This window comes from Idiomarina sp. UBA3162 (genome assembly GCF_002364475.1).
Taxonomy (GTDB): Bacteria; Pseudomonadota; Gammaproteobacteria; order Enterobacterales; family Alteromonadaceae; genus Idiomarina.
The window spans coordinates 1-42,190 of the sequence record NZ_DEYI01000091.1 but is presented as its reverse complement, the minus strand read 5'-3'; the positions used below and the strand labels follow the sequence as shown (position 1 = coordinate 42,190).

Here is a 42,190-nt window from a genome sequence, read left to right as displayed (position 1 = left end):
TCAGCAATAGCCGCTTTATAATAGCTTTTACGTGTTGTGATAATGGGAAATTGATTATGCTCAACATCGTACTCTAAATCGGCATTAATGACGGTCAAACAGTTGATACCTGTGCGCTCATTATGAACCCACTCACCTTCATCGATGATGCGTTGGCACAGTTGAAGATATTGTTTCATTATCGGCCTATGTTTTGCTGCTGTTTTTGTGCGCGTAAATCAGTAACCCCACACCCAAGACGATCATCGGAATCGTAAGCCATTGTCCCATGGACATCCCGAGCGAGAGCAAACCAAGGTGTGCGTCGGGCTCGCGGAAAAACTCGACGGTGAAGCGCGCCACGCCATATCCTAATAAGAATAAGCCACTGACTGCACCCGTTCCACGCGGTTTACGCTGGAACCACCACAATAATGCAAATAATAGTAATCCTTCTAAAACCGCTTCGTAAAGCTGCGAAGGATGCCGCGGCACCGGTCCACCCGATGGAAAAATCATTGCCCAGGGTACATCAGTCGCACGTCCCCATAGCTCGCCATTAATGAAGTTACCCATGCGTCCGAAAAACAATCCCATGGGCACGAGCGGCGCAATCATATCACCCACGGCTAAAAACTGACGCTGCGTCACGCGGGCGTACAAGTACATCGCCGCGATCACACCGAGCAATCCGCCATGGAACGACATACCACCTTCCCAGACTCGGAATAAATACACTGGATCGGCGATAAACAGATCGAAGTGATAAAAAATCACATAACCAATACGGCCGCCTATCAGCACGCCCAGGAAACACCAAAAGATAAGGTCAGAAAATTTATCGCGGGTCCAATCGGGCGAACGTTCCGCTTGTCGACCACCCCACCATAATGCAAAAGCAAAACCGAGTAGGTACATCACGCCATACCAATGTATGGCAAGTGGACCAATGCTAAATAACACAGGATCGATATTGGGAAACTGCATGTATTCGTTCAGTGGCACTGCCAACTCCTTAGAAAAATATCAGTTTTATAGCCACCACAATCAGAAAGATTGCAAATATACGGCGTAACAATTTAACTGGCAGACTGTGTGCTAACTTGGCACCTAAGGGTGCACAGAGTACCGATGCAATAGAAATCGTCAGCCAAGCGGGTACATGAATAATACCCAAAGCGCCGTGCGCCACGCCGGAAATATAGCCTTTAATTACAAAGATAAACACCGCGCTACAGCCGATAATAAAGCTACCTAACGATGAGATGGCGATAGCTTGCCGAACCGAGAGTCCGCAACGCTGCAAAAAGGGAACTGTCAACGCGCCGCCGCCAATCCCCACTAAACCCGATATCACACCGATGATAGTCGACCCCAAACTCAGCCAGCGCTGCTTGATTCGCCCGGTCTGTGCTTTTTGAGCGGCGGGCGGCATCGCCATTCGGACAGCCAGTACCACCAGTACCGTTGAAAAGAACACTTTTAACCAATGAGGGTCAATGGCGGTGACTAAGAACGCCCCGACCATGGCGCCAACCGACAGCCCCGGCAACACTCTGACAACCCAGAAGCGTTCTTGTAGCCCCGAGCGATAATGACTATACGCAGCGCTAGCAGTGGTCATGCAAATAGTGGCGAGACTCGTCGCAATGGCGGTTGGCATCACTAACGCAGGATCGATTCCTAATTTAGGTGCTAAGTAAACGATGAGCGGAACAATCACCAAGCCGCCACCAATACCGAGTAATCCCGCGAGTGTTCCTGCGAATACACCGCCGACTAAACACCATACAATGACTGTTAAATCCATCGGCTACTTCCCTGCACGCACGAAGCCACCTAAGCCCATGCTTTCCATTTTCTCGGAGATCATACTTCTTACTTGTTCTGGTCGGCGCGCTTGGAGCGCTTTAGCCAACATGACCTGTAATGTGCTCGAACGCACATTGCGTAAAATCCAGCGCACTCGATCGATGTTATAGCTGTTCATACTCAATTGGCGATAACCCATTGCAACAAGCAGCAGCGCACCGCCCGGATCACCGGCAAGTTCTCCGCAAACACTGACCGGCTTGCCGAGCTCTTCGCAACGTCTTGCAATTTCATCCAAGCTTGCTAATACCGCAGGATGATAGGCATCATAAAGACTCGCTACACGGCGGTTATTGCGGTCGACAGCCAATAAATATTGCGTTAAATCGTTACTACCCACCGAAAAGAAGTCCACTTTACTCGCAAGCATCGGGAGTTGATAAATCGCTGCGGGGACCTCAATCATGACACCCAGTTGCGGTTGGAATAAATTAACGCCCACTGCGCAGCCTTGCTCTTCGGCCACTTCAAAATAGGCCTGTTTGAGCAGCCGAGACGCCTCTTCAACCTCACTTACGCTGGTAATCATTGGTAACAAAATACGCAAGTTACTGCGTCCGATACTAGCGCGCAGCATCGCGCGCACTTGTACGAGGAATATCTCAGGATGGTCTAACGTGAGTCGAATACCGCGCCAGCCGAGGAACGGGTTATCCTCTTGTAACTGCAAGTACGGTAAGGGCTTATCGCCGCCTACATCTAAAGTACGCATGATCACCGGCTGGTCGGGGAAGTAATCTAATACCTCCTTGTACATCTCGACTTGTTCATCTTCCGTGGGCAACTGGTCGCGCATCATGAAGGGGATTTCAGAACGGTATAACCCCACGCCATCAATATTTAAGTGACGCAGGTACTCTTGGTGGATATCAAGCCCTAAATTGAGGTGCAGACTCACCCGCTGCCCATCTTCCGTCTGTGCGGGCAGGTGGGCGTGCTCGGCAACAATCGACTTGAGTTCTTCTTCCTCATCGGCGAGATGCTGATATTGCTCGCGTACTTGTGGCGGTGGGTTGATATACACTTCGCCCGTGTAGCCATCCACGATAAGTACTTTCTCGGAAAAATAATGCAGCTCAATATCATCAACGCCTAAGACTGCGGGAATCCCCATACTGCGCGCCATAATAGCGGCATGCGAGTTGCTTGAGCCACGTAACGAAATAATCCCAGCAATCTTGGCACGCGGGAGTTCTGCCAACATCGAAGCGGTTACTTCATCGGCGACCAGTATACCTTGTTCGGGGAACTCACGTCGTTTGCGTTGGCGCTGTTGTAGGTGCATTAACACGCGTTGGCCGATATCGCGAACGTCTGTCGCTCGCTCGCGCAAGTAGGAATCCTCTAGCGCTTCAAACTGATCAACAAACTCCTCGACCACATGTTTTAAAGCTGTTTGAGCGCGCCAGCCCTGGCCGATCATTTCTTCCACCGCGCTCCCCAGACTTGCCGCGTCGAGCATGCCTTGATAGACATCGAATATTGCCAAGGTGTCGTCTGGTACCTGGCCATACATACGCTCAGCCAGCTGTTTTAACTCAGCACGCGTACGCGCCACCGCTTGTCGGAACTTGCGTACTTCATGTCGCGGACGATCAGTTTTTTGTGGGGATACTTCTTTTAGGCTCACTTCAGGGCGCGCGACAAACGCATCACCGATTGCCACTCCAGGTGAACCGGGTAAGGCTTGGATACTATGCACCCAAGGCGAGTGCTCGTCGGTCAGTAACCCTTTGGTGTTAGCGTGTGCAATGACTACTGACAATTGGGCTGCTAATGTGACAACAAATGCTTCTTCTTCACGCGTAAAGTGCCGTGCTTGGCTTTGGTGCACGACAATAATGCCTAACACCTTACGACGATGAATGATTGGCGCAGCTAACAGTGCACGGTATTGAGATTCATTGGTGTCTAGCAGTTCTTTGTTAGCTGGGTGGTTACTGATATCGGCAATGTTCAGTGGCTCTTCACGCTGCGCGGCGAGCGAGATAATACCGTCGCCAAAATCGACCCGAATGGGGTCGCCTGAGGCATCAGCAAGGCCATCACTGGCTGCCATCACATACTGATGCGCCTGCGCATCCGCTAAGAACACACTGCAGCTGTCGGTCTCAAGTGCGGCTCGCACTTGAGACACCATCGTACGAAGCGCTAGCTGAAAATCAGCCGCTTTATTTACACTTTCGACGATTCGCTGCAGAGTGACCAGCATCATTAACGCTTCCGTCTATTAGAACGGCCATGGCGACCATGGCGGCTCGAGGTCTTGGTGTTGTTCAGGCTGGGCATTGCATACGCAGCGAACTCTCTCATTACGCGACGGTAAACGTCACGCTTAAACGATACGACCTGACGCACGGGGTACCAAAAACTGACCCATCGCCAACCATCAAATTCCGGGTGTCCGGACTGTAGAACGTCGACATCTTCTTCGCGACACTTAAGTTTCAACAGAAACCACTTTTGTTTCTGTCCAACACACATGGGCCGTTGTTCCCGCCGAATCAACCGTTTAGGTAAACGGTAGCGGAACCAGTGACGGCTGGTGTACAGAATTTCTACCTGCTCTGGCTTAAGACCGACTTCTTCCCAAAGTTCTCGGTACATTGCCTGTTCAGGGGTCTCACCATCGTCAATACCGCCCTGCGGAAATTGCCAGCTATGCTGATTAATACGGCGAGCCCAAAATACCTGCCCATGCCCGTTACAGATGACGATTCCTACGTTTGCCCGGAATCCTTCAGCATCTATCACGCGAGCATCCTCAATTATTCTTTGATAAAGTGATTCTTCCATAAAGGGCGACTTGGAGCAAATCAAATGCGTTTCCCTGTATCGGCGCCGCAGTCGATTGAAGAGCTATTACAGCGCGCACATCAGCTTACCGGACAATCATTCGCTCAGTTAGCGGATGCTGCGGATTTAGTGATGCCGAACGATCTTAAACGAGACAAGGGTTGGGTCGGCATGATGTTGGAGCAACATTTAGGCGCGAGTGCCGGCTCGAAACCTTTACAAGACTTTCCGGAGCTGGGTGTAGAACTCAAGACACTGCCAGTGGATGCGCATGGTCAACCATTAGAAACCACCTTTGTCTGTGTCGCCCCCTTGGTTAATACCTCTGGGTTGAACTGGTTGAATAGCAACGTACGTAATAAGTTAAGCTGTGTGTTGTGGTTACCGATCGATGGGCGTCGAGCGGTACCCTTGGCACAGCGTGTGGTCGGCCAGCCGTTTTTGTGGCGCCCCACAGCAGAACAGGAGCTTGCCTTGCAACGTGATTGGGAGGAGCACATGGATCGTATTGCACTCGGTGAAGTGGAGGCCATCACTGCACGGCAAGGCGAATTTTTACAGATTCGCCCCAAAGCAGCGGATGGACGAGCACTGACCGATGCGGTGGGCCCAGATGGTCAAATTATTCAAGTGCGTCCGCGTGGCTTTTATCTTAAAAAAACGTTCACACGGGCCATACTAGAGCAGGTGTTTAATGCAGTTTAATGTCACTCCACAAGCCAAACGAAATGCCATCAGCTTTTGTGCCATAGCCGTTGGCCTTATCGCATTGTTAGTATTTATGCATTTAATCCGCGATGATATCCCAGTTGGCATTTCCGTGGTTCTAGGCGCCGCGGCGGGAATCCTGTTGTTACTGGGTATCGGGAAACTCATTGAACCTCCTGTTTCACTGGTGATTACGCCCGATACGATTCGCTACATTCACCGCAAGGGCGAGTGGCAGTTGGACTGGGATAATGTGGTGCGCTTTGATGTTCCGCGCGTACATCGATTGATGGATTTAGAAGACGCGCCTTTTCTCGGCTTTCGGGTTTATAACAATGACGCCATACTACAATCGATTTCACCCCGCTTGGCCTCTGCCATCTTATTCGAACAGCGCCAGTTAATGACGATGGCGCTGCGCCATGAACGACCCGATCAAGCCGATTACAGCGAATACTTTGATATTCCCGAGCGGTTTGTCAGTTCGGAAGGTCGCGTTTATAAAGGGCTTATCGCTGTCTTTGGCCGACGTATGGAGCAAATGCGCGAATTACTGGGCTATGATCTCTACGTCAGCGCAAACGCACTCGATAGAGATATCTATGAATTCAAAGGTCATCTGCAGCGGCTACAAGCATCGCGCCAAGAAGCCAAACAACGAGGTGGTAATTAGCGCTTCAAACTTTCGAAATCGGGGATGGTGTAGGCTTCCACTTCGGGTTTTTGGAACAAATAACCTTGCATCAATTCAACGCCGTTGTATTTCAGGTAGTAGTATTCATCGATGGTCTCAATACCTTCCGCCACGAGCGTAATACCGAGCTCTTCGGCGGCGCGCTGAACGGCAGCGAATAACGCTTTTTTAATGCGATCTTCGTGAATATTGCGGATTAGCTTCATATCGATTTTCAACAAATCCGGCTGAAAGTCAGCTAACAGGTTGAGTCCCGCATAACCCTCGCCGAAATCATCAATCGCGGTCAGAAAGCCGTGCTCGCGATAGGTCTTAAATACATCGACCAACAAGCTGTGATTTTCGACTTTCTCGTGCTCCGTCACTTCGAAAATAATATTCTCGCGTGGCAAGCCTGTCTTTCGCGCTGTTTTAAGCGTTTGTGCTAAACAGGTTTCTGGCTCGTAAATCGCGTTCGGCATGAAATTGATACTGACTTTTGACGGTAGTTGTATACGTGCTGCAGTTTCAATCGCCGTCATACGACAGGTTTGGTCAAACGTGTATTTATTAGACTCATTCACACGCGACAGTACTTCGCCCGCGCCTTCACCGTTCGCGCCGCGCACCAGCGCCTCAAAAGCAAACACGTCGCTGTTATGCACGTTAACGATTGGCTGAAAAGCCATTTTGATGTCAAAGCCTAATTCAGACTGACAATCACATGATGGGCAAGCCGCCATGATTATATTCCTCGTATCAATTGTTTGTCGCGTGATCTAAGGTAACGCAAATGAAGCTAATTTTGATCAACATGTAAATGATGATTTAGAAACAAAATTTTCTTGCCTTTATTTATATTTAGTGTAATTAAGCGCTGCGAATATCGAATGGAGAAATGAATGGAAGTTTTAGGTTGGAAGGAATGGGGTCGGTTACCTGATATTGGTATTGATGCGATTCATATGAAAGTCGATACTGGTGCCAAAACGTCGTGCTTACATGCGTTTAAATTAGAGCCGTTTGAAAAGGATGGACAGCCATGGCTGCGCGTGTTTGTGCACCCCCATCAAGACAGTCTAGAAGAACATATTTTTGAAGCACCTATTCATGACCAGCGTGAAGTGACCGACTCGGGTGGTCACACAGAAGTGCGTTATGTGATTCGCACCCGACTCTGTTTGGGCGCGTTTGAGGGCCCGATTGAATTGACCCTAACTAATCGTGACACGATGAAGTTTCGTATGTTACTTGGTCGACAAGCCATGCGTAAGCGTTTTATGGTAAACCCTGAATTAGCTCATCAACTAGGAGAGCGCACATGAGAATCGCCATTCTATCCCGTAATTCAAAACTCTACTCTACACGCCGATTAGTCGAAGCGGCTAAAGCACGGGGTCATGAGGTCGATGTGCTGAATCCATTGAGCTGTTACATGAACATCAACGCGCGTGAGTCATCGATCCATAAACACGGTGTAGAGCTACCTTACTACGATTGTGTGATTCCACGTATCGGTGCTTCTGTTACCTTTTATGGTACTGCCGTATTGCGTCAGTTCGAGATGATGGGCACCTACCCGTTAAATGAGTCTGTTGCTATTTCTCGTAGTCGCGACAAACTGCGTTCGTTGCAATTACTATCACGCAAGGGCATCGGCTTACCCACCACGGGCTTCGCGAGTCAGCCTCAGGATATTCCGGATTTAATCGATATGGTCGGCGGTGCACCGTTGGTGATCAAACTTCTTGAGGGCACGCAAGGTATCGGTGTCGTGTTAGCAGAAACCCGCCAAGCTGCTGAAAGTGTCATTGAAGCATTTATGGGCTTGCAGTCCAACATCATGGTGCAGGAATACATTCGCGAAGCAGGCGGTGCCGATATTCGCTGCTTTGTTATTGGCGATAAAGTGATCGCGGCAATGAAACGCCAAGCCAAAGAAGGTGAGTTTCGCTCGAACTTGCACCGTGGTGGCAGCGCGTCATTAATTAAATTGACGCCTGCTGAACGCGCTACTGCAGTCAAAGCGGCTAAAACAATGGGTCTGAATGTTGCAGGTGTCGACTTATTGCGTTCTAACCACGGTCCGTTGGTGATGGAAGTTAACTCATCACCGGGTCTTGAAGGAATCGAAGCAGCAACCGAAAAGGATGTTGCGAGTCAGATCATTACCTTTATGGAGAAAAATGCCAAAGCTCACAAAACACGCACCAAGGGTCGCGGCTAATGGCAGCAAGAAAGCCGCGTATGGCGGTCTTTGAATTAGCTGGCTGTCGTGTTGAGCCAGGCAGTCACCAACATGTGCGGTTACCCGCTGCGCGACTCTATAACGACGCACCTCTTGACTTGCGAGTCGATGTATTCCATGGCGTCAAGCCGGGACCGGTGCTATTACTGAGTGCTGCTATCCATGGTGATGAGCTTATTGGCATCGAAATTTGCCGACAGATCATACAACGTATAAATCCACTCGAGCTTGCAGGCACCTTAATTGTGGTGCCCATCGTCAACCTGTTTGGATTTATTCAGCAATCGCGCTACCTTCCCGACCGTCGTGATTTAAATCGTTGCTTCCCGGGGTCGGAGCGAGGCGCACTAGGTTCGCGTATTGCCCACCTGTTCAATGAAGAATTAGTGCAAAAAGCCTCGCACATTGTCGACCTGCACACCGGGGCGATCCACCGCAGCAACTTGCCACAAATCCGCGTTGATATCGATAACGCGCAGGCACTCGCTATGGCGAAAGCCTTTGGCTCACCCGTGATTCTCAACTCAAAAGAGCGCGACGGGTCATTGCGCGCATTGGCAAATAGCCTGGATATACCGCTTATTTTATATGAAGCGGGCGAGGCACTGCGCTTTGATGACGCGTCAATTAATTCAGGCGTTGTCGGCGTCATTAACGTCCTTAAACATCTGAAGATGCTCAAAGGACGACGCCAAGGTCGCCGTATATCACCGGTTATCTCCAGTCGCTCGACTTGGGTTCGTGCCGAGAAAGATGGTTTAGTGCTTAGGAAAGTCGAACTGGGCCAAACGGTACAACCTGATCAAGTGTTGGCACACATTGCGAGCCCTCATGGTGACGATGTGGACGTGATCACTTCACCGGTTCCGGGCATTATCATTGGCTGTACTAACATTCCAGTCGCAAATGAAGGTGAAGCCTTATTCAATATCGCACAATTTGAGTCAGATAGTTTAGAAGAGGCCACCGATATCATTGACTCATTCACTGAAACGTATGAATAACAGCAACACGACTTTGATCGACTTTGAACAAGGTTTGCGTCACTGCGATCAGCAAACGGCTACCTACCGTGCCGTATTACAGGCGTTCTATGAACAATACACGCAGACCGCATTGTTGGATGCAACGACCTCCGATGAGGCGATTTATCACCAGCTGCACTCGCTAAAAGGATTGAGCGCCACGATTGGTGCTCAACCACTCAGCGACTTGGCAGCCGACCTGTTTAAAAACTGGACAACTGTAGATAAATCGAAAAGAAACGCGGCATTAGCCGATTTACAAGTACAGTTAGACGCGGTACTTGTAACCATCAACCAACACTTAACGCAAAATATCTGATCAAATTTCGGGCAATCTTTCTTATTTTTCGTTATTATCTGCCGATATAACAATAACAATAGACATTCGAATAAAGTGTTATGGCAGAGTCCGACAAAGCGATACAGTTCGAACGCTCCGGCGACGATGTTTACGTCAGTATTTTAAAATCGACTGACGGTATCGACGCGGGCAAGATTAAGACGGCCTTTGAGATGAGTCGTTTTGCTGACGCTTTGCTGGTAAACGATAACGCTTTTAACCAAATCGCCAATAATTTCATACAGTGGCAAGGCAAAGAACACTCCTCCTCCAGTCATTACAATGAACGCGTAGCCACGCTCGAAGATGCCCAGTTGTATGTTGTTATCAGCGATGACCACATGACAGCGACTATTAGTTGTGACGCAGCCCGCGGTGGCGAGCCCATCAAGCGACAAGATATTTTAGAGGCATTGAAAGCCGCAGGTGTTGTCGCAGGTATTAAACGTAAAATGGTCGATAAGGTCATTAGTCACTCACTCAAAGTTGAGCCTGGTAGTAATTTTGAAGCCACCATTGCACGCGGTGTAACAGCAAAAAATGGCGACAATGCTTGGTTCGAACGGCTTGTTGATGACGCTCGGCAACGTGTGTTACAGCCACAAGAACGTGAAGATGGTACGGTCGACATGCGTGATTTAGGTGAGCAGATTACCGTTCTTGAGGGCGACCCATTACTCAGGAAGCATCCACCGACCCGAGGCCGTCAAGGCACGACCGTAAAGGGAGATGTGATTGAGGCCATCGACGGTGAAGATGCTGAAATGATACCCGGCGAAGGCACACGTATTGCTGATGATGATCCGATGCTGATTGTTGCCGAACGTACAGGGATGCCATGGTTTACCCATAATTCCGCCAATGTTGACGATGTGCTGACGTTGAAAACCGTGGATGTATCGACGGGTCACGTAAAATTTAAAGGCAGTGTAATTGTTACCGGTAACGTCACTGAGGGTATGCGCGTGGAGTGCACAGGTGATATCACGGTGGCAGGCTACGTTGATTCTGCACAGCTCTACGCCGGTGGAAGTATTACCGTGCGTAAGGGATGTATTGGTCATATTTCTTCTGAAGATGAAGAGCGCTTGCAAGCCGACGAAGCCTATATCCCACACTTATCGTCAAAAATGGATGCCGGCGCTTCAATTTGGTGTGCCTATGCACAGTATGCTTTTTTAGAATGTAAGCAATCACTTACTATCGACCGTCAACTGACGCATTGTCATGTCAAATGTACCGGAGAAGCCTTCATTGGTGGTCAAGATACCATTGCCCGCGGCAAAGTGATTGGAGGTACCTTCGAAACCTGCGCTAATGTTTCTGCGGGTCAACTCGGTGCTCGAGCGGGTACGCTCACACGTTTTTTACTTTCGGTCCCACCGCCAATGCCCAGTGACTTACAAGCGCTAACCGACTTATACCGCCAGTTACGCGTGACCACTCATAGTTTGAAGCGCATTAAATTGGGCTTACAGCGCTGCAATTCACTGGCCAATAATGAACAGCAAAAGTCACTCAAACAGTCCTTACGAACGGCGGCCCATAATGAGCTCAACCACATGCGTAGCGTACAAAATGACCTCAAAGTGATGCGCGCGTCATTAAAAAACCACCCTACGTTGAGAATTGTCGCCGCAAAAGAGGTCTTTCCTGGTGTTCAGTTAGAGCATGAGCGCAAAAAACTGCGCATGAAGGAGCATCGGGGTGGTACACTGTTACTATTGAAAGATCACGAACTTAGAATGGATATCCTACGATAGCTTATGGCCGTTCAATCGACCTCTGATGCTGTTGCGCGCCTACTCAGTAGACATAGTGATGCCAGTTGGCTTGCTACTCCGCGCGATAAACGCCTTGTCATTCATCCCGATGGTAGTCAGCTCGCGCCCTTTTTCGAACATGCGTGGTGTCTGCATGTTGGTCATGTACAACACTACAGTCACGGCGTATGCCAAGCCAAAGCGCCGACTCTTGCGCACTACGAGCTTATTTTGTTGGTGGTAGCGAAAGAGCAAGCACTTAATCAGTGGCTGCTACAACAAATCGCGCAACAAGCACCTCAGGCGGCTATTCTCATCGTTGGAGAAAAGCGCGGTGGTGTGACAAGCTTGGTAAAGAAGTTACCCGCAGGTTATGCGACAGCCAAGAAGCTTGCTTCAGGCAACCATTGCCAGTTATTCGAAACACGGCTAGTCGAGTCACATGCGACTCAAATCGAAGACACCGCACTCCCCTCGTTTGAAGTCACGTGGCGGGGTATCCAAGCTCACTTTGACACACTCCCCGGAGTATTCAGTCAAGGTCGCCTAGACCCAGGCACAGCATTATTGCTTGAGCACATACCCGACGATTGTCGCGGCAAGGTGCTCGATTTTGCCTGTGGCAGTGGTGTTATCGGTGGTTTAGTTAAGCGTAAATATAATGTCGAGATCGTTGCTTCGGATGTTAATCCGATGGCCATTGCCAGCACCCAAATGAACTGGCAAGCGCTCGGGGTTGAAGGTCAGATTATGCTGGCAGACGGCTTGCCGCAACTAGACGCAGGCGGATTCGACTGGATTCTCAGTAACCCCCCTTTCCATACCGGCTTACGCACTGATTACGATATCGGCGAACAGTTTATTCAACAGGCGTATCGACAGTTGCGTAAAGGTGGTGAGTTGATGATTGTCGCTAACCGCTTTTTACCCTGGCCTGAACACATGCAACGCGTTTTTGGTCATTGCCATGAAGTCGCCGACGATGGCAAATTTAAAGTCTTAAGAAGCAAGCGTTTAAGTTGAATATACAATTCTTCACGTTGAATTTGCATAGATTTGGATGCACACTCATTAACCATTTGATAACATAGACTAAACAAGATAACAAAGTCGTCCACGCGTCATAATAATGCAGACCATTTCGCTCAAAAGAGGCCTCATTTACATTGTACTGTTGATTACCACTGTCGCTTTGGCAATTGGTTTCAGTATCAATCTATTTAGTCAGGTCAGTCAGTATCGCCAAGCACTTTTAGATCGTAGTGAATCAGATGCCCGCATGATCGCCGCTCACGCGGTGCAAAATTTGGCGTTTAGCGACAATACAGCCGAGCAACGTCGACTCGCAACACTCAGTAATAATCAATTTATTCAACATGTTCATATTTATAAGATCGACACCGTCAGTGGTGATCTAAGCTTTTTCTCGAGTTATAACAAAGAAGGGTTAGCCCCGATTCCTGCCAAGTTTGCGCAAATAGAGCGCCTTTCGGAGCCTCGTTTACAAGCCGATTACATTGAAGTCGCACAAGCTATTCAACTCGATGGCCAGGTTGTCGGCTATGTTTATTTGCGCGCCAGCAGCGACGAATTACGCTTGTTTAAGCTTCGTTCGCTGGCCGTAGCCGCTACGGTATTCGTGCTCACCTTACTAATCTGCGCACTACTGACATTGCGCCTGCGCCGGATACTGAGCCAGCCGTTGGATCGCATTGTAGATATCGTTTCACAGATTTCGCGCAACAAGGATTACGGCTTACGGTTACCTGAATCTCGCGTGAACGAATTTAATGAGCTCGGCAACGCGCTCAATATTATGCTTGAGCGCGTGCAGCATCATATTTTGCGTCAGCAAAAGGCCGAGCGCGAAGCTAGCCAACTCAATGCCGAACTCGAACAGCAGGTGACGCAGCGGACAAAAGCCTTGCGCGAATCGAACCAAGAGCTACTCACCACGCTTGAACAGCTACACAAGTATCAAGGTCAACTCGTTGAGTCAGAAAAAATGGCCTCGCTCGGTGATATGGTTGCCGGTGTCGCGCACGAGGTGAATACTCCTATCGGACTCTCAGTGACTGCCTCGACGCTATTGCAAGACAAATTAGCGGTTATGCGTGAGAAGTTCGATGAAAAGCGCATCTCCACGAATGAGTTCGCGCGCTTCTTAGAGGATTGTGATGAAAACTTATCGATTATCTATCGCAACTTAAACCGCGCTGCAGATTTGGTCACCAGCTTTAAGCAAGTCGCGGTTGACCAGTCCTCCGAAGTTGATCGCGCGATCGATATTGAACAGTTTATGCGCGACATGCTGATTTCGGTAAAGCCTCGACGTCTCAACGCCGAGCATTTTCCAATTAACATTGAGTATGCCCCCGGTCTGTGTGTGGTCACTAAACCGGGCCCACTGAATCAGATTTTAATCAATTTGGTGACTAACTCAATGATGCATGGCTTTGATAATCGCGATAACGGCCAAGTGGATATTTTATTTGAACGTCGCGACAACGAATTAGAAATTACTTACCGAGACAATGGTCGAGGTGTACCTCATGACATTGGCAAGAAAATTTTTGACCCCTTTGTTACCACCAAGCGAGGCTCGGGTGGCAGTGGCTTAGGCTTGCACCTCGTCTACAACTTGGTTACTCAAGTATTAGGGGGGCAAATACACTTTTTCAGCGAGCTTAATCATGGGGTCGAATTTATAGTTCGTTTTCCTGTTAAATCGTGCGAAAATCAAACTTAATCTGGGTTTTTGTTGAAAATTTTTGAACAAAAGTCATAATGTGGCATCAATAGGACTGTATTCAGTACTTTTCAATTCGTCACTCGAACTAATTGCTAGGAACGCACTGCTTTATGAACGCCAGACTTTTAATTGTTGAAGATGAGGTGGTTACTCGCCAAACATTAACGCGACTCTTTCAGCAAGAAGGCTATGAAGTATTTGACGCTGCTGACGGCTTGCAGATGGAAAATATCATGCGCCAAGAGCGTATCGACGTCGTTATTATGGACGTTAACTTACCGGGTAAAAACGGTTTAGAGCTCGCAGAGTCTTTACGCGAACGAGATAACATTGGCCTTATCTTCTTAACCGGAAGAGACAGCGAAGATGATCGATTACTGGCCCTAGAACTCGGCGCCGACGATTATCTGATTAAACCTTATAACCCGAAAGAACTGACAATTCGTGTGCGTAACTTGTGCCGTCGCATTGAGTCCTCACGTTCGAGCAGTCCTGTAGATAACGACAGTGTTCAGTTTAACTTTCACGGTTGGCGTCTAAACAGCGATAGCCGGTGCCTCTACTCTCCGGATAATCAGATGTTCAGACTACCTAAGAGCGAATATCGTGCATTAGAGCTGTTTCTGACCAACCCGGGTCGCATTCTTGATCGCGAAACGTTAGTGAAGCGTATGTTGGATCGTGAGTTACGTCCAAATGACCGTACGGTTGACGTTGCGATTCGTCGTATTCGTCGTCACTTTGAATCGCACCCAGAAACGCCTAATTTGATCACGACTATTCACGGTGAAGGCTACCGCTTTATTGGTGAAGTTGAGCAAGAGTCTCAGTGAGACTGCTGCTCTAGCCAAGCTTGAATTTGCTGGCGGTGTGGGATCACACTGTCAGCCCAATTCACCAACCACTGTTCGGCTTTCGGCCAGTCCCACTGTTTCTTCTCTAGATCTTCCATATAAACTGCAAGTGACTTGAGCCCCACAGAGCGGCAGGCGCCTTTGACCTTGTGCGCTTGCGAACGCAAGGCGGCCTCGTCTTTATTTTTAGCCGCTTCATGAAGTAAACTCGCATACCCTTGAATCACCTTGTCAAAAGTCTGTAGGCTTAGCTCTAGTCCTTCTTTACCCAGCGATTGGTAATATTGCTGCAGCAATTCGGTATCGAGTACATCAGAATTTGTCATATCTTATCCATTCTAAATCTAAAACCTTATCCTGTGCGTAATCGTACATTGAGTCAACCGATACCTTTAATCGGTTTTATTTGATTAATTTTTAGCTTCGGGAATGAAATGATCCCCCTATCTAAGATATACTACTGGACTTGAAGTTTATGCTTGATAAATTGAAGAAAGAGCGGAGTTCCAAACGAATGCCGAACAGTATGCCCGATGTAGCTAACCAAACGCAGGCCCAGACTGAGGGGACCTTGGATTGGGTTGGCATGAGCAATATCGAAGTACCTATTATGGTTGCAGCGTCTGATGCTTCCGAGCGTCCTGTTGCAGCTCACGTTGAAGCTTTTGTTAACCTAAAAGATCCAAAAGCCAAAGGCATTCACATGTCTCGCCTTTATCTTCTTTTAGATCAGCTATCGACTGAGGGTGAATTAAGTCATGCTTCCCTGAAGCAATTGTTGCGCGACTTTATTGAGAGCCACCAAGACATCAGCGACCGTGCATTTATAAAATTCGATTTTGACTACCATTTACGCCGCGAATCATTGATTAGTCGCAAAAAAGGTTGGAAAGCGTATCCAGTGAGTTTAACTGGGCGTTACGACGAAGGTCATTTGAACCTCGAGTTAGCCGTCGATGTACCCTACTCTTCAACTTGTCCTTGTTCAGCGGCATTGGCGCGTCAGTTAATTCAAGAGGCGTTCGACGAGAAGTTTGCTGGTCAGGATAGCGTTGATAAAGCGACCATTCATCAGTGGTTAGGTAGTACTGAGGGTATTGTTGCGACGCCACATAGCCAGCGGTCCACAGCGCAGGTTAAAGTTGCATTGAGCGATAGTGTTGAAGAATTCCCTATTGTGGCGCTCGTAGATGCTATTGAAGATGCGCTTAAGACCCCTGTTCAAGCCGCCGTTAAGCGTGAGGATGAACAAGAATTTGCACGCCTCAACGGACAAAACTTGATGTTTTGTGAGGACGCATCGCGCCGTCTGCAACACAAGCTTAACCAGATGCCTATTTTTGAAGATTTCTGGGTTCGCGTGAACCATTACGAGTCGTTGCATGCGCACGACGCTGTCAGTGTCACCACGAAAGGCGTCAAAGGTGGTTATAGTTCGTAAATCGAGCAGACACCGCGATATAAGAAAAAGCTTGGCAAATCGCCAAGCTTTTTTGTTTTTGGCACACTAGTTGCAACACATATCTCAACAAATCATCCGTCAAACTTTTGTTGAGGTGTCACGATGGAAATTATTCTTTTATTGTTCGTTGGTGTATTAATCGCTGTTGCTGTTATTGCTAGCCGTATGTCGGAAAGCTACGTGCCTTATCCTTATAAGATGAAAGATGTTACGTTTTGTTCGGCTCAAGAAGCACAGTTCCTTACCTTGCTCGATAAAGCCGTCAGTGACGATTTTAGGATTTTCACCAAAGTGCGTCTAAGCGATATCGTAGCGGTCAAAAGCGGTCTATCTCGAGCCGCTCAGAAAGATGCGCAAACTAAAGCAAGCCACCGTATTCTTGACTATGTACTGTGTGATATCGAGACGATGGAAATTAAGGCGGTTATTGAGCTTGAACCTGCCTCACCACAACTGAATCAGCAAAAGCGCAACCTATTTTTGAAGAATGCGTTAGCGGCCGCAGGCCTTCCATTTTTGCGCTTTAAAGCACAACCAGGTTACCGCGTTGCTGAACTGAATCAGTACATTCACGCCAAGATCCAACAAGCAGAGCACATTAAAGCGGCCGTCCCCGGTGGTAATAAAGCGCAGCCACAAGCGACGACCCACACCGGAAAACAAAACGAAGAATCGCCTATTGCAGCTTAAAGTAGACTCTGTAAAACTGCGATAATGGACACTCAATATCTGCAGTGGTTTTACCACCCCATCGTACTTGCAACATTAGCGCTCGTTCTCGAGCGCTTTTTTTCGTTACCGGAACAATGGCACCCACTGACTATTTTCCGCCTATTTGCCAAATTTCTGACAGACAAGGTATGCCACCCAGAGCACGGCGCGACACAGCAAACCCTTGCTGGCGCCTTATTAATGGGCTTATTGTTAGTTATCTGTCTAACGCCTGTAATTGTCATTCAAATGAGTGCCGAGTTACATCAACTCACGGCAACGATATGGCTTTGGTTTGCGATAAAGTATAAGCGAACCTATGACCTTACAAAACTCGCCGCCCGTGCACTTAACAAGGGGCAAAAACGTGCCGCACGCGCTATTATCAGGCGCTGTGTTGCTTATGATTGCGAGCAGTTAAGTCCACTTGGTTTAGCTAAGGCGGTTTTAGAAGTTCGACTACGCATACTTTTGGTCAACGTGTTAGCGCCGCTTTTCACCTGGTATATAGCCGGCTCTACCGCCGCACTGGGGGTTCGCTTAATTATTGAGTGTTATCATTTATGGCCACAAGCGGCGCCCCGATATCGGTTCTTTGGTATGTCGTCGCAGTGGTTGTATAACACTATCGAGACTCTCATTTTGTTGGTTCCAGCGCTGCTATTGATGCCTGTGGCATGGTTAGCAGGACCAAGGGCAGCAGTGCCGATCCGCCAAGGTCATGGCATGTCGCTCGGTGCGTTTCTTTGGCTTGATGTGCTGAGTCGACTGCATCGTGTTAGCTTAGGGGGTCCGCAGAAATACCAAAAAAGGCGCATCGCTCGGACCCGCTTTGATGGCCCCTCCGCCACCCATAAACTACTGCAAAAACGCGATTTAACAGGGATTTGGCTCGACATCGTGGTTATCGTGCAGGTTTTTCTGTGTTTGCTATTGTTCATTTATCGACCCTGAGGTCGAGTTCGTATATACTGTGCGCCCTAATAAGCAACCGAAAGTAATTATGAAAACCATTGATGTAATTGGCATCGGCAACGCACTCGTCGATCAGGAATTTGAAGTCAGTGAAGACTTCCTAGCCAAACACCATTTGGAAAAAGGCATGATGGCACTCATTGAGGAAGACGATCAGAACAAACTGATCGCTGAACTCAGCACAATGGGTGAACTTAAAAAGCAATGCGGCGGTGGCTCTGCAGCTAACTCATTGGTCGCTTTTGCACAGTTTGGTGGCTCTGCTTTTTATTGTTGTAAAGTCGCTAATGACGAAGCTGGCGATTTCTATCAGCGTGACCTCGAGCATGTCGGCATTCAAACGAACCTCACCAGCCAAGATAATGATGGTACTACGGGCCGTTGTTTGGTCATGGTGACCCCCGATGCAGAGCGCACCATGCGCACGCACTTGGGTATTACAGCTGATCTATCCACTCATGAGCTTCATCCGGACGCGATCGCGGCAGCAAAATACCTCTACATCGAAGGTTACTTAATTACTTCTGAAATAGCGCGTGAAGCTATCGCTGAAGCGAAACGCATTGCGCGTGAAAATGACACAAAGATTGTCATGACTTGTTCCGATCCCGCGATGGTTAAGTACTTCCGCGATGGTATCGATGAAATCCTTGATGGCGGTGTCGACTTGATGTTCTGCAATAAAGAAGAAGCAGAACTTTTAACCGGTGAAACGGATCCACACGCCGCTGCACAACGTTTATTAAACTGCGCATCGACCGTTGCTATCACTCTCGGTAAAGAAGGTGCGTTAATTGCTGATGCTGAACGTCAGATCCATATTCCAGGCGTTCCTGTTCAAGCGGTCGATACGAACGGGGCAGGCGATATGTTCGCCGGCGCAATGCTGTACGGTATTACTCAAGATATGCAGCTTGAGCAAGCCGGTCGACTCGCCAGTTTAGCTGCGGCGGAGCTTGTGACTGAATTCGGCGCACGCTTGAGCAAAGAGCGTCAACAGCAACTTTTGGAAAAGCTGCTAAGCTACGCTTAACACCCATTTTTTATGCAAAGGATAACGGTAGCATTATGAGTTTAAACGATCCTAAGTTCACCGACTTTAAAGTGGCAGATATTAGCCTCGCCGACTGGGGCCGCAAGGAAATTGCGATTGCCGAATCTGAAATGCCCGCTTTGATGACTATTCGTCGTAAATACGCAGACGAAAAACCGCTTAAGGGCGCCCGTATTATTGGTTGTATTCACATGACCATTCAAACGGCCGTGCTTATCGAAACTTTGGTTGAACTCGGTGCTGAAGTGCGCTGGTCTTCTTGCAATATCTTCTCCACCCAAGACCACGCAGCAGCCGCTATTGCTGCAGCTGGAGTTCCAGTCTTTGCCTGGAAAGGCGAGACAGAAGAAGAGTACGAGTGGTGCCTAGAGCAAACCTGTAAGAAAGACGGTGAACTTTGGGATGCCAATATGATTTTGGATGATGGCGGCGATTTGACGCTAATGATCCACGAGCAATTCCCACAGATGTTGGAAAAGATCCACGGTATTACCGAGGAGACTACAACGGGCGTTCACCGCTTACTCGATATGCTCAAGCAAGGCACACTGCGCGTACCGGCTATTAATGTCAACGACTCAGTAACCAAGTCGAAAAACGATAACAAATACGGCTGCCGCCATTCACTGAATGACGCCATTAAGCGCTCTACTGACCACTTAATGTCAGGCAAAAAAGCGTTGGTCATTGGCTATGGTGACGTAGGTAAAGGCTCTGCAGCGAGCTTACGCCAAGAAGGCATGATCGTTAAAGTTACAGAAATCGATCCGATTTGTGCGATGCAGGCATGTATGGACGGTTATGAAGTGGTCTCGCCCTACATTGATGGTGTCAATAGTGACGACGGTAGCACAATCAATAAAGCGTTGTTGGGCAACATTGACTTATTAGTTACCACGACAGGTAACGTGAACGTTTGTGACCGCCATATGTTAGCAGCGATTAAGTCAACCGCCGTGGTGTGTAACATTGGTCACTTCGATAACGAAATCGATACCGCGTTCATGCGTAAAAACTGGCGCTGGGAAGAAATCAAGCCACAGGTTCATAAGATTTACCGCTCTGACGATGACAACGATTACTTGTTGTTACTCGCTGAGGGTCGCTTAGTGAACTTGGGTAATGCTACAGGCCACCCTAGCCGTATTATGGATGGCTCTTTTGCAAACCAAGTGCTCGCCCAAATGCACTTGTTCCAGCAAAAATTTGCTGACATGTCGATTGAGCAGCAGAAAGATTACTTACGTGTTGAAGTCTTGCCTAAGCAGCTTGACGAAGAAGTTGCACGCTACATGGTACAAGGCTTCGGTGGTGTAATCACGCGCTTGACTCAACAGCAAGCTGACTACATCCACGTCGAGGTCGAAGGTCCATTCAAAACTGACGAGTATCGTTACTAATGATGCAAGACGAATTAATTATTCGCCCGATAACGGCCGCTGATTCAGCGGCCGTTATTAGTTTGGCAAACGAAGTTCACGGCGATAACTACCTGAATGAAGAGTCTCTTGCGGCTCTGCTCAGCGCCGGCACCGTGGATGATATAAACCTTTCGTTTTTGGCTGAAAAGGCGGGTGAGATACTCGGCGTTCGGCTTACAGTAGCGCCGGGACAGTGGCCTATCGACGAGGCATGTACACCTGCCGCATGGCAGGTTGCGCCTGAGTATATTTGCTACTTTAAATGTGCTGCGGTTGCCGAGAACGCACGTGGCTTGGGGGTCGGTAAAAAGCTGCTTTCAGCCAGCATTGAAGCCGCCAAAAAGCTCGGTTGTGAAGCCGGGCTCGCGCATATCTGGATGCAAAGTCCGAACAACAGCGCTTATGGTTACTTCAGTGCGTGTGGCGGTGAACTAATAACTACGCATGCTAAACGCTGGTATCAAGCCTCTATTGAAGACGGCTATTACTGCCCTGTATGTGATGGCATTTGCTACTGTAAAGCAGGTGAGATGATACTCTATTTTTCATCTGAGCGACTTTAGTCCATGTATGATCCGCTAAATGACACTGAGCTACCCAATGCTGCGCCACGCGTAGGCTATTGGGCAGGTCATTCAGTTGAGTGGCCAGCCTGTTTGAAACAGTTGCCTAGAACGACTGATGCTCTAGTCATTGGAGGCGGCTACACGGGGTTAAATGCAGCGATTGAACTTCGTGCACAGGGGCGTGAAGTCACTGTCATCGATGCTGAGCAATTAGCCTGGGGGTGTTCAAGCCGCAATGCTGGCTTTGTCATGAAAAGTACTGGCCGGCTCGGCTTGAAGCACTGGCACGATAGTTTGGGTGAGGATGTCGGCTATGCAATGGCGAACGAACATCAACTCGCCCTTGAGCAGATCAAAGCACATGTCCAGCACTGCCCTGACCAATGTGACCTGCGTGAAGGCGGCTACGTCAAACTGGCTCATAATAAAGGGGCGGTAAAAGCGCTGAGGTCGCAATACCAATTTCTCCGTTCGACTCAACAACCGGTGACATGGCTCAATAAACAACAGGTTGCCGATACTATCAAAACACAACATGGCTTTGCAGGGCTAAAGTTTGATGATTGTTTTGCTATCAATCCAGTAAAATTAGCCGCCAGCGTCGCGCGTCAAGCTCATCAAGCAGGCGTCCAGTTAGTAGAGCACTGTGCGGCGACCGCAATGGACCGTTTGGATGAGGGGTGGCGAGTACACACGGCACAAGGAGAAATCGTGGCGCGTGATGTGCTCTTTGCTACCAATGCCTACACTACACAAAAGCTATTTCCTGGACTTACACGCCGCAATCTGCCCGTAGTTTCTAGCGTCATTGTTACACCACCACTCAGTCGCGCTCAGCTCGATGCGACGGGGCTCAAAGACGACTACGCTTACATGGACACGCGCGTGCTTAAATATTATTTCCGCTTACTGCCAGACGGTCGACTATTATTTGGTGGTCGTGGTGCCATTAGAGGCGCTAATGCCGAGAATCCGCGCTACGCTCGACGTCTACTCGCCGCACTCCATGCCAGTTTCCCCGCATTAAAGGACATCACGCATTGGGATGACTTTTGGAGTGGTTGGGTCAGTGTGTCATTGGACGATTATCCGCGCGTCATGCAACTCGACAACAATGTTTATGCCAGCATGGGCTATTGTGGTGCGGGCGTTAGTTTTAGCGCTTTAGCGGGTAAACGGCTAGCCGAAAAAGCCTGCGGCTTGTCGTTACCGACACTACCGTATTATCAGTCTAACCTTAAACCGTTTCCTTTTTCAGGTTTTCGCCGCGTTGGACAATGGGCGTTTTATCATTACGGACGGCTACGCGATATGTGGGGCTAACATCCCACAACACTTAAAGCCCAAACACAGTCTTTTCGCTCTTCAGCATCCGTCCGATTAAATAGGTTAGTAATACAGCGACCACTAATGTGAATATCGCACTCACGCCTGTACCCAACCAATTCACCGCCTCGCCACGGATCAGTGACAAGAATGTTTGGTGCTGCCCGGTTAACGGTAAATAGTAAAGTAACGGCGTTTTTAGGCGCGCAAACTCGACACCGAATGATGCGGCCATCGGGATGATCAGCAGAAAACTAATATATGTTTGCGCTTCTTTAAAATTCTTTGCTCGAAACGACACGAATAGTTGCAGACTCGTTGCTAGCAACGCCAATGGCACTAATGCCAGAAACATGATTAACAACATATCCAAACTGAAATCAACGCTCATGCCTATTTGATGGAGCGGCACAAAACTAAAGATAATAGGAATAAGAATCAGCGACAGCATGGCACCCAATAGTGCGAAGCAGGAGGCGGCAAGCACTTTACCAATGACGATCGCCTGCGAACTCACTGGCTGAGATAATAAAAACTCAAGTGAATTACGTTCGCGCTCGCCGGCACTGATATCAATCGCCACATTCATGCCCGACCAAAATACCGAAAGTAAGATAAACACTAGCACACTGCCCATAATGATCGCAGCTTTAGAACCTCGCGTCGCCATGTCTTGCTTTGCTACTTGGACCGGTTGTATGACGCGAGGATCAATACCTCTTAATATCAATCGGTAATTCGCTATCTGAGCGGAGTACGCTTGCAGTGCCTGCTCGACGCGCTTCACATCGGTTTGCTGCTTCTGTGCCGACCAGTCAGCACGCAATGTCACCGCTATGGGTGTGGCGGAGGCAATGGCCGCAGCCCAGTTTTCAGGAATCGAAAGCTCGATGGGTGTCACTTCAGCCGGCCAATCGGTTTCGCGTTCCACGATACTATTTTCACGCAGGTGTTCGACAAGCTCTGGGGCATATTGCTTACCCTCAATGCTTATTTTAACATCGCTCGGGTCGGTCAATTGGCTAATCAAAAAGAAAAATGCTACCGCCATCAGCATCGGACCAAAGAAAGCATAAGACATCGCCGCGAGCACTGAGCGTTTATCGCGGAGCGCATCCTTGAACTCTTTTTTCCATATCGTTTTGTAGGCGCTCATTAGGCTGCAATCCCCTCGTCGCTACCAATGATCTTGACGAATGCATCTTCAAGGGCGGTTTCACCGGTTAACTGACACAACTCATTCGGTGTTCCCTCGGCTGCGACTTTGCCACCTGCCATGACTACGACTCGGTCGCATAGTGCAGCCACTTCTTGCATAACGTGGCTCGAAAACAAAATACAGGTGCCCGCTGCCCGTTGTTCTCGCAAAATATCACGTAAAATCCGCGTACTCATGACATCAAGACCGCGACTGGGTTCATCTAGAATCAGATGTTTAGGGTCATGCACTAGCGCCTGAGCTAAGGCCACCTTCATGCGTTGTCCCTGAGAAAAGCCTGCTGATTTGCGATCGGCGAGTGTAGCAATATCGAGCCGCTCGATGACCGACTGTACGTTGTTCTCCAACGTATGACCTTTCAATCCATGCAGCTCACCAAAATAACGTATTTGTTCGCGCACCGTTAAACGTTCATAAAGACCGAATTTATCAGGAAAGATACCTAAGTTGCTGCGCGCCTTTAAGGGGTGTTTATTAGCGTCAACGTGTTCAATCAACGCTTCACCTGAATCGGCACGAAGCAGTCCATAAATAATACGGAGGCATGTGGTCTTGCCCGCGCCATTGGGCCCTAGCAAGCCGGTTATCTCGCCATCGCGCGCAGCAAACGTGAGTTCGCTCAGCGCGTTCACTGTCTTAAAGGACTTACTTATCGACTTTACTTCAATCATGTCAAAGGCCCTCTCCGTTGGCATTCAGCACAAAAGGTGCCAGCTTCCTTTGCTTTACACATTGAGTATCTAATGCTTCGACACTTCCCTTACGGACGAACTGTGCAACGATTTTGTTAGCACAGGTGTGTCCCGCTATGGTGTGTCCTGCGTACGGTGCCACCACGTGTACACTATTCGGCAAGGTGCGCGCAGCAATATCCGCCCAGCGTGGAGGCGTGACTGGATCTTGCGTGCCGGATAGGAGTAATACAGGCTTTTCGCTCTCAACCGGTTGCGCAAAGGCACTCGGTGCCGGCGTTGTTTGCCACCCTTTGCACAAATCGACGAATGCTTGCCCGGTTTTACCACCAATAAACTCGTTGTTAGCATCTTGCTGCAACAAGCTCTCAGTCGCGCGTGGTAAATCTTCACGGCATACCACCGACAACATCAGACCTAAGTATATCGAGTTTTGTACCGCGGTGGTTGTGCCACCCATCAACCCTAGAATAGGTTTATAATTAGTCGCACGTGCTTCACTAATGGCATAGGGTAATAACTGACGTGTGGCGGGGTTGTAGAGCGCAAGACGAACCACGGAACTAAATCTTCCTGGAGTCAGCCGAACCTGAATCGCTTCTGCTGATAGCGGATCTTGTGTGTCAAGCAGCACACTTTGCTGCTCGAGCGATTGCATCACCTGCTCATAATCTTGTTTGAGCTTGGGAAACCGTTGTGCACATGATTGCTGCTGTTGACAGTCTTGTAGCATATTTTCAAATGCCAAACTGCCATTAAACCCGAATGGGCCGATGACCACCTGCGGTGGAGCAACCGCATCCAAGGTCGCCGTGCGAACCGCGTTAGGCGCTTGTTGCAAGTACTTGAGGCCAACTCGGCTACCGTACGACCCACCATAGAGATTCCATTGCTCAACATTTAATGCTTCACGAACACGTTCAAAGTCGCGAATTGCGTTTGGTGTATTGTACTGTGAAACGTCGACATCGGGGTATTGCGCAAGGCATTCCGCTGCCACTTCATCAAGCGCTTGCTCATCGTCTGAACGAACTAATTCATCGGGTCGATTGACGTCGCAAGATAACGGATTACTTTTACCGGTGCCGCGTTGGTCAATCAAGACGATATCACGTTGCTTCCTAACATCGGCGAAGATGCGGGCAATCATCGGCGCAAGCTCGGTAGCCGCCTGACCCGGCCCGCCGGCTAAAATCAAAAGCGGATCGGGTTGTGCGTTCTCTTGAATCGAAGGAATGATCGCGTAATGAATATTGATTTGCTTGGCATTAGGTTGCTCATAGTTTTCGGGTACCGCAATGAAGCCGCACGCTAAGCGTTCAGAGAACCCTTTAATGAAACAGTCCTGGTCGTTATCTGAGGGCTCCACTTTATTCTGTGCATTGGTCATTGCGCTGAATACGCTCAAACCAGCAGCCAATAGCACCCCTATTAAACGCGACCCAAATCGAGTACTCGGCCGGCTTTCATTACCTAAGTTCATGAAAATGTCCTAAAAAAGCGATAAGCAGTTATTTTCGTCCCATCACCGTGTTTTAGCAACAGAAGAATCGAAACAATTTGTTAACAAAAACAAAAAAGGCCTCCAATGTGGAGGCCCTTTGCAATCTATTTACAGCTTGGATTATAAGCCGGCGCGCTCTTTAATAGCAGCCGCGATAGGAGAACCGCCGTGACCATTTTGCTGTGCCCACTGGTAATCTCCAGAGCTTGCTAAATCGTCAACAGAAAGACGACCGACCATAAAGGTACCAATTTCGTTAGAGCCATTTGTCATTGCAAATTGCAAAAGCGATTGACCGTTACACTGGATACCTGAATATACGTCACGCATGCGAACACGTGAATCACGTAATTTCTTACGTAGACGCATGGTGTCATCGCCTTGTACGTATGTGCATAGGCTCAACGCGAGTTCGTTTTGGGCTTTCGCTGGCTGACTGAAAGATACGCCAGCAACTGCTGTTGCCGCGATCAAAGAACCTAAGATAAATGATTTCATTGTGTGACCCCCATCACTTACAACTGTTCAATTTTTCGCCGCAAATAATACTATGAAATTAACGTTCATTCAATCACGCATGTTAAGGTAATTTATTGATTGGACAACAGTTTATTAACTTTTGCGGTCGAGAATACGGGTAGTATATGCAGGTGTTTCGGCATTGGGAGCGGCAACATATTGCCGCTCAAGTTCTTGCCAGCTCTGATTTTTTTGGTAATCAGGAAAGTGCGTATCGCCCTCAACATCCAGTTCGATATCGGTAACATATAGCCGATCACTGTAAGGAAAAAAAAGTTTATAAATTTTTCCACCACCAATGACCATCAGCTCCTCAACATTACCGGCAGCGGCGATTGCTTGCTCGACACTACTGACCCAAACCACGCCATCATCGGGGCTTTGATGCTGACGAGGTTGGGTAGAAAGTACAATATTTTTGCGTCCTGGCAGGGGGCGTCCCAAGGACTCAAAAGTTCTGCGACCCATAACAATTGGCTTACCCAATGTAATTTTTTTGAAATATTTCAACTCGCTCGGAATATGCCAAGGCATCGTATTATCTTTTCCAATCACACGATTTTTTGCCATGGCCGCTACCAGTGAAATTTTCATTGCGTCGCCCTTGTACACGGTTTTATTTTTGGTAAACGACTTCGACACCGTGGTCGTCGTCATCATCGTCATCGAGATCGTCGTCGTCTTGATACTCTTCAAGAACCTCATCGTGGTATGTGTCCCACTTAAAGTCGACGGTTTCTTCCTCTTGCGCTTTTTGTGCCTCCTCATGAGGCGATGGCAAGGTATCGATATACTCGACCACATCATGACATAACTGCTGTGTGTTGCGTCCTTCTAATGCAGCTATCTGATACACCGGACCTTCCCAGCCGAGCCGCTCGACTAAGTCATCAACTAATTCTTGACGCTCCTCCTCGAGCACTAAATCAACCTTATTGATAACCAACCAACGTGGTTTATCAGCTAATTTTGGACTGTATTTTTCAAGCTCTTCGATGATGATGCGTGCTTGCTCGACCGGATCACTTTCATCGAACGGTGCCAAGTCGACGAGGTGCAATAGTAGACGGCAGCGTTCCAGGTGCTTCAAGAACTGAATACCTAAGCCAGCGCCCTCAGCGGCACCTTCGATCAAGCCAGGAATATCAGCAATGACAAAGCTGTGGTGGGCAGCGGGTCGCACCACACCTAAATTAGGCACTAATGTGGTGAATGGGTAGTCTGCGACTTTAGGTTTTGCGGCAGATACCGAACGGATAAAGGTCGATTTACCTGCATTGGGCATACCTAATAGGCCCACATCAGCCAACAACATCAATTCCAGTTGTAGTTGTCTCACTTCTCCCGGAGTGCCGTTGGTCTTTTGTCGTGGCGCACGGTTAACACTGCTTTTAAAACGCGTGTTACCTAGCCCATGGAAGCCACCTTTCGCCACGATGATGCGCTGACCGTGACGCGTTAAATCCCCGATCACCTCACCCGTATCAATATCTTTCGCACGCGTACCCGGAGGCACTTTTAAGGTAATATCTTCACCCCGTTTGCCCGTGCAATTTTTACTCATCCCGTTTTGACCGCGTTCAGCACGATGAAAGCGTTCAAAGCGATAATCAATAAGCGTGTTGAGGTTTTCGTCGGCTTCTAAATAGACATCGCCGCCATCTCCGCCGTCGCCGCCATCGGGGCCACCTTTGGGAATATATTTTTCACGGCGAAAGCTGATACAGCCATTACCACCATCACCGGCTTCCACACGGATTTCTACTTCATCTACGAATTTCATGAGCGACTTCTTTTAGAACAATTCTTGAGGATACTAAGGTTAGCACATATGAAAAAGCCCTGCCGTAAAGGCAGGGCTTTTCAAATCTTTTAGGACAGCTGTAATTAGTCAGTGATTACACTGATAAATTTACGGTTTTTGCTGCCTTTAGTTTCGAAAGAAACTTTACCTTCCGCGGTCGCGAATAAGGTGTGATCTTTACCCATGCCTACGTTGCTACCAGCGTGGAATTTAGTACCACGTTGACGAACTAGGATGTTGCCTGCCAATACAGACTCACCACCGAAACGCTTAACACCCAGACGTTTACTCTCTGAGTCACGACCGTTTTTAGTAGAACCACCAGCCTTTTTGTGTGCCATGTGTCGTTACTCCTTAAATTAGCTGTTGATACCAGTGATTTTCACTTCTGTGAACCACTGACGGTGACCTTGTTGCTTACGTGAATGCTTACGACGACGGAATTTAACGATCTTCACTTTGTCGCCACGACCGTGATCAACGATCTCAGCTGTCACTTTGCCACCTGATACAAACGGCGCACCGATTTTTACATCGCTGCCGTCAGAAACCATAAGAACCTGGTCGAACTCAACTACGTCTCCGGTAGCTGCTTCCAGTTTTTCCAGGCGGACGATTTGGCCTTCAGTCACACGGTGCTGCTTACCGCCACTTTGGAATACTGCGTACATAGTAATCTCCACTGCCCATTAGGCACTCGAATTTAAAATAGGTCGCGAATTCTACTGAATAAACAAAAGGATCGCAAGTGATTTCTGGCTTTCTTTATCAACTTCGCATGCGCCCGTTTAAGCTTGTCCATCTCGACCGCCAATGGCTAGTAACACGCGCTCATATATTGTAACATCCAATCTCCGTTAAATTTACGTAAAGCATTTCATATTATGATGGATCTGAAGTCCATTAACGATCTCGCACATAACGACATGCAAGGCGTTAACGCGCTCATTGGCGAACAGTTGAGCTCCGATGTCGCGCTGATTAACCAACTCGGCATGTATATTGTTAATAGTGGTGGCAAGCGCTTACGCCCTCTACTTGCTGTTCTGTCGTGTCGAGCACTCGGCTATGAAGGCCGTGCCCACCTATCACTTGCAACTATTATCGAATTCATTCACACCGCGACACTGTTACATGACGACGTCGTTGACGAGTCGGAACTACGCCGTGGTCGTAAGACCGCTAACGCGGTATTTGGTAATGAAGCCTCAGTACTGGTCGGTGACTTTTTGTATACGCGTGCCTTCCAAATGATGGTTCAGCTCGACTCGATGACGATCCTGAGCATTTTAGCGGATGCCACGAACGTGATCGCAGAGGGGGAGGTTTTGCAGTTAATGAACTGTAATGACCCGGATACCACCGAAGCACGCTATTTTGACGTTATTTATGGAAAAACTGCGAAGTTGTTTGAGGCAGCGACACAACTGGCCGGCGTACTAACAGAACAAGACAGCACAGTGACTGAACAATTGGCTGACTATGGTCGCTATTTGGGCACCGCGTTCCAATTAGTGGACGACCTGATGGATTATACGTCGGATAGCGAAACCATGGGCAAAAACGCTGGTGATGATCTCGCTGAGGGTAAACCGACACTGCCGCTGTTATACGCGATGTGGCATGGTGATGAAGCCGCTCGCAAGTTGATTCGAGAAGCCATAGAACAAGGTGATGGCCGCGAACACTTGGAAACCGTATTGGCTGCTATGCACGCCACGGGGGCCCTTGAGTACACCCGTCAAAAAGCACTTGAAGCGGCCCAGCACGCGCGCGAAAGTTTAGCCGTTTTGCCTGAATCAGAATACAAGCAAGCGTTGATCGCGCTGACTCATCTCGCGGTCGATCGCGTCGCATAAATCGGCTTATCGCGTAAGCCAGACATAAAAAAACCGCATGCTCGCATGCGGTTTTTTTGTTTGCCTCCGCGTTTACGATGCGAAGTCGATACCTTTCTGGATGTCGCCTTTCAAACCGTCGAGCATGTCGTCCATGCACTTCTGTTCGAATGCGCTTAACTCACCATAAGATAGGATTTCTTCTGCACCGTTCTTGCCTAAGCGAACTGGCTGTGCGAAGAATTTCGCATTATCACCTGGGCCTTCAACGTAAGTGCACTCGATGGTGTCTTGACCTTGCAAGCCGTTAACGAGTGATAAACAGAAACGCGCTGCAGCTTGACCCATAGATAGTGTTGCAGAACCGCCGCCCGCTTTTGCTTCAACGACTTCGGTACCCGCGTTCTGGATACGGTGAGTCAAATCTTTGATTTCTTGCTCGGTGAACTCAACACCTTCAACTTGTGACAACAATGGCAGAATCGTTGTACCACTGTGACCGCCAATCACTGGAACAGTGACGTTAGCAGGATTCAAACCACGCAGTTCAGCAACAAAGGCTTCAGAGCGGATTACGTCGAGTGTGGTTACACCGAAAAGCTTCTGTTTGTTGTACACGCCCTTTTGCTTCAATACTTCAGCAGCAATGGGAACCGTGGTGTTCACTGGGTTAGTAATGATACCCACGCAAGCGTCTGGGCAGTTATCTGCTACGCCTTCGACAAGGTTTTTAACGATGCCGGCGTTCATGTTGAACAGGTCAGAGCGATCCATACCTGGCTTACGCGGAACACCTGCTGGAATCAAAACGATATCGCTACCGACAAGTGCTGACGCTAAATCATCTTTACCATAACCGGTAACTTTTACGTCAGTTGGGATGTGGCTCAGATCAACGGCTACACCAGGAACAACTGGGGCGACGTCATATAAAGACAGTTCAGAACCCGCAGGTAGTTGAGTTTTTAACAACAAAGATAACGCCTGGCCGATACCACCGGCCGCACCTAATACGGCTACTTTCATCTCAGACTCCGTTTTTATGTTGGATTAGTGACTGCATAAGCATAGAATAGTTATGCGGATATGGCGCAAAACTGTACTCCAATAGGGCTTAAAATACAAATAAACTGATCTAGGCGAAGGGCATGACACAAGCAAAATTACTGGCGGCATTTAAAGCATTATTGAAAGAAGAACGCTACGGTTCACAAGGTGAAATCGTTGAGGCACTTAAGCAGCAAGGCTTTAGTAATGTCAGTCAATCCAAGGTCTCGCGCATGCTCAGTAAGCATGGCGCGGTGCGTACCCGCAACGCCAAACAAGAGATGGTTTATTGTTTACCGGCAGAGATCTCAGTGCCTTCGGCTAAAGCACCATTAAATCAACTTGTTTTGGATATTCAGCATAATGATGTCATGGTCATCATCCGCACCAGCCCCGGTGCAGCACAACTCATTGCTCGGCTACTCGACTCGGTCGGTAAAAAAGAAGGTGTGCTTGGTACCATCGCCGGGGATGACACGATTTTTATCGCACCGTTAAAGGTCTCTGAGATTGATTTCACCTTAGAAAAAGTAAAATCATTATTCGAAGCCCACTCGGTTGTCCCCGATAACGCAGAGTAAACGCTAAGCCACCTGTGGTTGCACAGAGGTCTTTAAAAAAGCACGGCTCGGTACAAAAAATGCCGAATTGATAATGGCTTGTGTGTAATCGAGTAAGGGGTCGTATTGGTTTGAGTCATCTTCGTGATAGCGTTGTTTCAGCCAATTTACGACCGCCTTCGGCTGGCACGTGAAATACATCGCTAACATCCCCTGCTCTCGCGTGTCGCCCCACGCCATATTCTGGCGTAGCAAAGGAATGGGCTGTTCATTTCTATCCAACAAACGCGCCTTGCTCGCATGGGTCACGCCGACAATATCCGCTTCGGGTAGCTTTTCAGCCGTGACTTTGTCACGTCCGACAATTTGCTCTTGCCGCTGTGCACCTAAATAATCCCAACGCTTAAGGTCATGCTTAAATTTTTGTACGAATAGATAGCTACTATGTTCGAATTGCTCGCTTTGTTGTTTTTCAACCAGCGCTACGCTGCGACGGCGCAAACCGCGAGGGTTGTCGGGCGCATCGATAAAACCCATCAGATCACGACCATCTAAATAACGAAAGCTATGAACATGTTCGGCTATTTCAATATCATAACCGAGCCATTCGTTAAGCGTACGTGCTGCCAAATAATTAGCGTCGTAGCGATCAGAACGGATGCTGATAAGTAAATCATACACTTGTTCGGGCGCTTCACGGTGGCCCTCACGTAAATCGGGAAAACCATTAAAGCCCTCAGGTCGTCGGTCGGGATACAGAATATCCCAATACTCACTCCCTACCGCGATAAAGCCATTGAGCATCGCCTCAGAGAAACGGTCACTGAGCTCATCTATAATCGATGGAATACGAGCAATTTTGCGACGCATGACATCCACATCATCGGTCATAACATGGCAAAACAGACTCAGCCCATGTAGATTAGGCTCGTCACAAATTCCGGATTGCGCTTTTAACAAAGTGTATCTCCGTTCCAGTTAAACGTTATTTTAGTTATTTTTACATTCATCGGAACTGCAGGCATTATAGAATGCCTGCAAATTACACAGAATCGCAAGGACAAAATCATGCGCCAGTTGATTTTAGCCGCCAGCATCATGTCGCTGGTATCATGTGCAACGCAACCGCACACGTCACCTAATACCGAAACGAAGGCGGTGAGTCAGCCCACTTCGGTGACGCAATCATTCCACTCGCTCGCTAACACGATATGGGACGATTTGTCCGCCAGCCACAAGACGGCATTACCCGACATGTCGCCAGCAGCGTTGCAAGCGCGTTACAAAAAGCACGCAGACTGGTTAGCACAGTTGAACGCTATTGATGTGAGCCAACTCAGTACACAAGATCGCATTAACCACGCTATGATCAAGTACTCGTTAAAGAATAGCGTAGACGAGTATCGCTTTAATGCCCATTACATGCCACTCACTGCAGAGGGTTCGTTTCATTCGTCGCTCGCGTTTATGCCGGGCTATACGCGCTTTGAATCGACTCAGGATTACCGCGACTATCTCAGCAAGTTGGCAACTATCCAACGTTACATGACGCAGCAAACTGACTGGCTGCGTAAGGCGATAGAGGAAGGTTACACTCAACCGAAAGCCGCGATGGAAGGATTTGAAGAGAGTATCCTCGCTTATATCGTTCAAGATCCTGAGCAAAGCGTTTATTTCGACCCGTTCAAACAACAACCGCGTTTTGTCGATGATGCCACCTGGGCTGAATTACAAGAACAAGCGCGTACCGTTATCGATAATCAGATCATGCCTGCTTATGATGACTATTTCACGTTCATGGTCACTGAGTACTTGCCAAGTTCACGTGACTCTATCGGCGCGTACGACTTACCGAACGGCAAGGCGTTTTATAAGAATCGCATTGAACATTACACCACGACCGATATGACCGCCGAAGAAATCCACGAAATTGGCTTAAGCGAAGTTAAACGTATTCGTGCGGAAATGGACGAAGTGATTGCTGAATCAGGCTTTGACGGTGATTTCGACGCGTTCGTTGAGTTCTTGCGTACCGATGATCAGTTTTATGCGGATACGCCGGAAGAATTGCTTCAAACGGCTGCGCTGGTCGCTAAAGAGATGGATGGCAAACTACCCGGCTTATTCAAAACGTTGCCACGTAAGCCCTATGGTATTGCGCCTGTGCCAGACGAAATTGCCCCCAAATATACAACCGGTCGTTATAAAGGCTCAAACCGTGCTGACCAAGCGGGCTATTATTGGGTAAACACCTATGCATTGGATCGTCGCCCACTGTATCAAATCCCCGCATTGACCTTACACGAGGCCGTGCCAGGCCATCACTTGCAGAATGCAATCGCAGGTGAAATGGAAAATGTACCGGAGTATCGCCAGCAAACCTATATTTCTGCTTTCGGTGAAGGCTGGGGCTTATACTCCGAATACTTGGGTTTAGAAGCCGGTTTTTATCAAGACCCTTACAGCAACTTTGGTCGCTTGAGCTATGAAATGTGGCGTGCAGCGCGTTTAGTAGTGGATACCGGTATGCATGCCATGGGCTGGAGCCGAGAGCGCGCGATTGACTTTATGGCGAGCAATACAGCGCTATCGTTACATAACGTGAAAACTGAAATTGACCGCTATATCACTTGGCCCGCTCAAGCGCTGTCTTATAAGCTAGGCGAATTAAAAATTAAAGCACTGCGCAAACAATCAGAAGACGAGCTTGGTAGTGATTTTGATCTACGCGAGTTCCACGATGCGATACTCGAAAACGGCAGCGTGCCATTGGATGTGTTAGAGCAACATATTAAGCAATGGATTGCAGAGCAAAAGTCGGTCTAACTCAAACGACCGATAGATAAACAAAAGGCTTGCCGTGCTGGCAAGCCTTTTTTATGAGCCTATGGTATCGACGCTACGATGACTGGGGTGTTTTGACCCGCTGCACAACCGCATACATCACTGGGACGACAAACAATGTCAGTATCGTGGCAAAACCTAAACCAAACATGATGACCGTCGCCATACTCGCAAAGAAGTCATCCAGTAATAGCGGTAACATGCCTAATATCGTGGTTGCAGCGGCCATAAATACCGGTCTCACACGACTGACCGAAGCATCCACTAAAGCTTGATACGCAGGCTTACCCTCCTCAAGCTCAACATTTACCTGCTCAAGTAATACCACACCGTTTTTGATTAACATGCCTGACAGACTGAGAAAACCTAACAGTGCCATAAACCCGAAAGGCATATTCAGCACTAACAAGCCTAATGTGACACCCACAATCGATAAGGGCACTGTAGTCCACAACACAGTCGCTAGACGGATCGAATTGAACAACAATACCGTGATAATAAACATCGCAAGAAAACCCAGTGGTAGAGACCCAAATAGTGCTTTCTGCGCTTTATTTGACGCTTCGTGCTCTCCGCCCCACTCGATAGAGTAACCGAGTGGTAGTTCCATCTGTTCAACTTTGGGTTTTACTCGCGCAAATACGGCCGCCGCGGTTTCGTTACCTAGGACATCGTGATCGGCCATCACCGTCAGCGTCCGCTTTCTATCTCGACGCATAATCAGGGCGTTTTCCCAGACCACATTAATATCTTGAACCACTTGCCCTAGCGGCAAGTAACGATCGAGCACGGGGCTATATATTTGCAGTTCACGCCAGTTATCTAAATCAACCCGCTCTTGCGCCGGCGCACGAGAGACGATAGGTAACAAATCGGTTCCGTCGCGATAAATGCCAACGGTTCGACCTTCAAAATTGGTTTTGAGTAAATGGTCTACATCTTGTTTAGTAATACCCAAACGACGCGCGGCCGCTTCATCAAATTGCGGTCGAAGCAACTTGGTCTTTTGGCGCCAATCATGACGAATATTCATCGCTCCCGGATCATTGCGTAGAATTGTCTCTGCTTGTTGAGCCAGTTTGCGTAAGACCTCTGGATCCGGACCGCTGATGCGCGCTTCGATCTTAGCGGGCGTTGCCGGACCGATATTGACGCGTATGAGCTTATCTTCGACCTGAGGGTGATGCGCTCTTAAATACTGACGTGTGTCTGCCATGACATTCAACATGGTATCTTTGTCGGAGACCCGCACGATTAACTGCGCATAACTTTCGTACGACTTCTCTACCAAGTAGGTCAAAGTAAAGCGCGGTGCTCCCTGACCAACGGTGGTCGCAACTGAAGCGACTTCTGGCTGCGCCAATAAGTATTGCTCAGCGCGTCGTGCATCCTGAGACGTAAAACGAATGTCAGTGCCCTCGGGATACCAAAGGTCGACGTAAAACATCGGCGTCGTAGACGGCGGAAAAAATGCCTGCTTTACTTGTTTGAAGCCCACCGCCGAAGTGACCAAGAGCGCCAGCATCGCTAACATGGTCAGCAAACGATGCTGCAAGCACCACGATAAAACACGTCGATACCCTTTAAATACGGGGTGACCATATACGTCATCGCCATCTGCCGCCGATTTATCCCCCTCTTTATACATCCGGTCTGCTAAAAAGGGGATAAGTGTTAGCGCGGTTATCCAACTGAGTAGTAACGAAATCAACAACACCCAAAACAGGCTTCCAGCAAATTCCCCCGTCGCATCAGAAGATAACCCGATAGGCGCAAAGGCGATAATACCAATCACGGTGGCACCGAGTAGTGGCCATTGATTCTGGCGCACCACCGTCACTGCGGCTTTAAGCTTAGTTTGTCCGCGTTGCATACCGACAATCATCCCATCGGCAATAACGATCGCGTTATCTACCAGCATACCGAGCGCAATGATCAGCGCTCCTAGTGACACCCGCTGGAGGTTGATATCAAAAATATTCATGAAGATGAACGTGCCCAATACCGTTAATAGCAGCACGCCACCAATGAGAATCCCACTGCGAAAGCCCATACTCAGCAAAAGAGCAATAATCACAATGACTACGGCTTCGACCAAATTCATCAAGAAATTATCGACCGAGTTTTCAACTTCATGCGGTTGGTCGTAAATACGCTCGACACTCATACCGACCGGCTGCGCATAACTGAGTTCGTCGAGACGCTGGTTAATGCGCTTACCGACATCGACGACATTGACGTTGTCAGCAAACGATACGCCCAACCAAATGGAGGGCTGTCCATTAAAACGAACGATATGACTCGGGATTTCTTTGGTATCACGATAAATCTGTGCGACGTCACGTAAGTAGATGCGTTGCTGGGCTCCCGGATTACTGATGACTAAATTGGCAAGCTCTTCGACAGACTCGAACTCACCCGTAGTGGCAATCCGAAAGCGTTCCTCATCTACAGTGACGCGTCCGGCATCGGCCACGGTATTTTGTGTGGTCAGTAGGTTGGCAATCCGGCTGGTTGGAATGCCCATATTAGAGAGCTTAGAGCGTGACACTTCAACGATCACTTCTTCCTGTTGCTCGCCACTGGCAATCACTTTGCCAACGCCCTCCACAAGCACCAATTCACGACGCAAGAAGTCTGCGTAGTATTCGATATCTTGATAATCATATCCTTCACCCGTAATGGCCAGCAGCACACCATAAACATCCGCAAAGTCGTCACGAATGATGGGTTGTTGTGTTCCGGGCGGTAAATTACGGGCACTGTCGTTGATTTTACGGCGTAATTCGTCCCAAATCTGTTCGAGGTCATCGGCACGATAAGTGGACTTCATCTCAACCGTTATTTGCGACAGGCCAGGCTTCGAGATCGAGCGGATATTGTCGACATAACTGAGTGACTGAATGGCATTCTCAAGTGGGTAGGTGACCTCTTCTTCGACTTGTTGTGCTGATGAGCCCGGATAGGCGGTAATCACCATAGCCTGCTTAATAGTAAACTTTGGATCTTCCAGTCGACCAAGCTGTAACAAGCTCACGATGCCGCCGACCAGGAGTACAATGAGTAACAGCCAACTACTGGTTTTTCGTTCCATACTGTATTGAGCAATATTCATTACAGCCCCCGCTCACGGTGCCATTCACGCACTTGCTGTTGCGGCTGTAATTGATAAACACCCGCGCTGACAATACGCTCGCCGGCTTCAAGCCCATCGGTGACGAGCAATCCCTCGTTCGTCATATTTCCGACTTCGACGCTCCGCTTTTCGACTTGCATCTGCGCATTGACAACCCATACATAGTGCTGATTATCTTGCTCGTCAAACACGGCCGTTGAAGGCACCAATACGCCTTCAAGGGTGCCACGCATAACTTGTCGTAAATCGACAATAACCGTTGCTGTCATGCCGGGCAGAATATTTAACTGTTCGGGCCGTGGCAAGGTAAACACGACCTCATACGTGTTGGTAGCAGGGTCTGCCTGCGAGTCCCACTCTTTCAAATGGCCGACAAAGCGTTTCTGTGGGGCAGCGTCAAATACCACCGTCGGCTCATAGTTGAGATTTTTATTCACTTGCGCAAAAAGGTTTTCTGGTACTTGGATTGAAACATCCACAGCATTGGCTATTTGCAACGTCGCAATCGGTTGTTTTGCTTGAACGTTTTCGTAGCGTTCAACAGGGCGCTGCGCGATTACACCATCAAAAGGTGCACGTAGTTCGGTGTAACCTAAGTTGGCTTTAGTGGTTTCATAATTTGCGCGAGCCACGGCAAGTTCTGATTCGATTTGATCGAACTGCGCCTCAGACATCAGCCCCTGCGCAACCAGTTTCTTATTGCGTTGATACTGTGACGACGCCAAATCGAATTGCGCTTTTGCTTGTTCCATCGCCAGACGGTAGTCAGTCGGGTCAAGGCGAGCAATGAGGTCGCCCTTTTGTACTTCGGCACCTGAGCGCACGGGTAATTCGGTGATTTCACCGGCAACACGAAACGTTAGCTGTGCCACCTCGGCTGCCTCGACAACGGCTGGAAATTGGCGTAGTTGTTCACCTCCTGCATCCTGCACCGTGACAATTCGTACCGGGCGAGGTGGCTTGTCGGCGGAAGCGTTGCTGGATGCCGGCTCGGAGCATGCTGTTAACAAAAACACCGTGCATAGTGTGATGCAGCCAATCATTCGATTCATTTTGGAACTCCCATTGAGCGCAAATTAATAGGAAAAGCTTTACTTATTAAATAGTTTAGCGCTAAGTTAAATTTAGTTATATTGAAAAAATCTTTTTAACTACTTCAGTTTTTATGAATATATTGCATCTAAAAATGATGGCCAGCGTCGCCGCTTCCGGCTCGCTTCAAAAAAGTGCTCAGCAACTGCACCGTAGCCAGTCAGCCATTAGTATGGCACTCAAGAAGCTCGAACAAGATGCTGGCTTTGCACTATTCAATCGCGACGGCTATCGCCTACAACTTACAGCGCACGGTCAACAGTTTTTACGCCAAGCTGAAGAAGTACTGCGTCAACATGAACGCCTGGATACGTTATCCGGTCGCTTGCGCACCGGTGCAGAACCTCATTTAACATTGTGTTTTGACCACACCTGTGATGCGCGTTATTGGTTCGATGCCATAACCTTAGTACAAGACGAATTTCCCGCCACCGAATTACGGTTTGAGGGCGAGTCGCAGCTACGCGCCTTGCGACGTATTAATCAGGGTGAAGCCGATCTCGCGATTTGCCCCTGGCTGCCGTTGTTTCGACAATACGGCGAGTTTGAGACACTCAAAGTGAGTCCTTTTCAACTTGTCGTTGTGATGCACAGTCAACTTGCCGAACAACACGGCGGTGTACCTGATAATCGACAGCAACTGCTGGGGCTGCCGATGTTAGTGCCGCAAGTACTTGAAGTCGGTATTAATGTCGACGCTATCCTAAAACTTCCGAGTCAGCGACGCATTCAAACCAGTGACGTGGCGACACAACGAGATATGCTCGTTGCTGGCCTAGGTTGGGGGGCGATTCCAATGCACATGGCCGCACCTTATTTGGCCAGTGGTGAGTTGGTACAAATCGAAATACCCGGCTTTGTGCAACGGGTCAATTTAGAAGTACACATTATACGTTCAGCGATACGCAGTCCGGGCCCTGCCGCTGAAGCCATTTGGCAAGCATTTGCCGAGTAGTTCACCAGTACTTAAAGCCTCCTGTTATTCATAGCATTTATACCCTACATTGTCTGATTTATAGCCGCCTGCCGTGTGAATTTGCAGGAAAATGCGTATAATGCCCGCCACTAGTGAAGTCATTATTTCTCATGCAAACACACAAGAGGTAACTGGAGTGCTAAAAGAATATCGTCAGCACGTTGAAGAGCGTGCCGCTGAGGGCATCCCTCCGAAGCCATTAACGGCTGAACAAGTTGCAGATTTAGTTGAGCTGCTAAAAAACCCACCCGCGGGTGAAGAAGCATTTTTAGTCGAGCTCCTTTCAGAGCGCGTACCTCCAGGCGTCGATGAAGCAGCTTATGTGAAAGCAGGCTTCTTGAGCGCAGTGGTTAAAGGCGACGTCGAAAGCCCTGTCATTAGTAAAGAACAAGCCGTTAAATTGCTCGGTAACATGCACGGTGGCTATAACATCGAAACATTAGTTGCCTTGTTAGATGACGCTGAATTAGGTCGCCTTGCGGCGGAAGAGCTTAAACACACCATTTTGATGTTCGACGCTTTCCACGACGTTGAAGAAAAAATGAAGGCGGGCAATGCGCTTGCAAAAGAAGTCGTTGAATCATGGGCTGAAGGCGAATGGTTCACTAGCCGTGACAAAATGGCAGACGAAATCAAAGCAACTGTATTTAAAGTGACGGGTGAGACCAACACCGATGACTTATCTCCTGCGCCGGATGCATGGTCACGTCCTGATATTCCTTTGCACGCTAAAGCAATGTACAAAATGCCGCGTGAAGGCATCACCAATGCTGGCGAACAAATTGAAGAACTTAAAAAGAAAGGTCACCCCGTTGCATTCGTAGGCGATGTTGTGGGTACGGGCTCTTCACGTAAATCAGCGACTAACTCGGTACTTTGGAACATCGGTGAGGATATGCCAGGTACGCCAAACAAGCGTGCAGGCGGTATCTGTATCGGTGGTAAAGTCGCTCCTATCTTCTTTAACACAATGAAGGACGCGGGCGCATTAGTATTTGAAGCCGACGTTGAGAAAATGAACATGGGCGATGTGATCAGCATCTTCCCATACGAAGGCAAAATCAAAAACGAAGCGGGCGAAGTCATTGCTGAATATGATTATGCATCGCGCGTTATCTTAGACGAAGTGCGTGCAGGTGGCCGTATCAACTTGATCATCGGTCGTGGTTTAACAGCAAAAGCGCGTGAATCATTGGGCCTAGGCGCAAGTGATTTATTCTTAACGCCTGAGCAACCGCAAGACAGTGGTAAGGGTTACAGCCTTGCTCAGAAACTGGTTGGTAAAGCATGCGGTATGGAAGGCGTGCGCCCAGGTACTTATTGTGAGCCACAAATGGCCACCGTAGGTTCGCAGGACACCACCGGTCCAATGACCCGTGACGAACTCAAAGACTTGGCGTGCCTTGGTTTTAACTCTGACTTGGTCATGCAGTCATTCTGTCACACCTCTGCGTACCCTAAACCGGTTGATGTTGAGACTCAGCACACGTTGCCAGACTTCATCATGAACCGCGGCGGTGTATCTCTGCGCCCAGGCGATGGTATCATCCACAGCTGGTTAAACCGTATGTTATTACCAGACACAGTAGGTACTGGCGGTGACTCTCATACTCGTTTCCCTCTGGGTATTTCTTTCCCTGCGGGTTCTGGCTTGGTCGCTTTCGCTGCAGCAACGGGCGTTATGCCACTGGATATGCCTGAGTCTGTATTGGTGCGTTTTAAAGGTAAGATGCAGCCAGGTATCACATTACGTGATCTTGTTCATGCGATCCCAGCGTTCGCGATTAAAGACGGTTTGTTAACAGTCGAGAAACGCGGTAAGAAAAACGCATTCTCGGGTCGTATCTTAGAAATTGAAGGCCTTGAGCATCTAACTGTTGAGCAAGCGTTCGAATTGTCAGACGCTTCGGCAGAACGTTCAGCGGCAGGTTGTACTATCAACCTTTCAGAAGAGTCAGTGGGTGAGTACTTACGCTCAAACATCACCATGTTGCGTTGGATGATCAACGAAGGCTATGGCGATGCACGTACACTTGAACGCCGTGCGCGTAAGATGGAAGAATGGCTTGAGAATCCGTCATTGATGCGTGCAGATAAAGATGCTGAATACGCAGAAGTGATTGAAATCGACCTTGATGAAATCAAAGAGCCTATCGTTTGTTGTCCGAACGACCCAGACGACGCTAAGTTCTTGAGTGAAGTCGCTGGCGATAAAGTTGATGAAGTGTTCATCGGTTCATGTATGACCAATATTGGTCACTTCCGTGCCGCTGGTAAGCTGCTTGAGAAGAACTCTGATCCGTTAAACACACGTTTGTGGATTGCGCCGCCAACGAAGATGGATAAGGCTCAGCTCGAGACTGAAGGTTACTACGACATCTACGAACGTAATGGCGTCCGTACTGAGATGCCGGGTTGTTCACTGTGTATGGGT

At 48.6% G+C, this 42,190-nt stretch carries 41 protein-coding genes; 22 read left to right on the top strand and 19 right to left on the bottom strand.

Annotated features, from left to right (window positions below; translation table 11 throughout):
* The 5 genes from B2X00_RS11145 to rppH all read right to left on the bottom strand — a co-directional run.
* Positions 1-179 (bottom strand): thymidylate synthase (locus B2X00_RS11145; RefSeq protein ID WP_290487662.1); only part of this gene is annotated, 179 nt, incomplete at its 3' end.
* Between the two features lie 7 nt (positions 180-186).
* The gene (gene lgt / locus B2X00_RS11140) at positions 187-984 is read right to left on the bottom strand and encodes a prolipoprotein diacylglyceryl transferase (protein ID WP_290487638.1); all 798 of its coding nucleotides are present in this window, start codon (positions 982-984) and stop codon (positions 187-189) included.
* 10 nt (positions 985-994) lie between these two features.
* Entirely contained in the window at positions 995-1,789 is a 795-nt protein-coding gene (locus B2X00_RS11135; RefSeq protein ID WP_290487631.1) for a sulfite exporter TauE/SafE family protein, read from the bottom strand.
* Between the two features lie 3 nt (positions 1,790-1,792).
* Positions 1,793-4,063 carry a phosphoenolpyruvate--protein phosphotransferase gene (gene ptsP / locus B2X00_RS11130; protein WP_290487660.1) on the bottom strand — a complete coding sequence of 757 codons (2,271 nt, stop codon included), beginning with the start codon at positions 4,061-4,063 and terminating at the stop codon, positions 1,793-1,795.
* Between the two features lie 2 nt (positions 4,064-4,065).
* The gene (gene rppH / locus B2X00_RS11125) at positions 4,066-4,605 is read right to left on the bottom strand and encodes an RNA pyrophosphohydrolase (protein WP_071463859.1); all 540 of its coding nucleotides are present in this window, start codon (positions 4,603-4,605) and stop codon (positions 4,066-4,068) included.
* 66 nt (positions 4,606-4,671) lie between these two features.
* Here rppH and mutH point away from each other — a divergent pair, with 66 nt between their 5' ends.
* Positions 4,672-5,352 (top strand): DNA mismatch repair endonuclease MutH, encoded by a 681-nt coding sequence (gene mutH / locus B2X00_RS11120; protein WP_290487630.1) that lies wholly within the window; start codon positions 4,672-4,674, stop codon positions 5,350-5,352.
* Positions 5,342-6,028 (top strand): DUF2982 domain-containing protein, encoded by a 687-nt coding sequence (locus B2X00_RS11115; RefSeq protein ID WP_290487629.1) that lies wholly within the window; start codon positions 5,342-5,344, stop codon positions 6,026-6,028. Before mutH ends, B2X00_RS11115 begins: the two co-directional genes overlap by 11 nt.
* Here the strand turns inward: B2X00_RS11115 and B2X00_RS11110 are convergent.
* Positions 6,025-6,771 (bottom strand): EAL domain-containing protein, encoded by a 747-nt coding sequence (locus B2X00_RS11110; protein ID WP_290487628.1) that lies wholly within the window; start codon positions 6,769-6,771, stop codon positions 6,025-6,027. The two genes, B2X00_RS11115 and B2X00_RS11110, sit on opposite strands and share 4 nt — an antisense overlap.
* Positions 6,772-6,930: 159 nt before the next feature.
* Between B2X00_RS11110 and B2X00_RS11105 the strand changes: the two genes are divergently transcribed.
* The 8 genes from B2X00_RS11105 (at position 6,931) to arcA (ending at position 14,989) form a co-directional block, all read left to right on the top strand.
* Entirely contained in the window at positions 6,931-7,353 is a 423-nt protein-coding gene (locus B2X00_RS11105; RefSeq protein WP_290487627.1) for an ATP-dependent zinc protease, read from the top strand.
* On the top strand, positions 7,350-8,255 hold the full coding sequence (gene rimK / locus B2X00_RS11100; RefSeq protein ID WP_290487625.1) for a 30S ribosomal protein S6--L-glutamate ligase: 906 nt from the start codon (positions 7,350-7,352) through the stop codon (positions 8,253-8,255). Before B2X00_RS11105 ends, rimK begins: the two co-directional genes overlap by 4 nt.
* Positions 8,255-9,280, top strand: a complete 1,026-nt coding sequence (locus B2X00_RS11095) for a succinylglutamate desuccinylase/aspartoacylase family protein (protein WP_290487624.1) — start codon at positions 8,255-8,257, stop codon at positions 9,278-9,280. Before rimK ends, B2X00_RS11095 begins: the two co-directional genes overlap by 1 nt.
* Positions 9,273-9,620, top strand: coding sequence for an Hpt domain-containing protein (locus B2X00_RS11090; protein ID WP_290487618.1), 348 nt, complete (start codon positions 9,273-9,275; stop codon positions 9,618-9,620). The genes B2X00_RS11095 and B2X00_RS11090 overlap by 8 nt, the downstream gene beginning before the upstream one ends.
* An 80-nt stretch (positions 9,621-9,700) precedes the next feature.
* Positions 9,701-11,404: a DUF342 domain-containing protein gene (locus tag B2X00_RS11085; protein WP_290487615.1), complete on the top strand. Its 1,704-nt coding sequence runs from the start codon at positions 9,701-9,703 to the stop codon at positions 11,402-11,404.
* 3 nt (positions 11,405-11,407) lie between these two features.
* The gene (locus B2X00_RS11080; RefSeq protein ID WP_290487612.1) at positions 11,408-12,427 is read left to right on the top strand and encodes a methyltransferase; all 1,020 of its coding nucleotides are present in this window, start codon (positions 11,408-11,410) and stop codon (positions 12,425-12,427) included.
* A 106-nt stretch (positions 12,428-12,533) separates the two neighbouring features.
* Positions 12,534-14,153 carry an ATP-binding protein gene (locus tag B2X00_RS11075; protein WP_290487610.1) on the top strand — a complete coding sequence of 540 codons (1,620 nt, stop codon included), beginning with the start codon at positions 12,534-12,536 and terminating at the stop codon, positions 14,151-14,153.
* A gap of 113 nt (positions 14,154-14,266) precedes the next feature.
* The gene (arcA, locus tag B2X00_RS11070; protein WP_071463132.1) at positions 14,267-14,989 is read left to right on the top strand and encodes a two-component system response regulator ArcA; all 723 of its coding nucleotides are present in this window, start codon (positions 14,267-14,269) and stop codon (positions 14,987-14,989) included.
* Here the strand turns inward: arcA and B2X00_RS11065 are convergent.
* The gene (locus B2X00_RS11065; protein ID WP_071463131.1) at positions 14,983-15,336 is read right to left on the bottom strand and encodes an Hpt domain-containing protein; all 354 of its coding nucleotides are present in this window, start codon (positions 15,334-15,336) and stop codon (positions 14,983-14,985) included. The genes arcA and B2X00_RS11065 overlap by 7 nt on opposite strands.
* 188 nt (positions 15,337-15,524) lie before the next feature.
* On the opposite strand from B2X00_RS11065, the gene folE2 reads away from it, so the two are divergent.
* From folE2 to B2X00_RS11030, 7 genes are all read left to right on the top strand, one after another.
* The gene (gene folE2 / locus B2X00_RS11060; RefSeq protein WP_290487605.1) at positions 15,525-16,451 is read left to right on the top strand and encodes a GTP cyclohydrolase FolE2; all 927 of its coding nucleotides are present in this window, start codon (positions 15,525-15,527) and stop codon (positions 16,449-16,451) included.
* A 123-nt stretch (positions 16,452-16,574) separates the two neighbouring features.
* On the top strand, positions 16,575-17,162 hold the full coding sequence (locus B2X00_RS11055) for a DUF2726 domain-containing protein (RefSeq protein WP_290487603.1): 588 nt from the start codon (positions 16,575-16,577) through the stop codon (positions 17,160-17,162).
* Positions 17,163-17,186: 24 nt separating this feature from the next.
* A complete protein-coding gene (locus tag B2X00_RS11050; RefSeq protein ID WP_290487601.1) occupies positions 17,187-18,137 on the top strand; it encodes a cobalamin biosynthesis protein in 951 nt (316 codons plus the stop codon).
* Between the two features lie 49 nt (positions 18,138-18,186).
* Positions 18,187-19,191 (top strand): adenosine kinase, encoded by a 1,005-nt coding sequence (locus B2X00_RS11045; RefSeq protein WP_290487599.1) that lies wholly within the window; start codon positions 18,187-18,189, stop codon positions 19,189-19,191.
* A 35-nt stretch (positions 19,192-19,226) separates the two neighbouring features.
* On the top strand, positions 19,227-20,612 hold the full coding sequence (ahcY, locus tag B2X00_RS11040) for an adenosylhomocysteinase (protein WP_290487597.1): 1,386 nt from the start codon (positions 19,227-19,229) through the stop codon (positions 20,610-20,612).
* Positions 20,613-20,614: 2 nt separating this feature from the next.
* Positions 20,615-21,196, top strand: a complete 582-nt coding sequence (locus tag B2X00_RS11035) for a GNAT family N-acetyltransferase (RefSeq protein WP_414653754.1) — start codon at positions 20,615-20,617, stop codon at positions 21,194-21,196.
* Between the two features lie 3 nt (positions 21,197-21,199).
* A complete protein-coding gene (locus tag B2X00_RS11030; protein WP_290487595.1) occupies positions 21,200-22,522 on the top strand; it encodes an NAD(P)/FAD-dependent oxidoreductase in 1,323 nt (440 codons plus the stop codon).
* Between the two features lie 13 nt (positions 22,523-22,535).
* Here B2X00_RS11030 and B2X00_RS11025 read toward each other — a convergent pair whose 3' ends face one another.
* The 8 genes from B2X00_RS11025 to rplU all read right to left on the bottom strand — a co-directional run bounded on the left by B2X00_RS11025 (position 22,536) and on the right by rplU (position 28,934).
* On the bottom strand, positions 22,536-23,681 hold the full coding sequence (locus B2X00_RS11025) for an ABC transporter permease (RefSeq protein ID WP_290487594.1): 1,146 nt from the start codon (positions 23,679-23,681) through the stop codon (positions 22,536-22,538).
* The gene (locus tag B2X00_RS11020) at positions 23,681-24,415 is read right to left on the bottom strand and encodes an ATP-binding cassette domain-containing protein (RefSeq protein WP_290487593.1); all 735 of its coding nucleotides are present in this window, start codon (positions 24,413-24,415) and stop codon (positions 23,681-23,683) included. The genes B2X00_RS11025 and B2X00_RS11020 overlap by 1 nt, the downstream gene beginning before the upstream one ends.
* Position 24,416: 1 nt before the next feature.
* Positions 24,417-25,919: an alpha/beta hydrolase gene (locus tag B2X00_RS11015; RefSeq protein ID WP_290487592.1), complete on the bottom strand. Its 1,503-nt coding sequence runs from the start codon at positions 25,917-25,919 to the stop codon at positions 24,417-24,419.
* Positions 25,920-26,060: 141 nt separating this feature from the next.
* Positions 26,061-26,438 (bottom strand): DUF3718 domain-containing protein, encoded by a 378-nt coding sequence (locus B2X00_RS11010; RefSeq protein WP_071463122.1) that lies wholly within the window; start codon positions 26,436-26,438, stop codon positions 26,061-26,063.
* 114 nt (positions 26,439-26,552) lie between these two features.
* Positions 26,553-27,053, bottom strand: a complete 501-nt coding sequence (gene folA, locus B2X00_RS11005) for a type 3 dihydrofolate reductase (protein ID WP_290487591.1) — start codon at positions 27,051-27,053, stop codon at positions 26,553-26,555.
* A 22-nt stretch (positions 27,054-27,075) separates the two neighbouring features.
* Positions 27,076-28,242 (bottom strand): Obg family GTPase CgtA, encoded by a 1,167-nt coding sequence (cgtA, locus tag B2X00_RS11000; protein ID WP_290487590.1) that lies wholly within the window; start codon positions 28,240-28,242, stop codon positions 27,076-27,078.
* Between the two features lie 104 nt (positions 28,243-28,346).
* Complete coding sequence (rpmA, locus tag B2X00_RS10995; protein ID WP_006956701.1) at positions 28,347-28,604, bottom strand: 50S ribosomal protein L27; 258 nt, start codon at positions 28,602-28,604, stop codon at positions 28,347-28,349.
* A gap of 18 nt (positions 28,605-28,622) precedes the next feature.
* Positions 28,623-28,934, bottom strand: coding sequence for a 50S ribosomal protein L21 (gene rplU / locus B2X00_RS10990; RefSeq protein WP_110574123.1), 312 nt, complete (start codon positions 28,932-28,934; stop codon positions 28,623-28,625).
* A 216-nt stretch (positions 28,935-29,150) separates the two neighbouring features.
* Here rplU and ispB point away from each other — a divergent pair, with 216 nt between their 5' ends.
* Positions 29,151-30,122 carry an octaprenyl diphosphate synthase gene (gene ispB / locus B2X00_RS10985; RefSeq protein ID WP_290487658.1) on the top strand — a complete coding sequence of 324 codons (972 nt, stop codon included), beginning with the start codon at positions 29,151-29,153 and terminating at the stop codon, positions 30,120-30,122.
* Positions 30,123-30,194: 72 nt separating this feature from the next.
* On the opposite strand, the gene mdh is transcribed toward ispB, so the two are convergent.
* Positions 30,195-31,127, bottom strand: a complete 933-nt coding sequence (mdh, locus tag B2X00_RS10980; protein ID WP_006956704.1) for a malate dehydrogenase — start codon at positions 31,125-31,127, stop codon at positions 30,195-30,197.
* Positions 31,128-31,249: 122 nt separating this feature from the next.
* On the opposite strand from mdh, the gene argR reads away from it, so the two are divergent.
* A complete protein-coding gene (gene argR / locus B2X00_RS10975; RefSeq protein ID WP_071463118.1) occupies positions 31,250-31,729 on the top strand; it encodes a transcriptional regulator ArgR in 480 nt (159 codons plus the stop codon).
* Between the two features lie 3 nt (positions 31,730-31,732).
* On the opposite strand, the gene B2X00_RS10970 is transcribed toward argR, so the two are convergent.
* Positions 31,733-32,668, bottom strand: a complete 936-nt coding sequence (locus B2X00_RS10970) for a Dyp-type peroxidase (RefSeq protein WP_290487589.1) — start codon at positions 32,666-32,668, stop codon at positions 31,733-31,735.
* A gap of 108 nt (positions 32,669-32,776) precedes the next feature.
* On the opposite strand from B2X00_RS10970, the gene B2X00_RS10965 reads away from it, so the two are divergent.
* On the top strand, positions 32,777-34,534 hold the full coding sequence (locus B2X00_RS10965; protein WP_290487588.1) for a DUF885 domain-containing protein: 1,758 nt from the start codon (positions 32,777-32,779) through the stop codon (positions 34,532-34,534).
* 73 nt (positions 34,535-34,607) lie between these two features.
* Here B2X00_RS10965 and B2X00_RS10960 read toward each other — a convergent pair whose 3' ends face one another.
* Positions 34,608-37,667 carry an efflux RND transporter permease subunit gene (locus tag B2X00_RS10960; RefSeq protein WP_290487587.1) on the bottom strand — a complete coding sequence of 1,020 codons (3,060 nt, stop codon included), beginning with the start codon at positions 37,665-37,667 and terminating at the stop codon, positions 34,608-34,610.
* A complete protein-coding gene (locus tag B2X00_RS10955; protein ID WP_290487586.1) occupies positions 37,667-38,740 on the bottom strand; it encodes an efflux RND transporter periplasmic adaptor subunit in 1,074 nt (357 codons plus the stop codon). The genes B2X00_RS10960 and B2X00_RS10955 overlap by 1 nt, the downstream gene beginning before the upstream one ends.
* Before the next feature lie 134 nt (positions 38,741-38,874).
* Here B2X00_RS10955 and B2X00_RS10950 point away from each other — a divergent pair, with 134 nt between their 5' ends.
* Together B2X00_RS10950 and acnB are read left to right on the top strand one after the other, a co-directional pair.
* Complete coding sequence (locus B2X00_RS10950) at positions 38,875-39,735, top strand: LysR family transcriptional regulator (protein WP_290487585.1); 861 nt, start codon at positions 38,875-38,877, stop codon at positions 39,733-39,735.
* Positions 39,736-39,892: 157 nt separating this feature from the next.
* Positions 39,893-42,190: bifunctional aconitate hydratase 2/2-methylisocitrate dehydratase (gene acnB, locus B2X00_RS10945; RefSeq protein WP_290487656.1), on the top strand; the 2,298-nt coding region annotated here is incomplete at its 3' end.

Bases quoted from the DNA above. Each gene is read 5' to 3' on its own strand.
- B2X00_RS11135 (WP_290487631.1), bottom strand. From the start codon at position 1,789: ATGGATTTAACAGTCATTGTATGGTGTTTAGTCGGCGGTGTATTCGCA.
- ptsP (WP_290487660.1), bottom strand. From the start codon at position 4,063: ATGCTGGTCACTCTGCAGCGAATCGTCGAAAGTGTAAATAAAGCGGCT.
- mutH (WP_290487630.1), top strand. From the start codon at position 4,672: ATGCGTTTCCCTGTATCGGCGCCGCAGTCGATTGAAGAGCTATTACAG.
- B2X00_RS11115 (WP_290487629.1), top strand. From the start codon at position 5,342: ATGCAGTTTAATGTCACTCCACAAGCCAAACGAAATGCCATCAGCTTT.
- B2X00_RS11110 (WP_290487628.1), bottom strand. From the start codon at position 6,771: ATGGCGGCTTGCCCATCATGTGATTGTCAGTCTGAATTAGGCTTTGAC.
- B2X00_RS11105 (WP_290487627.1), top strand. From the start codon at position 6,931: ATGGAAGTTTTAGGTTGGAAGGAATGGGGTCGGTTACCTGATATTGGT.
- rimK (WP_290487625.1), top strand. From the start codon at position 7,350: ATGAGAATCGCCATTCTATCCCGTAATTCAAAACTCTACTCTACACGC.
- B2X00_RS11095 (WP_290487624.1), top strand. From the start codon at position 8,255: ATGGCAGCAAGAAAGCCGCGTATGGCGGTCTTTGAATTAGCTGGCTGT.
- B2X00_RS11090 (WP_290487618.1), top strand. From the start codon at position 9,273: ATGAATAACAGCAACACGACTTTGATCGACTTTGAACAAGGTTTGCGT.
- B2X00_RS11085 (WP_290487615.1), top strand. From the start codon at position 9,701: ATGGCAGAGTCCGACAAAGCGATACAGTTCGAACGCTCCGGCGACGAT.
- B2X00_RS11080 (WP_290487612.1), top strand. From the start codon at position 11,408: ATGGCCGTTCAATCGACCTCTGATGCTGTTGCGCGCCTACTCAGTAGA.
- B2X00_RS11075 (WP_290487610.1), top strand. From the start codon at position 12,534: ATGCAGACCATTTCGCTCAAAAGAGGCCTCATTTACATTGTACTGTTG.
- arcA (WP_071463132.1), top strand. From the start codon at position 14,267: ATGAACGCCAGACTTTTAATTGTTGAAGATGAGGTGGTTACTCGCCAA.
- B2X00_RS11065 (WP_071463131.1), bottom strand. From the start codon at position 15,336: ATGACAAATTCTGATGTACTCGATACCGAATTGCTGCAGCAATATTAC.
- folE2 (WP_290487605.1), top strand. From the start codon at position 15,525: ATGCCGAACAGTATGCCCGATGTAGCTAACCAAACGCAGGCCCAGACT.
- B2X00_RS11055 (WP_290487603.1), top strand. From the start codon at position 16,575: ATGGAAATTATTCTTTTATTGTTCGTTGGTGTATTAATCGCTGTTGCT.
- B2X00_RS11050 (WP_290487601.1), top strand. From the start codon at position 17,187: ATGGACACTCAATATCTGCAGTGGTTTTACCACCCCATCGTACTTGCA.
- B2X00_RS11045 (WP_290487599.1), top strand. From the start codon at position 18,187: ATGAAAACCATTGATGTAATTGGCATCGGCAACGCACTCGTCGATCAG.
- ahcY (WP_290487597.1), top strand. From the start codon at position 19,227: ATGAGTTTAAACGATCCTAAGTTCACCGACTTTAAAGTGGCAGATATT.
- B2X00_RS11035 (WP_414653754.1), top strand. From the start codon at position 20,615: ATGCAAGACGAATTAATTATTCGCCCGATAACGGCCGCTGATTCAGCG.
- B2X00_RS11030 (WP_290487595.1), top strand. From the start codon at position 21,200: ATGTATGATCCGCTAAATGACACTGAGCTACCCAATGCTGCGCCACGC.
- B2X00_RS11025 (WP_290487594.1), bottom strand. From the start codon at position 23,681: ATGAGCGCCTACAAAACGATATGGAAAAAAGAGTTCAAGGATGCGCTC.
- B2X00_RS11020 (WP_290487593.1), bottom strand. From the start codon at position 24,415: ATGATTGAAGTAAAGTCGATAAGTAAGTCCTTTAAGACAGTGAACGCG.
- B2X00_RS11015 (WP_290487592.1), bottom strand. From the start codon at position 25,919: ATGAACTTAGGTAATGAAAGCCGGCCGAGTACTCGATTTGGGTCGCGT.
- B2X00_RS11010 (WP_071463122.1), bottom strand. From the start codon at position 26,438: ATGAAATCATTTATCTTAGGTTCTTTGATCGCGGCAACAGCAGTTGCT.
- folA (WP_290487591.1), bottom strand. From the start codon at position 27,053: ATGAAAATTTCACTGGTAGCGGCCATGGCAAAAAATCGTGTGATTGGA.
- cgtA (WP_290487590.1), bottom strand. From the start codon at position 28,242: ATGAAATTCGTAGATGAAGTAGAAATCCGTGTGGAAGCCGGTGATGGT.
- rpmA (WP_006956701.1), bottom strand. From the start codon at position 28,604: ATGGCACACAAAAAGGCTGGTGGTTCTACTAAAAACGGTCGTGACTCA.
- rplU (WP_110574123.1), bottom strand. From the start codon at position 28,934: ATGTACGCAGTATTCCAAAGTGGCGGTAAGCAGCACCGTGTGACTGAA.
- ispB (WP_290487658.1), top strand. From the start codon at position 29,151: ATGGATCTGAAGTCCATTAACGATCTCGCACATAACGACATGCAAGGC.
- mdh (WP_006956704.1), bottom strand. From the start codon at position 31,127: ATGAAAGTAGCCGTATTAGGTGCGGCCGGTGGTATCGGCCAGGCGTTA.
- argR (WP_071463118.1), top strand. From the start codon at position 31,250: ATGACACAAGCAAAATTACTGGCGGCATTTAAAGCATTATTGAAAGAA.
- B2X00_RS10965 (WP_290487588.1), top strand. From the start codon at position 32,777: ATGCGCCAGTTGATTTTAGCCGCCAGCATCATGTCGCTGGTATCATGT.
- B2X00_RS10960 (WP_290487587.1), bottom strand. From the start codon at position 37,667: ATGAATATTGCTCAATACAGTATGGAACGAAAAACCAGTAGTTGGCTG.
- B2X00_RS10955 (WP_290487586.1), bottom strand. From the start codon at position 38,740: ATGAATCGAATGATTGGCTGCATCACACTATGCACGGTGTTTTTGTTA.
- B2X00_RS10950 (WP_290487585.1), top strand. From the start codon at position 38,875: ATGATGGCCAGCGTCGCCGCTTCCGGCTCGCTTCAAAAAAGTGCTCAG.